Genomic DNA, 57,123 nt, shown 5'->3' on the forward strand with positions numbered 1-57,123 from the left:
CGTCTACGCCGGTGCCGGCGTGCTCGGCGTGGCCGGAGTCGTGGAGTGGCCGGTGGCCGTGACCGGCGCGGCGGTCGCCTGGCTGACCCAGCCGCGCCCGGGCACACGGCCCGACGGCGCGTCACCGAACGGCGCGACGCCCGGTGGCACGACCGGTGATCTCGACTCCGCCCAGGAGGAACCGGACGATCAGGACACCTCCTCCTCCGGCCCCGGCGCCAGACTCGCCGCGTCCCACTACCGTCGTGAGCGGCCGGACGAGCACGTCCACGAACAACCCGCGAAGGTCGGCGACACCGCCACGGCCTCCGCTCTGAAGCAGGTCGCGGAGGCCACCGCCCACCACCCGCACGGCGAGGAGCCGGACCCGGCCCCCCGCCCCGGACACGACAGCCGCACCACCGGCTGAGTCGGGACGGCAGCAGATGCTCACACGCTTCGACGCCGCCCCGCTCGTCGGGGCCGTGGCCGGCGCGGCCGCAGGCGCCGCCCGCAGCACCGCCCAGTCGGTGACGTCCGTCTACGACACCACGCGCCGCGTCCGCAACGTCGCGCGCAACGCCCTGACCGGCGGCCGGCACTGGCAGGCCGGGCAGCGCCTCCATCTCGCCCTGCGGCACCCCGACGGCGACACCCCGGCGCTCGCCCGCGAAGTCGCCGGGGAACTGGTCGAGCACCCGGACGTGCTCACGGCGTACTGGGACGGGGGACTGGCCCGCCTGGTCGTCACCGCGGCCGAGGGCGCCGCCACCGACCGGATCACCGAACACGCCACCGCGCTCGCCGCCCGCTTCGGCCTCCAGGAGGGCGTTGACCCCGACCTCCGGGACACCGCCCACCCGGGCGACCCCGCCGAGGTGCGCGTGAGCGCGGCGGCGATCCTGCTGGACGCCGCCGGCGCGGCCGGTGCCCTGGCCGGCCGGTCCCTGCGGCTGCCGCCCGGCTCACGCATCGTCACCGCCGCCGTCACGCTGCTGCGCGAGAACCCCCGCTTCCGGGCCGTGCTCCGGCAGCGGTTCGGCCCGTCCGGCATGGAACTCGTCCTCGCCGGAGTGAACGCCGCCGCCCACGGCATCGGCCAGACCCCGCTGGCCCTCGTGCTCGACGGCATCCTGCGCGGCAACCAGCTCACCGAAGCCGTGGCCAGGGCCGCGGCCTTCGAGGCGCTCCACGACGACATCTGCCACCACCGGCGCACCAGTCTGGCCTGCCCCACGGACACCCGGCCGCCGCTCAAGGTGACCCCCGCGGCGGAGTACGCCGCCCACGCCAGCACCGGCAGCCTCGCCGGCGCCGCCGCCACCCTCCTCGTCACGCACAACGCGACGGACGCGGCCGAAGCGCTCCTCGCCGGATCCCCCAAGGCGGCCCGCTACGGACCGGCCGCCTTCGGCGCGACCCTCGGCACCTGTCTCGCCCACGCCGGAATCCTCCTGCGCAACGGCGAACGCCTGCGGCAGCTGGAGATCGCCGACGCCCTCGTCCTGCACGCCGACGCGCTGCGCGGCCCGCGGCAGGACGACACCGGCGACGGGCTGCCCGACGACCCGGTCCACCCCTTCGCCGAGGCCGTCCTGGACGCCGCCCGCCGAGCCGGACTGCACGTCGTGATCGCGGGCGGCTCCGACCTGAAGGACATCACCCGGCTCGCCGACGAGGTCGCCCCCAGCGCCAAGCCGTTCGGAGACGTCGTACGGGCCTTGCAGGACGAGGGACGCGTGGTGGTCACCGTCGCCCGCCCGGACGAGTCCGGCGACGGGCACGTCGCGGCCGGACTGCCCGCCGGTGACGTGGCCGTCGCCCTCATCGACGGGCGGGCGGCCGTCTCCTGGGGGGTCGACGTGCTGGCCCCGGGCGGGCTCACCGACGTCTGGCGGCTGCTGACCGCCATCCCGGCGGCCCGGCGCGTCGGACGCCGCTCCCAGACCCTGGCCCGCGCGGGCGCGGCCCTCTCCGGACTCCTCGTCGCCCGGGGCGGGCAGCCCCCCGGCCGGCACCTCCTGTGGCCCCTCTCCCGGCACGCCCCCGTCAACCTCGCCGCGGCCAACGCCCTGATCACCGGCTGGCTCGAAGCCACGCGTGTCGCCCGGGCCACCCCGCCGCCGCCCCGGCTGCACATCCCCTGGCACGCCCTCGAACCCCACGAGGCCCGCGACCGGCTCAGGCGGGCCGACCACGACGGCGAGCCCAGCGGCCTCGCCCTGCTCGTGGACCGCTCACGGCAGCGGACCGCGCGCCTGACCCGCCATCCCGCCACCGCACCCGCCCGCTGGGCCTGGCAGGCGGCCGGAGCCGTCCGCCGCGAACTCGACGACCCGCTCACACCCGTCCTCGCCACCGGGGCCGTCGCCTCCGCGCTGCTCGGCTCGGTCGTCGACGCGCTGCTCGTCGTCGGCGCCATGGACCTCAACGCCGTGACCGGAGGCCTCCAGCGGCTGCGGGCCGAACAGGCCCTGGCCCGGCTCGCCGCCCGGCAGCAGCCGAAGGCCCGCAAGCAGGACAGCCGCCGGCGCACGGTCACCGTCGACGCCGCCCGGCTGCGGCCCGGCGACGAGATCAGCCTCGGCGCCGGAGATGTCGTACCCGCCGACGCACGGCTCTTGGAGGTCGACGGACTGGAGGTCGACGAGTCGGCGCTCACCGGCGAATCCCTGCCGGTGACCAAGTCCGTCGACGCCACGCCCGGCCTGCCGGTGGCCCAGCGCACCTGCATGGTCTTCGAGGGCACCACCGTCGTGGCCGGAGGGGCCACCGCCCTCGTCGTGGACACCGGCGACCAGACCGAGGCCGGCCGGGCCGTCACCCTCGCCGCCCGTACCCCGCCGCCCGCCGGAGTGCAGGCCCGGCTCCAGGAGCTCACCCGTAAGGCCCTGCCGGTCACCTTCACCGGCGGCGCGGCGGTGACCGGGCTGTCCCTGCTGCGCGGCAGCCCCGTCCGGCGCGCCGTCAGCGGTGGTGTCGCGGTCGCCGTCGCCGCCGTCCCCGAAGGCCTTCCGCTCGTCGCCACCGTCGCGCAGATGGCGGCGGCGCGCCGGCTGTCCCGCCGGGGCGTCCTGGTCCGCACCCCGCGCACCCTGGAGGCGCTCGGCCGCGTCGACACCGTCTGCTTCGACAAGACCGGCACCCTCACCGAGAACAAGCTGCGGCTGGTCCGGGTCGCCACCGCCGACGGCACCGTCCTCGCCACCGACACCGACGAGGCCGCCCCCATCGTGCGGCTGGCCGCCCGCGCCTGCCCCCAGGAGGAGACGGGCCAGGGCCGCCGCATCGCGCACGCCACCGACGAGGCCGTCCTCGACGTCGCCCCGCCCGACCAGGACTGGGCGCCGACCGGGGAACTGCCCTTCGAGACCCGCCGCGGCTACGCCGCGGCGGTCGGCCGCGACGGCGACCCGGACATGGGCGAGCTGCTCGTCGTCAAGGGCGCGCCCGAGACGATCCTGCCCGCCTGCCGGGACCTGCCCGGCCACGCCTGGGACACCGCCCACGAACTGGCCGGACAGGGACTGCGTGTTCTCGCCGTCGCCCGCCGCCCGTGCCGGGCCGACAACGCCGAACACGAACTCGACACCGCGCTCGGCGAGTTGGAGTTCAGCGGTTTCATCGCGCTCGCCGACGTCCCGCGCGACACCTCGCACGCCCTGCTCGCGGAACTGCGCCGCTCCGGCATCCTGCCCGTCATGCTCACCGGAGACCACCCGGAGACCGCCCGCGCCATCGCCCTGCAACTGGGCTGGCCGGAGGAGACCGAGGCGGTGACCGGTGACGAACTCGTCGCCATGGAGCGCCGGGAGCGCGTCCGGGTCCTGCGCGGCGCGGGCGTCATCGCGCGGGTCGCACCCGAGCAGAAGCTGCACGTCGTCGAGGCCCTGCAACAGGCCGGGCGGGTCGTGGCGATGGCCGGCGACGGCGCCAACGACGCCGCCGCCATCCGCGCCGCCGACGTCGGAGTCGGCGTCGAGTCCCGTGGCTCCGCGGCCGCCCGCAACGCCGCCGACCTCGTGCTCACCACCGGCGACCTGTCCGTCCTGGTGGACGCCGTCGCCGAGGGCCGCGCCCTGTGGCGCAGCGTGGCCGACGCGGTGAGCATCCTCATCGGGGGCAACGCCGGCGAGGTCGGCTTCAGCGTCCTCGGCACCCTGCTCGCCGGTGCCTCGCCCCTGTCGACCCGTCAGCTGCTGTTGGTCAACCTGCTCACCGACATGTTCCCGGCCATGGCCGTCGCGGTCACCCCCAGCGGCGACCCCTCGACCGCGCAACACGCCGAGACCGGCCCGATGGGCCTCGACGTCCTCGGCGCGCCCCTGCTGCGCTCCATCCGCCGCCGCGGCATCACCACCTGCCTCGGCGCGGTCACGGCCTACCTCATCGGCTGCCTCACCCCCGGCACCGAACGCCGGTCCACCACCATGGCCCTGTGCGGGGTGGTCGGCGCCCAGCTCGTGCAGACCCTCTCCGGGCGCCGTCACAGCACCCTGGTGTGGGTCACCGCCCTCGGTTCGGCCGCCGTCCTCGCCGCCCTCGTCCAGACCCCCGGGGTCAGCCACTTCTTCGGCTGCACCCCGCTCGGCCCCGTCGCCTGGGCCGGCGTCGCCCTGGCCATCGCCCTGTCGGCCCTGGCCCCCCGCCTGGAACGCCTCCGGGCCGTGCACGCCCTCTACGACGCGGCGGCCCGACTCGCCCTGCGCCTGGGCGACGTGGGCCGGCAGGCCGGTCAGTTCCTGCAGAGCGGCATCGCCGGACCGGTGGCGGCATGACGGGCGGGCACAGCAGAAGGCCGCCACCACGTGCGGTGGTGGCGGCCTTCTCGTGCCGGGTCAGACCTGGCCGCGCCAGGCGCCCGTCTCCCCTCCACGGGCCTCCATGAACTCCTTGAACCGCTTGAGATCCCCGGAGACCTGCCGCTTCACGAACCCGAGCTTGTCGCCCACCGTCTCGGCCACACCGCTGGGGTCGAAGTCCATCTGCAGCATGACCTTGGTCGTGTCGTCCTGGATGCGGTGGAAGGTCACCACACCGGCCTGCCGCGCCTCGCCGTCCACGGTGGTCCACGCGACGCGCTCGTCGGGGACCTGCTCGGTGATCTCCGCGTCGAACTCCCGCGCCTGTCCGCCGACCTTGGTCACCCAGTGCGTGAGGGTGTCGGTGCGCTGCTCGATGCGCTCGACACCGTCCATGAACTCGGGGAAGGACTCGAACTGCGTCCACTGGTTGTACGCGGTGTGCACCGGCACGCGGACCTCGATGGATTCCTCTACCTGCGACAAGGCGATACCTCCCTCTCTCGTACGTGAGCGACCGACGGGTACCGGATTTCGCGCCGCTCACTCATCGTCAGCGAAACTCGTCCGACCAGGTGTTCTTTCCGCTCTCGCTGGTACCCGTCCGTCAACTACGGACCGGGAGGTGATCGCCATGACGGACACGCACCGCACGGCCCCCGCCGCTCCCCGCACGGGAAGCGCGCAGACGGCCGGGGAAGAACCGGTGGGCGAGCTGGTGCAACGGGCCACCGAGCAGCTGACCGAGCTCGTGCGCGGCGAAATGCGCCTCGCGCAGGCGGAGATGACTGAGAAGGGCAAACGCTACGGCAAGGGTGGCGGCCTGTTCGGCGGAGCCGGCGTACTCGGTTTCGTCACCCTGCAGGCCCTGGTCGCCACGGTGATCGCCGCCTTGGCCGTACCGCTGCCGGTGTGGGCCGCGGCGCTGATCGTCACGGGCGTCCTGGCCCTCGCCACGGGCCTGACGGCGCTGGCCGGACGCAAGCAGGTGCCCAGCGCCGCCCCGCCCACCCCGCAGCGGACCATCGACAGCGTGAAGGCCGATGTGGCCGAGATCAAGGAGAGTGCACAGCGATGACCCAACCTCCGCACGACGAGCCGACCGCCCGCAGCCAGGAGGAGTTGCGCGAGCAGGTCGAGCACACCCGGCACGAGCTCGGCGACACCGTCCAGGCACTCGCCGACCGCGCCGACGTCAAGACCCGCGCCCGCGAGAAGGCCGTCGCGGTCAAGGAGCAGGCCGGGGCCAAGGCGCAGGAATGGAGCGGGCAGGCCAGGGCCAAGGCCGCGCACGTCGCCCACACCGTGGAGGAGAAGCTGCCCGAGCCGGTGAAGCAGAAGGGCGCAGCGGCCGCCCAGGGCGCCAAGGAGAAGGCCGCGCAGGCCGAACAGGTCTGGCAGGACAAGGCCCCGCGGCAGATGCGCGACCACCGGGGCGCCCTGCTGGCGGGCGCCGGTGCCGTCCTGGTGGCCGTCCTGCTGATCCGCCGTCGCGGCAACCGCTGAGCCACGGCACACCGACATCCGGCCCCCGTCACCGCTTGCGGTGACGGGGGCCGGACGGCAAGGTCAGGTGCCGTGGCCACCTTGCTGATCGTCCATCACACGCCCTCGCCCCACTGCCAGGCGATGTTCGAAGCCGTCCTGTCCGGTGCGACGGACCCCGAGATCGAGGACGTCCGGGTCGTCCGGGTGCCCGCCCTGGCGGCCACCGCCTCCGACGTCCTCGCCGCCGACGGCTTCCTCCTCGGCACCCCCGCGAACCTCGGCTACATGTCCGGGGCCCTCAAGCATTTCTTCGACCAGGTCTACTACCCGTGTCTGGACGCCACCCGCGGACGCCCTTTCGGCTACTGGGTCCACGGCGGCAACGACGTCACCGGAGCAGTGCGCGGGATCGAGTCGGTCACGACGGGCCTCGGCTGGCGCCGCACCGCCGAGGCCGTCACCGTGACCGGCGAGCCGGACAAGGGCGACCTCGGACGGTGCTGGGAACTGGGCGCGACGGTCGCCGCCGGGCTCACGGGCTGAACCGTCTGGCCCCGTCAGGTCTCGTCCAGCCGGCGCCGGTCCTGCTCGTCCCACTTCCGGGTGTCACGCGGCTGCGTGTACGGCTCGGCCTCCGGCGGGTGACCGCCGGCGATGGCCCGCTGCCGCGCCGTCTCCGCGTCGAACTCCAGGCCCAGCAGGATCGCCAGGTTGGTGATCCACAGCCACACCAGGAAGACGATGACACCGGCCATCGTGCCGTAGGTCTTGTTGTACGAGGCGAAGTTGGCCACGTAGAACGCGAAACCGGCGGACGCGAGCATCCAGATCAGCAGGGCGAGCAGACTGCCGGGCGTGAGCCAGCGGAAGCCCTTCACCTTGGCGTTCGGGGTCGCCCAGTACAGGAGCGCGATCATGGTCGTGACCAGCAGGACCAGGACGGGCCACTTCGCGATCGACCAGACCGTCAGCGCGGTCTCGCCGATCCCCAGGGCCGTCCCGACCTGCTGGGCCAGTCCGCCGGTGAAGACCACGATCAGCGCGCTGATCACGGCCATCACCATCAGCACGACCGTCACGGCCACCCGCACCGGCAGCAGCTTCCACACCGGCCGGCCCTCCGGCATGTCGTAGACGGCATTGGCCGAGCGGATGAACGCGGCCACATAGCCGGACGCCGACCAGACCGCCAGGACGAGACCGACGATCGCCATCAGCGAGCCGATGCCGGCGTTGCCCTGCAACTGCTCGACGGCACGGGTGATGATGTCGCGGGCCGAGGCGGGGGTCAGCTGCTGGACGTTCTCCAGCACCTTGTCCGTGGCCGACTTCCCGGCGAGGCCCAGCATGGACACCAGCACCAGCAGCGCGGGGAACAGCGACAGCACGCCGTAATAGGTCAGCGCCGCCGCCCGGTCGGTCAGCTCGTCGTCCTTGAACTCCCGCAAGCTTCCCTTCAGCACCGCGCCCCACGACTTCGGGGGCAGATCCGTCGGCTTGTCGGGCGCCGCCCCCTCTACTTCAGGGCTCGGCCCGGGGTCCTCGGACTCGGGGGCGGGAGCCTCGCGGCGTTCCGCCTCGGCAGGGCCTCGGCTTTCCGCGTCGACAGGCTCTCGGCTCTCCTGCTCGGGTCCCGGTCGCGGGTCCTGAGGTGGCGCCTCGTCCTTGTGGTGTTCTTTTCGTCCTGGAATATGCAGCTTCACCATGGGAGCCGGGTAACCCCTGGCGGGGCCCTTAAGCCGCGCTGGCGCAAGCCGGGCTCAAGGCGTGTCACAAGAGGCTCGCGGGAGCGCTCGCATGACGATTCGCAGGACGGTTGAGGGAGCGCTCCCATGGCGGCACGATGCCGTCATGACAACGACACCCGTCATCCGGCCGTACCGCCCCGAGGATCGCCCCGCCCTCGACGACATCTGCATCCGCACCGCCCACCACGGTGAGGACAGCCGCCCCCACTACGCGGACCCGGGTATCTTTCCGGCGGCCTTCGCGGCGCCGTACGTCCATCTGGAGCCGGACCTGGCCTTCGTGCTGGACGACGGGCGGGGGCAGGCGGTCGGGTACGTCCTCGGCACGGCCGACACCCTCCGTTTCGCCGAGGCCTTCCGCACCACGTGGCTGCCCCTGGTGGCCGACCGCCACCCGGAGCCGCCCCGGCCGCCGCGCACCCCGGACGAGGTGATGGCGGGCCTGCTGCACGATCCCGAACGGATGGTGCTGCCCGGGCTGGCCGCTCACCCCGCGCATCTGCACATCGACCTGCTGCCCGGCCGGCAGGGCCGCGGTCACGGCCGCCGCCTGATGCGGACGTTCCTGCAGGCCCTCCAAGACAGGGGGGTACCGGCCGTCCATCTGGCCATGTCGACCGCCAACACCCGGGCAAGGGCCTTCTACGACCGCTTGGGCTTCGAAGAGATCGACATCCCCGCGCCGGACGGGGTCGGCTACCTCGGACGCACCACGAAGGACCTTGACCGGCTCTGACGGTCCTGCCCATCGAACACATCGAACACATCGAATGCGCCAGGGGGCGCGGAAGTGGCGCAATCAGGCGTTGCCGAGCCGTCTCATCGGGCGCAGCCTGTGCGATGCGGGAGCGCTCCCACGCCCCCCGGCACCCCCCACGCGTCGAAACATGATCGAAAACGGAAACGAACACGGTCGAAGGTACGAGGACCCCCACACCCGAAAGAAGGAGATCATGAATTGTCATGGCCATGACTTGCGCTTCCCCGGGCTCAGGTCCGCCTGACGCTCGTCCTGAGCGCGCTGGTCGCCGCACTGCTCAGCCTGATCCCCTGGAGCGGCACCGCCGTCGCCCACGGGTCGGTCGTGGATCCGGCCTCCCGCAACTACGGCTGCTGGCTGCGCTGGGGGAGCGACTTCCAGAACCCCGAGATGGCCCGTCTCGACCCCATGTGCTGGCAGGCGTGGCAGGACAATCCCAGCGCCATGTGGAACTGGAACGGCCTGTACCGCAACGGCTCCGGCGGGAACTTCCAGGCCGTCGTCCCCAACGGCCGGCTCTGCAGCGGGGGACGGACCGAGGGCGGCCGGTACAACTCCCTCGACGCCGTCGGCGCCTGGAAGACCACCGACATCACCGGCGACTTCACGGTGAAGCTCTACGACCAGGCCAGTCACGGCGCCGACTACTTCCTGGTCTACGTCACGCGGCAGGGCTTCGACCCCACCACCCGCCCGCTGACCTGGAACGACCTCCAGCTCGTCAAGCGCACCGGCAGGTACGCGCCCAGCCAGAACTACGAGATTCCGGTGAGTACTTCGGGGCTGAGCGGCCGGCACGTCGTGTACACGATCTGGCAGGCCTCGCACATGGACCAGACCTACTTCCTGTGCAGTGACGTGAACTTCCGCTGACCTGCGCCGCCCCGCCGGACCGTGCGTCCGGCGGGGCTCGGGCCGGGCCGCGCTCCATGAGAGTTCTCCGAAAGTTTTCGGGGTGAGTGAACACGCCGGTGCTCCCGTACGTATGGGCGAGGGGATTTTCATGCCCGGTACGCCACAAGCGCAGGAGAGCACCCTTGGGACGCAACACGCGAAGACGCCCTACCGGCCCACGACGCGCGACCTTCGCCGCATTCGCACTGATTCTGGGCGGCGGCGGCTTGATGGCCGCGAACGTCTACGCCTCGGCCACGGACGGGGGTTCGGGCGGTGACTCCGCCCAGACGCGGTCCGGCGCGGGGGTTCGGACGGCGGGCGCCACGATCGACTGCCCGGATGTCGGCAGCAAGCTGACCTCGGTCCCCGAGCAGGCGCGCGGGGAGGTCGACAAGGAACTCGCCCTCCTGGACGAGCAGATCGCCAAGGCCTATCAGCGGCTGAGTGAATCGGCGCAGCAGATGCGGCAGGACCCCGGCTTCGCCGGCAACGCGGTCGTGAACCCGCTGAAGGAGAAGCGGACCGCGACCCTGGAGCGCATCGCGATCGCCGTCGACCGGGTAGGGGACCGCCCCGAGGGGCTGGAGGCCTTCGCCGCCTGCACCGTGCAGGAAGGCAACCAGGCTCCCGCGCAGGGCGAAGGCCAGGAAGGCGCTGGGGCCGGGCAGCCCGGCCAGGAGCAGGGCGGGACCGGTCAGGAGCAGGGGAACGGCCAGGGCCAGGGCGCCAACGGCGGGCAGGCGGGCAACGGCCCCGTCGCCGCCGACTTCGCGGACATCAAGAGCGTCCAGCCCAACGTGAACAACCCCAGCCCGCAGGGCGACGCGTCCCGCGGTTCCTTCGCCACCGACTGCGGGGTGAACGAGAACGGGCTGTTCAACTCGGACAACATCATCGCCGCCCCGGGTGTGAGCAACGGCGCCCACCACTTCCACGACTACGTCGGCAACCAGTCCAACAACGCCTTCGCCAGCGACCAGGAGCTGGCCAAGGCGGAGACCAGCTGCGACGACCAGGGCGACAAGTCGTCCTACTACTGGCCCGTCGTGCGTCTGCAGAACGGCGCCCAGGAGCAGGACGCCGACAAGCCCGGCGGCGGCATCGAGGGCAACGCCGGCGAGATCGTCACGCCGAAGCAGGTCACGCTGACCTTCGTCGGCAACCCGCGTGAGAAGGTCACGGCCATGCCGCGGCTGCTGCGCATCATCACCGGCGACGCCAAGTCGTTCGTCAACGGCCCCGCCAACGCCAACGCCTCCTGGAGCTGCACCGGCTTCGAGGACCGGCAGCTGAAGGACAAGTACCCGCTGTGCCCCCAGGGCAGCGACGTCGTACGGACCTTCAAGTTCCAGAGCTGCTGGGACGGGCGCAACATCGACAGCGCCAACCACCGTACCCATGTGGCGTTCGCGGACGCCGCCGGCACCTGCCCGTCCGGCTTCCGCCCCATCCCGCAGCTGGTCCAGCGCATCGTCTACGACATCGACGCGCCGAGCCTGCAGGACGGTGGCCGTACGACACCGCTGTTCGCGGTCGACTCCTTCCCGGAGCAGCTGCACAAGCCGGTCACGGACCACGGCGACTTCATCAACATCTTCGACGAGGATCTGATGGGGGAGATGGTCGACTGCATCAACGACGGCCGTGAGTGCGGAGCCGGAGCGAACGGCGGGCAGAACCCGGAGCCGACCGAGCAGCCCCAGGAGGAGCCGACCAAGACGCCGGAAGCCCCGCAGGAGGAGCCCGAGGCTCCCCAGGAGGAGCCGACCAAGACCCCCGAGGCCCCGCAGGAGGAGCCCACCCGCACGCCCGGCGCCCCGCAGGGCGGGAACGACGCCGGGAAGCCCGGTGACAAGGGCGACGGCGGTGACGACGGCAAGGGTGAGGCCGCGAAGCCCCCGGCGAACAAGCCGGCGCCCGAGACGGACTCCGACGACGCGTCCACGGCTCCCGGCCGGGCCGAGCCCGAGGTGAAGGCGACCTCCACGGCCGGTGGCGGTGACGTCGCCGAACAGGGCAGCGGTTCGAAGGAGGCCTCCGGTGAGGAATCGGACGGACTCGGCGACTCCCAGGCCGTCGGCACGGCCACCAGTGCGGCGCCGACCCCGTCGGCTCCCTCGCAGACGGAGCCGCAGGCGGTCGGCGGGGGCGGCCTGGCCGACACCGGCGCCCAGCTGTGGCCGGCCGCGGCGGGCGCAGTTCTGGTCATCGCGGGCTTCGTCGTCCTGCGCCGGGTGAGGCGCGGCCAGGCGTAGTGCCCGGGCACGACCCACGAACGGCGGCGGGATCCCACCGGATCCCGCCGCCGTTCCGTGCGCCCGGCCGAGGTCGGGACCGGCACCCTTCGACCACCGCCGAAGGATGCGCCCTCTAGCGTGGCCACATGAACCTCACGTGCAACGGCATACGCGGTGGAGCGGCAGCGTGACGCCGTGGGAGATGGCCGCCGTGTTCGCCGCCGGCACCGGTGCCGGGGCCGTCAACGCCGTCGTCGGCTCGGGAACGCTGATCACCTTTCCGGTCCTGCTGGCCGCCGGACTGCCTCCGGTCACCGCCACGGTGTCCAACGGGCTGGGCCTGGTTCCCGGCTCCATCACCGCGGCTGTGGGCTACCGCGAGGAACTGCGCGGACAGGGTCGGCGCGTTCTCCTGCTGGGCATCGGAGCGGTGCTGGGCGGCCTCGCGGGTGCCGTGCTGCTGCTGACCCTGCCCGCGTCGGCGTTCGAGCGGATCGTGCCGGTCCTGGTGGGGCTCGCCCTCGTCCTGGTCGCCTGCCAGCCCTGGATCGCGAGGCGGGTGCGCCGCCGACGCGAGTCCGGCGGTCCCGTCCGCCGTGACGGCGGCGCGCTGCTCTTCACCGGCCTGACGCTGGCCAGCGTCTACGGCGGCTACTTCTCCGCCGCGCAGGGCATCATCTACGTCTCCCTGATGGGCATGCTGCTCGACGAGACGCTGCAGCGGCTCAACGCGGTCAAGAACGTGCTGGCGGCCGTCGTCAACACCGTCGCCGCCCTGCTGTTCGTCTTCTTCGCCGACTTCGACTGGACGGCGGTCGTGCTCATCGCCGCAGGCTCCGCGCTGGGCGGCCTGGTCGGAGCCAGAACGGGCCGCCGCTTCAGTCCCGCCGTCCTGCGCACCCTGATCGTGTCGGTCGGCACCGTCGCCCTCGTCCACCTGGTCCTGCGCTGACATCCCTAGGGCGCCGGGCGCGCTTGCGCCCGCGTCGTACCCTCGGCGTCGATGTGCGGCAGCACCCGGTCCAGCCAGCGCGGCGTCCACCAGGCGTGCCGCCCGAGCAGCGTCATCACCGCCGGCACCATGAGCAGCCGTACGACGGTCGCGTCGATGAGCACGCTGACGGCCAGCCCCAGCCCGAGCATCTTCACCACGATGTTGTCGCTGACGATGAACGCCGCGAACACGCTCACCATGATCAGCGCGGCACAGGTGATGACGCGGGCCGTGGTCTCCAGGGCGTGAGCCACGGAGGCCTTCGCGTCCCCGGTGCGCTGCCACGCCTCGTGGACGCGGGAGAGCAGGAAGATCTCGTAGTCCATGCTGAGGCCGAAGATGATGGCGAACATCATCATCGGCACGTAGCTCTCGATGGGCACGGTGCCGTTGACGCCGAGTGCGGGGCCGCCCCAGCCCCACTGGAACACGGCCACGACCACGCCGTACGAGGCGGCGATCGACAGGACGTTCAGGACGGCCGCCTTGACGGCGACGAGCAGTCCCCGGAACACGGCCAGGATGATCAGGAAGGCCAGTGCGACCACGACGAGGATGATCAGGGGCAGCCGGGAGGCGACGATGTCGCGGAAGTCGACCTGGGCCGCCGTCGTACCGGTGACGTAGCCCTTGGCATCGGTGCCCTGGACCGCGGCCGGCAGGGTGTCGTCGACCAGCCGGTTGACCAGGTCGGTGGTGGTGGCGCTCTGCGGCGACCGGGTCGAGTAGACGGTGCCGACGAGGACGTCGCCGTCCTGCGTGGGCGTCAGGGGGGTGACGACGGCGGCGCCCGGGACCGAATCGAGGGTCTGCTGGGCCTTCGAGGCCAGGCCGGAGCGCTGCGAGGCGGGCACGTCCGTCTGGTCGATGACCACGGTGAGGGGTCCGTTGGAGCCGGGCCCGAACGCGTCGGTCATCAGGTCGTAGGCCCGCCGGTCGGTGAACGAGGTCGGGTCGGCGCCGTCGCCGATGTGGCCGAGCTGGAGGGAGAACACGGGGATCGCGAGCACCACGACCACGGCGACACCCGCCGTCAGGAACCACAGGGGTCTGCGCTCCACCCGCTGCGCGTACCGGTGCCAGGTGCCCTGCGGCGTCTCGCCCTCCTCGGCGCCGGTCTCGGCGACGGGGCGGCGCACCGTGTAGCGGTCGATGTGCCGCCCGAGAAGACCGAGCAGCGCGGGCACGAGGGTGAGCGCGCCGACGACGGCCGAGACGACGGTGACGGCGGCGGCGAGCCCGAGCAGGGCGATGAAGGAGACCCCGGACGCGGACAGGCCCGCGAGCGCGATGATCACCGTGCAGCCGGAGACGAGGACGGCGTGGCCACTGCTACCGGCGGCCTGGCCGGCGGCGCGCACCGGGTCCATGCCGTCGATGAGGTTCTGCCGGTGACGGGTGATCAGAAACAGGGCGTAGTCGATGCCGACTCCGAGCCCGATCATCGTGGCGAGGGTGGGTGAGACCGTCGCGAAGGTGAACGCGACGGCCAGCAGCCCGAGGAGGGCGAGACCGCCCACGACGCTGATCAGCGCGGTGAGCAGGGGGATACCGGCGGCGATGACGCTCCCGAACCCGACCAGCAGCACCACGACGGCCACGCCGAAACCGATCAGTTCGCTGATCCGGTCGTCGGCCTCCGGCCGGGCCAGTTCGCCGAGCGGTCCGCCGTACTCGACCTGCGCCCCGGCCGACCGCAGTGGCTGCACGGCGTCGTCGACCCCGTCGAGGTAGCCGTCGCCGAGTGTCGAGGGCTGCTGGTCGAAGCGGACGGTGATGTAGGCCGTCTTCTTGTCGTCCGACAGCGGTCCGACGTTCTGCTGCTGAGACTGTCCCGGGGACGCTCCTTGAGCGGACAGCGGGTTCTGCGCCGACAGGACGTGCGGCAGCTTCTCCAGGTCGGCGACCGTGGTGGACATCTGGGAGCTCAGCGCGGTCAGGGCCTGCCGGTCGTCGTGCAGCACGATCTGGCTGCTGTAGCCCCCGGCCTGCGGGTCGTGCCGCTTCAGCACGTCCAGGCCCTTCTGCGACTGGGCCTGGGGCAGGGAGAAGTTGTCGGAGTACGTTCCGCCGGCGACGTGGTTGACGACCTGGAGTGCCACCAGCGCCACGAGCCAGGCGCCGATGACGATCCCGAAGTGACGCGCGCACCACTCGCCCAGCCGCCGCAGCACACTCCCGCGCGCGGCCTTCCGGGCCCCTTCACCGGTACGGGTGTGCGACATGGGCGTCGTCTCCTGGGTCGGCCGGGGCGTACAGTGCCGTCCATTAGATGCGCGCGGGATCACTCCGGCGTTCCAGGCACGCGGACTGCCCGGGACTCCCGGCGGCCGTTCCCCCGAAAGGCCCGACCGCGTGACCGGCGCTCACGCCCCACCCGTCGCAGCGCTCCCGACCCGAGCGCCACTCCGAGCCCCACCAGCGCGCTCCCCGCCGCCTGCGCGAGACCGTAGGAACCCGTGCCGACGAGCGGTGCGGTGCCGGCCGCCGCGACCGGGATGAGGCCGGAGAACAGGGTGGCGCGTTCCGCGCCGATCCGCTGCATGCCCATGTACCAGCACACGAAGCCGACCACGGTGACCACCACCGCCTGCCACAGCAGCGCGGCCGTCTCGACACCGTCCGGCCGCCGCAGCCAGGAGCCCCCGTCGACCCACAGCCCTGTCGCCGCCGACTCCACCGCGGCGACCGCGCACACCGTGGCGGACAGCAGCCGGGGCCCGAGCGGCCGCAGCACGGGCACGGCGAGCACGGCGAACCCGACCTCCCCCGCAAGGGCGCACACGGAGAAGGCGATGCCCGCCCCGTCGGTGCGCCCCCACCCCTGGACCGTGAAGGCGCCGACGGCCACGAGCGACGCCCCGTACAGCACCGTCCGCCTGGGCCTGCGCCCCTCCAGGAGGGGCACGAGCACGGCGACCGCCACCGGCGCGCAGCCCACGAACACGCCGGGAACCGCCGGTTCCGCCGTGCGCTCCGCGGCGATGACGGCCAGGTTGAAACCGACCATGCCGACCGCCGCGAGCAGGGCGAGACGCCCCCACTGGCGCGGTGTGAGTGCGCGCAGCCGGCCGGCGGCGCCCTTCCCCGCCACCGGGACCAGCAGCAGGCAGGCCAGCCCGTAGCGCAGGAACTGGCCGCCCGCGTACGGGTAGTCGCCCAGCACGCTGTTGGCGGTGAAGGATCCTCCGACGAGGACGCAGGCGAGCGCGGCGAGCAGGGCGCCGCGCGTGGTCGTGGCGTTCATGCGGATGACGCTAGGCAGCCGGGCGGCCCGGGAAGGAGTCCAATGGCCTGCCTGCTCGGTGGACCAATTCCCGCCCGGGCCCGTGGGTCAGCCGATGTGGTAGCTGTCGCCGTGGACCTTCCGGTCCAGTGGCGGGTTCAGGTCGCCCCCGTCGCCGTGTATGACGATGACGTCGCAGGGGCGAACCGGCCCAGCACCCGCAGCCCGTCCGCTGTGCCCTGCCGGACCGCCGGGTCGAGGTACACCCGGTCACGTTCGTCGTCCTGGGCGCGCCGGAACTCCGCGTCGCGCGCCGCCCGGCGCCAGTCGCCGGGAAAGCCGGGGCCCAGTCCGTCGTGCGAGTCGGAGCCGTCGACGACCTCGGACAGGGCCGGTGGGCAATGCGCGAGCACGTTGCCGGGCACGCGGGCGGAGCGGAGCGGCATGCACGGCGTCCGCAGCATCGAGCGCCGCACCGCCCTGAGCGACGGCCGGCCGCTCATCGGGGCCCGGCCGGCCGCCCTCGCCCGGCACCGGTGGCGGCGCCACTTCTCCGGCTGAGCGCCGCCACGGGAACCATGAACCCTTCTCACACGTCAACTCTTTGCCCAGCTAGGGCCGAACGGTCGATCCGACCAGCCGGAGAGGGGAACCGCCGTGGACGAGGCGACGTCGCAGCAGGGGAGCGAGGCGGAGACAGCCGTCCGCCGAGCCCGTTTCGGGGCACTCCCGGAACCGGTGCGCGTGGAGGACATGGTCGAGGAGCGGGCGTCCAGTGTGCCCGACCCGGCGCGCACCGCGTACAACCAGGACGAATGGCTCGTGCGCTACTGCCTGTGAGCCGCCCCGCCCGGCTCTGGCTAGTGCCGCGGCAGGAACGTTTGCCCCGTCGCGGCGCCCGGCACGCTCCCCCGTTCTCGGCTTCGCTCGAACGGGAGGGGCCCCCACCGCCGCACCGGCCGAAAGCCCAAGTACGTCCAGTACGAGGACTTCCGGCCGGCCCGCCGAGAGCACGCACCGGACGCCGCTCAATGGGCAAACGTTGCCTGCCGCGACACTAGGCGCGGCCCTGCCTCTCCAGGGCGTGCAGCCACCGCACGACGTCGTCGGCGTCCTGGGCGCGGGCGATGTCGAGCGGGGTCATGCCGTCGTAGCCGCGCCAGTGAGGGTCGGCGCCGCGTTCGTGGAGGTATCGCGCGGTGGGCAGGTGCCCGCCGTGGCAGGCGCCCCAGAACGCGCCGGTGATCTCCTCCGCCGAGGGCGGCTCGTCCGCCTCGAGGCACGCCCGCACCCGGTCGAGCAGGCCGAGCGCGGCGGCGTCCTGGAGGGTGACGTGGGCGCCGTGTTCGACGAGCCGGTGCGCCGCGCGCCACTGGCCGAACCCCCGGGCGTCGGCGAGCGGGGTACCACCGCCGATGACCGCCCCGGGCGCTTCGATGTCGGCCCCGGCCGCGATGAGCGCGTCCAGGGCGGGCACGTCGTTGCTGCTCGCGGCCCAGTGCAGGGGCGTCTCCGCGTGCGCTCCGCCGAAGCGGGCGTCGGGATCGGCCCCGGCGGCGACCAGGATCGCGATCACTTCGGGACCGTGGGGGAAGTGACCGGGCCAGTCGGTCGCGAGGTGCAGCAGACTGCGCGTGCCGGTGCCGTCCGCACCGTGCTCGGTGACGCGTGCGGCGGCGAGACCCGGGTGGTCGGCGAGCAGCCGCCTCAGCCCGGGCAGGTCCCCCGTCCGGATCGCCTCCGTGACGGCCACGGCCGGTGGGTCCTGCGATGTCAACGTCAGCAAGCCGGCCTCCCGATGCCGTCCAGGGCTCCCGATTCTGTCAGCGGGCGCCCGCACGCACAGCCGCCCGTGCGAAACGACCGGATCACTGTCCCCGGCAGCGCCCCCGGCCCGCACCTTCCGGTGTCGAAGGCGGGCACCCGCGCCGACGACGTGCCCGCGGGCCTCGCCAGGCGTAGCGTCCGGGTAGGAGCGGGAGGACACCATGCCCGGGAGCGATGAGCAGGCCGGAGGCACCGGATCGCTGGACGACGCACTGGCAGCGGCCCTGGCCGACACCGTGCGCGGTACCGGCGCCTCGTTCGGCGGCCTCTTTCTGATCGAGGAGGCGGAGCCGGTGTTGCGCCTGGTGGCCCAGTGCGGTCTCCCGGCGGCCTTCACCGTCCCGTGGCAGCGGCTGCCCCTGACCGCACCCGTCCCGGTCACCGACGCCATCCATGACGACGCCGTGGTCAGCGTCACCGGCCAGGATGAGATGGCCCGCCGCTATCCCCGGGCCGCCGCCGTCCTGCCCTACCCCTTCGCCCTGGCCGCCGTTCCGCTGACCGGGGTTCGGCGTTCCTGGGGCGGCCTGGTGCTGATGTGGCCAGCCGGGCGGCCCCGCAGGATCACACCCCGCGAACAGGGACACCTCACCTCCAGCGCGCGCCGCATCGCCCGCCTGCTGGACGACGCCACCCGGTCGCCGCACCTGCCCGAGGTGCCGCGCGTCGTCCCCGTCGAGGTCTCACGCCACCCCGCGCAGACCGGCCTGGCCGCCGCCGACTACCTCGAACGCCTTCCCGAAGGCGCCCTGGCCCTCGACCTGGAGGGCCGTATCACCTTCGTCACCGCCACGGCGGCCCGCCTGCTCGGCCGCGGAGCCGACCGGCTCCTCGGAACCCGGCCCTGGCACTCCCTGCCCTGGCTCGACGACCCCGTCTACGAGGACCACTACCGCACGGCGCTCGTCAGCCGCGCCCCCGTGTCCTTCACCGCGCTGCGGCCGCCGGACCAGCCGCTGACCTTCCAGCTCTATCCCGACACCAGCGGCATCAGTGTGCGCGTGGTCGCGAGCACCCGGCAGAGCGAGGACTCCCCGCCCGCCCCGGCGCGCCCGGCCGTCGCGGCACCGACGGGACGCCTCTACCAACTCGTGCACCTCGCGGCCGCGCTCACCGAGACGGTGACCGTGAGCGACCTCGTCGCGCTGATCGCCCACCAGATCCTGCCCGCCTTCGGCGCCCAGGGCCTCGTCCTGTCCGGCGTCGAGGCCGGCCGGCTGAAGATCACCGGCTACCACGGCTACCCGGCCGACGTCATGGAGCGGCTCGACGCCCTGGCCCTGGACACCGACCTCACCCCCGCCGGCCGGGTCCTCACCGACGGCACCCCGGCCTTCTTCGCCCACCCCGCCGAACTGGCCGCCAGCTACCCCCGAGCACCCCAGATCAGCGGCAAGGAGGCCTGGGCGTTCCTCCCCCTGATCATCTCCGGCCGACCGGTCGGCTGCTGCATCCTGTCCTACACCCGGCCGCACACCTTCACCGCCGACGAACGCGCCGTCCTCACCTCGCTGTCCGGCCTCATCGCCCAAGCCCTCGACCGCGCCCGCCTCTACGACACCAAACACCGGCTCGTGCACGAACTGCAGCGCGCCCTGCTGCCTCGGGCCCTGCCCCGTCTGCCCGGCCTCGACGTCGCCGCCCGCTACCTGCCCGCCGGCCACGGCACCGAGGTCGGCGGGGACTTCTTCGACGTCCTGCGCCTGAACGACACGACCGCGGCCGCCGTCATCGGCGACGTGGAAGGCCACAGCGTCGCCGCCGCCGCCCTCATGGGCCAGGTCCGCACCGCCATCCACGCCCACGCCACCGCCGGCGCCGCACCCGGCGACGTCCTCGCCCGGACCAACCGGCTCCTGGCCGACCTGGACTCGGAACTGCTCGTCTCCTGCCTCTACGTCCACCTCGACCTGGCGGGCCGACAGGCCTCCTTCGTCAGCGCGGGGCACGTGCCGCCGCTGCTGCGCCACGCCCGGCACCCGGCGGGGGTCCTCGACGTCGAGCCCGGCCCCCTGCTGGGCATCGTCACCGGCGCCCACTACCCGGTCACGACCGTGCCGCTGCTCCCCGGCACCACCCTCGCCCTCTACACCGACGGCCTGGTCGAACTCCCCGGCACCGACGCCACCCGCACCACGGCCGACCTCGCCGGGCACCTGGACGGCGCCGACGGCCACGATCTGGAACGGCTCATCGACCGGCTCCTGCGCCACACCACACCCACCGGACGGCACACCGACGACATCGCCGTGCTCCTCCTGCGCGTCTCCCGTCTCCGGGACGGAGCGCAGTGAGGCCGCCGGCCCGTCAGGCCGGATCGGGGTGGCCGTCCCGGACCCTCCGCGCCACGTCGCGCAACTTGAGGTTGTGCTGCTGGGAGACACGCCGCAGCACGCCGAAGGCCTCGTCCTCGCCCAGCTGATGCCGCTCCATCAGGATTCCCATGGCCTCGCCTATGGAGTGCCGTGTCTCCATGGCGTTCTCCAGCTGGTCGACGGTGCGCGCCGTGGCCAGCGCCACCGCGGCGTGTGAGGCCAGCAGCCACCCCGCCGCCTCGGAGTCCTCCCCGAACGCCCCGGGGCGGAAGGAGTAGAGGTTCAGCGCGCCGAAGTCCTCCCGGTCGGTGTACAGCAGGACACCGGTCATGCTGCCGATACCGAGGTCGCGGGCCGCCAGGCTGTACCGCGGCCAGGACGGCTGCGGCCGGGTCATGTCGGCGATCCGGAACAGCCTCTCGCCGTCCACGCGGCGCGCGGCGTCGAAGCACGGCCCCTCGCCCAGCTCGCCCTGGAGCCGGTCCGACTCCTCGACTCCGTCACCGCACACGGCCAGCGTCACGGACCGGCCCTTCGCAACGGTCAGGATGCCCGCCGCGTCGCACCCCTCGACCAGCCTCACCGCCGCTGTCACGATCACGTCCAGCGTCGCCTGAACCGAATCCGCCGCGACCAGATCACGGGCGAGCAGCGCCATCTGCTCGGCGTACCGCTGCCAGTCCACCGTCACCACCGCCTCGCTCACCGGTCCCGCCCACGCTACTCCCCGTCCTTCTCGCGCGGCCGTTCACCCGCTCGGCCGGGCGTCCGGAGCATGCCCGGCGTCGAGCGCCGCGATCACCGGTACGCCGTCAGCAGCAGCGCCACGTCGTCCGGCCGCTCCGGGGCCTGCCGGGCGGTCCCCACCAGCCGGTCGGCGAGATGCTCCACCGAATCCGCCGGGGTCTCGGACAGACGCCGGCGGACCGCGCCGATGCCCGTCTCGATGTCGCTGCCGGGCCGCTCCACCAGCCCGTCGGTGTACAGGGCGAGAACGCTGCCGGGGGCGAGCGTGAGCGCGGTGACGGGATAGACCGAGTCGGGCTGCACGCCCAGCATGACGCCGCCCGCGAGGTCCAGTGTCTCGGCCCGCCCGTCGGGATGGCGCAGCAGCGGTGGGGGATGGCCGGCCCGTACGGCGAGGGCGCGCCCGGTGGCCGGGTCGAGTTCGATGTAGCAGCAGGTGGCGAAGACGTCCGACTCCAGCTCGGTCAGCAGCCGGTTGGTGTGCGTGATGACCTCCTGCGGCGGGCGCTCGCTCGCGGCGAAGGCGTGCACGGCGCTGCGCAACTGTCCCATCACCGCGGCGGCCCCCACGCTGTGGCCCTCGACGTCCCCGATGACCAGCGCCACGCCACGGCCGGTGGTGATCACGTCGTACCAGTCGCCGCCGATCGCCATGCCCTGTGTGCCGGGCAGATAGCGGCCGGTGGTGCGCAGGCCATCGACGGCGGGCAGCCGGTGCGGCAGCAGCCCCTCCTGGAGGCCGCGGGCGACGGCGGACTCCGAGTCGTAGAGCCGCGCCCGCTCCATCGCCTGGGCGGCCAGGCCGCTGAGCGCGGTGAGGGCCGAGCGCTCGTCGGGGGTGAACCGGTGCGGGGTGTCCCAGCCGAGGATGCACGAGCCGACCGCATGACCGGAGGCGATCAGCGGCAGGAACGACCAGGCGTTCATCCGGTCCAGGACGATGCCCGGATAGGCGAGGGAGAGGTCCTCGGGCGACTCGAAGAACAGGGGGAGCCGCGTGGTCAGCGCGTGGACGCCGGGCAGCTGTGTGTCGAGGGTGACCCCTTCGAACGGGGTGAGGAACCCCTCCGGGTAACCCGACTCCCACAGCAGGTACATCCGGCCCTCGCGGACGGTGTACAGGGCCAGCTCCCGGGCGCCGAAGGCGGGCAGCAGCTGCTCCGACACCGCCCGGCAGACGTCCCGCACGGTGACCGCCTCGGTGAGCACGCTCGCCATCTGCACCACGTGGTACAGCGCCCCGGCACGCGCGGCGGCGACCGGCCCGGGCGGCGGGGCGACGGCGCTGATGCCGGGACCGGCGCCGGAACCGGCTTCCGCTCCCGCCTCGGTCCCCGTGGGCGGCCCGGCCGGAAAGACCCGTCCGGTCAGCCCGTGCACGTCCGGATACAGCACGAAGCTCAGCCAGTTCCCCTCGGGGCGCCGCACGAGGAAGGACACCTGCTCCTGCGACAGCATCGCCGCTCGGTAGCGGTCCTCGTAGGCGGGATCACGGAGCCAGGTGACCACCTCCCACGGGTAACGCCCGAAGAGCTCTTCCCGGCCTGATCCCAGCAGTTCCTCGCAGCGGCGGTTGGCGTACGTCAGACGGCCGTCCTGGTCCAGGGAGAACAGCCCGTCGGGCAGCCGCTCGGCCGCCTCGGCCGCGGTGACCCCGCCGGCCGCGTCGACGAGCGCGCCCACCAGGATCCGCCCGGAGCCGGCACCGCCGTGCACGAGGTGGCCCCACAGCTCGACCGGCCGGTAGCTGGTCCTCGCCTCGCCCCGGGACTCGTCCCGCAGCCGAAAGTGCCGGGACCTGACCCGGCCGCTGGACAGCGCGTCATGCCGGCTCTCCCGCAGCTCGTGCAGGTCGTCGGGGTTGACCCGGGCCTCGACGTCCGCGATGGTGCCGCCGTAGTCCGCGCGGTCGACGCCCAGCAGTTCGAGGGCCTCGTCGTCCGCCGCGCACCGGTCGCTGTCCAGGTCCCAGTCGATGAGCCCGACCCGGACCGGACGGGCGGCGGCGGTGGGCAGTCGCACGCTGACCGGGTCGTCGTCGTACTCGATCCGGTAGCCGGCCGGGCCCGGGCCGGTCCGGTTCGCGGCGAAGCGGTCGAGGCGCTCCTCCATGGCCCGCTCGGCGGGTCGCAGCGCGAGATCCACCGCCTCCGCGTCGATGGGCGTCCGGGCGGCCGAGCGCAGCACGACGAGGACGCCCACGGTCTCGCCGCCGGCCTGCACGGGCTGGTAGGCGGAGCCGAAGGAGTAGGGCAGCCCGGCGGTGAAGTGGGGGAAGCGCACCATGCTGGCCCGCTCGTCCGGCAGCCACAGCGTCTCGTCGCGCCGGTAGGCCTCCGCCATGGGCAGGGCACCGCCCACCGGTACCCGCCACCAGCTCTTGAGCAGGGACCGGGGCACGCCGGTGACCATCGCGAGGACCAGCGAGCGCCGGTCTCGGGAGCGCAGGTAGACCAGTCCGCCGTAGCCGTCGAAATCCCGCACGGCCTGGACCAGCGGGGCCGTCAGGGCGTCCTCGATCCGGCCCGTGTCCCCGTTCGGGACCCGGCAGTCAGCCCCGTCCCGGCTCCGGCCACCGGCTGACCGGGGCCTGTCCGGTACGGCGGCTGCCTCATCCATGTCGCGTCCTCCCGGTACGGACGCACCGGACACCTATCGCTCCCCACCAGGATGTGCCATCGTCGGCGGTCCGGCGCGGCAAGTGCAACCTTTCGGTCCGCCCGGTCGTCTCACCCGGCATCATCCACATGCAAGCCTCGGGGGCGGCAATGGTAAGAATCAGAAGAGCATGCGCGACTCTCGCACTCGTGGGGGCCACGGTGGCCGTGGCGACGGTTCCGGCCGGCGCCGCACCGGCCGGCGTCCAGCGGTCCACCGCACAGGCCACGTGCCCGACCGGCTGGGGAAGCCTCGCCAAGACCGACGCCGGCGCCACGCTCGCATCGGTGACGAACGTCAGGACCGGCCGCCACACCTGCTTCGACCGGATGGTCATCGACGTGCCGGGCGGCGGCAGCGGCGTCGGCTACACCGTGCAGTACGTCGACCGGCTCTACCAGGACGGCTCGGGCCGGCACATCCCGGTGGCCGGCGGCGCCGTCCTCGAGGTGCGCGTGGCCGCTCCCGCGTACGACCCGGAGACCGGCGCGGCCACGTATCCCGGCCGCCCGGCGCGTCCGCTGCCGGGCGTCGACCTCACCGGCTACCGAACCTTCCGGGACACCCGTTTCGCGGGCAGCTTCGAGGGGGACACCCAGATCGGCCTCGGCGTCCGCGCCCGGCTGCCCTTCCGGGTGCAGCAACTGGACGACCGCGTCGTCGTGGACGTCGCCCACAGCTGGACCGCCACGGGATGACCGCGCGGTGCCCGGCCCTCAGGGGCCGGGCACCCGGCTCCCGATCAGCCGGTCCGGGACCGGACGGCCCGGCCCCAGCCGCCCCGCAACCGGCTCAGTTCCTCAAGGGTCCGTGCCGCCGCGCCGGCCAGGCGGGGCCGGTCGCGGACGAAGCGACGGGCGGCCCGTGCGGGCTCCCGGCCCAACCAGTGGGCGGCCCCGCCCGGCACCGGCCCTACCACCGCCCCTTCGTACACCCGCAGGTCGCGGGTCTTGAGCGAATCCTTGTAGCGGGCCGGACCGCTCCCCAGGTCCACCGTCTCGACCCCGTCGGCCGCCGCGGCCTCCAGCATCCTCAACTGCGGCACGAGGCCGGGGGAGTACGCGGCGTACGCGCGGTCGTACGCCGGGAACCACCAGAACAGCACCGAGCGCGAGCGCAGGCCGAAGCGCGCCGCCACGGGACGGTCCGCGGCGTACAGCACGGACAGCACCCCACGGCACTCGGGGTCCTCGCTCGCCCCGAGCGACCCCACCAGGCGGGTGATCCACTCCTGCGCGAACCGGTCCCCGCGGCCGGTCCGCCGGTACTGTGCCGACTTCCACCGCATCAGCGCCCGCAGCGCCCCGGGATCCGCGGAGTCGTACACGAACCGCACCGTCCCGATCCGCCGCGCCGGCTTGAGCTTCTTCGCCAGCGTCTGTCTGAGGAACCCCGGCGACTTCGCCCGCAGCCGCTCCCTGTACGCCTCGAACCCCCTGCCGATGTCGACGACCGGGGAGGCGAGCTCCTCGACCGCGTGCGGCACGAACACCCCCTGCCCGGCGGGGCGGCGATCCACGTCGTCACCTCGACCGTCGGTTGATCCGCGTACCGTGCGCCCGTCCGCTCCATCGTGTGTCGGCCTCCTCGCCGGACTGGGACTGAGGCCACGAAGTTGCGTAATAAGACTCAACAGGTCAAGGGCGTGAGGCGGAAAAGGGAGTGAGTCTGCGTGCCGATGTGCACCGGTGCGCGGAACAGAGCACGGAGAGCCGCGTACGCTACCGATGGCTCCGTCCACGGGGTTCTTCGCGCCTGAGGTGCCCGGCGGAGGGGAGCCATCCATGGACGGCAGTGGCAGAGCCGAGGCGTCGGCGGGCACGATGGTCACGGCCGGGCGCGGTCTCGAGAGTGCGCCCGCGCCCGCCTTCGAGCGGAGGGACGAGATGGGATCGGCGATGAACGAGCGGTTTCACCGCCGGCAGAGATGGGCCGCCAGGGGTGCCCTGGCCGCGGCCGCTCTCGCGGTCCTGCTGCCCCTCGTCTCCGGCGGGCTGCGAGGGCTCCTGCTGCTCGTGACGGCCCTCGCGGGCCTCGCCCTGACCGCGGCCGCGCTGTGGTGGGTCCTGTCCCGGCGGGGAGTGGCCCGCGTCGCCGCGGCCGCGCTGGTCGTCGTCGCGCCCGTCGGCCTCATCACCCTCTTCGCCACCGCGAATCTCCTCTGGGTGGTCTTCCTCTCCCTGCTCCTGTGGTGCGGGGCGGTCTGGAGCGGCCGCTACGCCCTGCGCAGCACGGGCCTGCGGTCCGTACGGGCCAAGGAGTACCGCACACCGCCGCCGCTGCGGCCCTTCCTGCTGCTCAACCCGCGTTCCGGCGGCGGCAAGGTGGAGAAGTTCAGTCTGCGGGAGAAGGCCGAGTCGCTGGGCGCCCAGGTCGTCCTGCTCGACCAGGACCAGCACCAGGACGTCACGGCCCTGGCCAAGGCCGCGGTGGCCGACGGAGCCGACCTGCTGGGCGTGGCGGGCGGCGACGGCACCCAGGCCCTGGTCGCCGCCGTCGCCGCGGAGCACGGCCTGCCGTTCCTCGTCATCGCCGCCGGTACCCGCAACCACTTCGCCATGGACCTGGGCCTGGACCGGGACGACCCCGCCACCTGCCTCGACGCCCTCACCGACGGCGTCGAACTGCGGGTCGACCTCGGGTTCGCCGGAGACCACCCGTTCGTCAACAACGCGTCGTTCGGCGTGTACGGGGCGGTCGTCCAGAGCCCCGGCTATCGGGAGGACAAGGTGGGCGCGGCCCTGGAGCGTCTGCCCGACCTGCTCACCCGGCAGAGCGGTCCGCGTCTGACGGCCACCGCCGACGGCACCACCGTCGCCGATCCGCAGGCGATCCTGGTGAGCAACAACGCGTACCGCATGGACGACCCCTTCGGTTTCGGCCGGCGTGAGCGGCTCAACTCCGGGCGTCTGGGGGTGCTGGCCGTCCGTGTGGACAGCGCCGTGGAAGCGGCCGAACTCCTGCTGTCACCGCGTCCGGAGGGGCTCACCGTGCTCACCGCCCGGCACGTCGTCGTCGACGCCGACGAACCGCAACTGGAGGTCGGGCTGGACGGCGAGGCGCTCACGATGTCCGCCCCCGTCCACTGCCGCATCGTACGCCGCGCCCTGCGCGTCCGGGTGCCCCACAACCGCCCGGGCGTCCCGGAGGCGCCCCCGCGCCTCGACTGGCGCCGGTTGCGCAAGCTGGCCGCCGCGGTCGGCCGCACCGCCGCGCCCACACGCTCCCGACGCACCTGAGCACCGGTCGCGAGGCCACGCACGAGGTCCCCCATGCCACAGCGCATGGGGGACCTCGTGCGAGCGCCGCCGGTCAGGCCTCCTTGGGTCCGGCCTGCTGCACCACCTCGAAGGACCACAGCGTCGAGCCGCTCGCCGCGGGCTTCGGCCGCTCGCCGCCCTCACCGCCACCCTGGTGCGCGGTCTTCATCGGCCCCTCCATCCAGGCCTGGAACGACTCCTCGTCGCGCCACCGCGTGTAGACGAGGTAGGTGTCGGTGCCCTCCACCGGGCGGAGGAGCTCGAACCACTCGAATCCGTCGGAGTTCTCCACGGCGTGCGCCCGGGAGGCGAACCGCTTCTCCAGCGTCTCCCGCTGCTCGGCCGGCACGGTCAGCACGTTGATCTTGACTACGCTCATGGGCCCCATCTTGCCCGATACGCGTCCGCGCGGGTCGAGCGCTACACACCCCAGGGGTTGTGAACACGTTCCAGGCGGCGTCTTCGACGTCCTGCCGCGACCGGCCCGGCTCGGGCTCGGCGGCCCCGTCGCCGGTGGCGGCCAGTACGTGTCCTGGATCCACGACCAGGACGTCGCCCGGGCGATCGAGTTCCTCGGGGCCCGGGACGACATCGAGGGCCCGGTCGACCTCGCCGCTCCCGGGCCCTTGCCGCACCGCGCCTTCATGCACGCCCTGCGTACCGCGAGGGGCGTTCCGGTGGGCCTGCCCGCGACGCGCTGGATGGCGGAGATCAGCGCCTTGGTCCTGCGGTCGGACACCGAACTGCTGCGAACGAAGCCGCGTCGTCCCCGGCCGCCTGCTCGAAGCGGGCTTCGCCGTCGGCCACCCGGCATGGCCGACGGCCGCGGAGGACCTCGTGGGACGCCTCCGCGGCCGGGCGGCGAGGTGGACTGGGGTCAGCTCTGCCGCTTGCCCTGCTCCAGGGCCTTGCCCGTCATGTCGGTGACCTGCCCGGCCGGGGGCGCGTCCGCCTCCATCTCGGTGCCGAAGTCGGTGAAGTCCATGACCGTGCGCACCGTGATCTTCTCGGGAGCCGACGAGGCATCGGTGGAGGACCCCTGCGTCCCCGCCGGGGACGTGACGGTCATGTCGATCTGCTGGCGGCGCATCCGGCCCTCGTCGTCCAGCCAGACGTCCATCGGCAGGGTCGGGCCGACCTGCTCGCGCAGGGTGTCGCCGTTGGGCAGTTCGGCGACGTCGACGGAGACGCGGTAGTGCGTGGTCTTCACGCCGTCGATCGTGGCCGTGCCCTTCTCGGTCACGTCCTTGTCGGTGATCGCCTTGGCGTACGCGGCGGACTGCGCCGGGTCACTCATGGACGGGTCGCCCGCACCCTGCTGTGCGGCGACCTTCCCGAGGTCGATCTTGATCCAGGGCTTGCCGCCGGGCGCCTGCCCCTTGGGCATCTTCTGGTAGAGGATCTGGTCGATCACCCGCTGCTCGAGCTGCTGCCCCTGCACCGTGAGCGTCATGATGCTGTCGCCGTCGTCCAGGTCGACCACACCCTGCCCGTTCGCGGTCTGCGAGGTGCCCTGGGCGGAGGTCCGCACCTTCAGCCTCACCTTGGCGGTGTCCTCCTCGGCCGTCCTGTCGTAGGCCGACCGCACCGCCCGCGTGCCCTGCTCCCGGGCGCCGGCGCTGGTCTTCGCCGGCGATCCCTGCGCGTCACCGCCCGAGTCGCCGCCGTCGCCGCAGCCGACCAGCACCGTCCCCGCCAGGACTCCGGCGACGCCTAAGGCGCAGACCCGCGTACCGTTGCCTGCCCTGCCCATCGGACCATCCCCTCTCAGGTGTGTGGTGCCACCCAAGTGCCCCCGTCGGACATGAACACACGTGTGTGCTCAAGGAGTTGGATACCGGGAGGAACCGGCGTCCCGGTCAGTGGCCGCGGCCCCTGAGCTTGCCGAGCAGACGCTGGGCCTGGGCCCGCTTGCGGGGGTCGGCCGCCGCCCGCCGGGCCTGCTCCGTGGCCCGCCGTCCCTGCGGGCTCCTGGCGAACTCCTTGATGCGATTCAGCATTCCGGCCATGACGCACCTTCCTTCCTGATCCGGTGTCGGTTGCCTGTAGGTCGTCTACCCCCCGGGTGAGGGGTACAGGCACCCTCCTGCCCCGGACGGTCCGCGACCGAACGTGTTTGCCACCGGAGTCAGAGGCAAGTCGGTGTCCATGACTGAAGAGAACAAGCGCACGAATCAGAAGCCGACCACCGTACGGACCGCCGAGTCCAAGACCCGCCGCACGGCGGACAAGGCCACCGCGCCGGCCTCCCAGGCGGCGAAGGGCGCGGCGGACAAGGCCGGTGAGACGGCGTCAGCGGCCAAGTCCGGCGCGGCGCGCTCCGCCGAGACGGCGAAGTCGGCCGCACAGACCGCGGCCAAGGGCGTCGAGGCGGGCCGCCAGGCGGTCGTCACGGCCTCGGGCCACGTCGCCACCACGGCGAAGACGGCCTGGACGGTCATCGCCCACCGCAAGCTCGTGGCCGCGGGCGTCGGAGCGGGGCTGACGGCTCTGAGCGCGGCGTCCTACGCCGTCGGACGCCGCGCGGAACGCGGCGCGCACGGCCCCCTCACCCGGCTCACCGGCGGACGCATCTGAGGACCGCCGGCGCGATGGACGTGCCGGCCCGAGGGAAGCAGGCGGCGCGACGCACCACCGGGTGTCCCCGTGGTCCGTGGCGCCGCCTCCTCGTGCGCCGTGCCGTCTCCCGCGTGGTGTGGCGCACATCCGGCCCTCACCGGGGTGCCCCCCTCGCGCGGCGCCGCTGTGACGAGGAAGGATGAGAGCGCAAGCGAAGGATCAACCCATGCGGAGGAGCGGCCCCATGCAGCACGAGCGAGCGGGAAGTCCGGCCGGACCCGAAGATCTCGTCGATGTCGCTCGGCTCGTCACCGCGTACTACGCGCTCCGCCCCGACCCGGACGACCCGGGGCAGCGCGTCACGTTCGGGACCTCCGGACACCGCGGATCGTCACTGGCGAGCGCGTTCAACGACGGCCCCCTCTTCCTGGGCGCCGACACCCACGCCCTGTCGGAGCCCGCGCGCGTGACCGCCCTGGAGGTGTTCGCCGCCAACGAGGTGACCGTGCTGATCGACGAGGCGGAAGGCTACACGCCGACCCCGGCCGTCTCGCACGCCATCCTCGCCCACAACCGGGGCCGCACCACCGGCCTCGCGGACGGCGTCGTCGTCACGCCCTCCCACAACCCGCCCGCCGACGGCGGGTTCAAGTACAACCCGCCCAGCGGGGGCCCCGCCGCCTCCGACGCGACCTCCTGGATCCAGGACCGGGCGAACGAGATCATCCGGAGCGGCCTGAAGGACGTACGGCGTGTCTCCTACCCCCGCGCCCTCGCCGCCCCCACCACCGGCCGGTACGACTTCCTGGGCACCTACGTCGCCGACCTGCCCGGCGTGCTCGACCTGGACGCGATCCGCTCGGCCGGCGTTCGCATCGGAGCCGACCCGCTCGGCGGGGCGTCGGTCGCCTACTGGGGCCGTATCGCCGAACAGCACGGTCTGGACCTGACCGTCGTCAACCCGCACACCGACCCCGCCTGGCGGTTCATGACGCTGGACTGGGACGGCAAGATCCGCATGGACTGCTCGTCGCCGTACGCGATGGCCTCGCTCATCGAGCAGCGCGACCGCTTCCAGATCTCCACCGGCAACGACGCCGACGCCGACCGGCACGGCATCGTCACCCCGGACGCGGGCCTGATGAACCCCAATCACTACCTGGCCGTCGCCATCTCCTACCTCTACGCCCACCGCGAGCGCTGGCCGGCCACCACCGGCGTCGGCAAGACCCTGGTCTCGTCCGCCATGATCGACCGGGTCGCCGCCGACCTGGGCCGCGAGCTGGTCGAGGTGCCCGTCGGCTTCAAGTGGTTCGTGGACGGACTGGCGGGCGGCACCATCGGATTCGGCGGGGAGGAGTCCGCCGGGGCGTCCTTCCTGCGCCGGGACGGCTCCGTGTGGACCACCGACAAGGACGGCATCCTCCTCGCGCTGCTCGCCTCCGAGATCACGGCGGTCACCGGCAAGACCCCCTCCGAGCACTACGCGGCGCTGACCGCCCGCTTCGGCGAACCGGCCTACGCGCGCATCGACGCCCCCGCGACCCGCGAGGAGAAGGCCCTGCTCGCCAAGCTCTCTCCGGCCCAGGTCAGCGCGGACACGCTGGCCGGGGACGCGGTCACCGCGGTGCTCACCGAGGCCCCCGGGAACGGAGCTGCCATCGGCGGTATCAAGGTGACCACCGACAACGCCTGGTTCGCGGCCCGCCCCTCGGGCACCGAGGACGTCTACAAGATCTACGCCGAGTCGTTCCTCGGACCCGACCACCTCGGCCGGGTCCAGGAGGAGGCCAGGTCCGTGGTGCTGTCGGCCCTGTCCGCCTGACACGAGCACGGCCCGGTCCTGCCCGCCTGACCTCGAGCGCGGCACGGCCCGGGCCACCGTACGTGGCCCTGGGCCGTGCCGCCGGTCAGCCGCGCAGGCTGCGCGCGGGCGGGACGACATGCGCCGCCGCGGCCATCGCGTCCTCGTCGGAGGTGAAGGCGGCGAGCGTCTCGACGTCACCGGGCTCGGCGCCCTGCGGCCACGGCCGGGTGGTGAAGATGAGGTAGGCCAAGCCGAGTTCGCCCACCGCCTCGAGCCAGGTCTCCGGCGGGACGAACTGGGACTTGAGGTACTGCACCCCCCGGGTGAGGACGGCCGACCCGGGTACGACGAGCAGGCTCACCGGCAGACTGGGCCGCTGGACCGCGTGGACGAGTCCCTCGCCCAGGGGAGCCCGGCGCTCAGCAGCAGCTGCTCGATGGCCTTCGAGGTGCCCTCCGGACCGTTCGGACCGTCTCCGAGGGAACAGGCCAGGAGGTAGGGGACGTTCCCGTCGGGGGTCGTGCCCCGCCAGGACTGGACAACGAGAGAACCCAGGTCGTCGGCGGGCACGGACTGCGTTTCGGGTGAGATCGTGGTTACCGCGGAACCGTATCGGCGCCCCGGGAGGCACCCGGCCCGCCGTCACCCGAGTGGACCAGCCCCCGTCGGGCTCTCCACACGAACGAAGGGCTCGCGCCCCTGGCATGCCCGCGATACAGGACACTGGGTGGAGATCCGACCCGGGAAGGACCGACACGTGATCATCTTCGGCACCAAGGGATACCTGTACCAGTTGGCGATACTGACGCTGGTGTGCGGTCAGTGCGGAAATCCCGCCGCCCACACCCTTCGCAAGCGCGTCACCAAGTTCAGCCTGTTCTTCGTCCCGCTGTTCCCGATCTCCACGAAGTACCTGACGCAGTGCACCTTCTGCGGCGCGGAACAGAAGGTGACCAAGGAACAGGCGGAGCGGTTGCAGATCCAGGGCGCGGACGGCCCGAGCGGTCAGGCGCACGGGCAGCCGCAGCAGCACGACCGGTTCTGATCCGGGGCCGGACCGCTGCGGTGCGCGCCCGCGGACCGGTCTCCGGCCCCTCCTCGCCGGCCGGCACTTCGACGGGCAGGGAAGTGTTCCGCCCCGGCCGCTGCCGCCGCCCTGGTCCACGCCTGAGCCCCGGGCCCGGCCACGGCTTGCGCTCGCAGACGCCGAGGACCACCGCTCCCGCGGCCTGATCCGCTGATCGCATCCGATGTGGCAACCGCGGCATCCCGGGTACTCGACCTCCGCGGGCCCGGACCTGAGTGGGCCGATGGGCCTCCTGCAGTCGATCAGTGAATACGGAGGCATACAGATGAGCACCGTCAAGGAAACCGTCGAGGTGGACGTCCCCGTCCATACCGCCTACAACCAGTGGACGCAGTTCGAGGAGTTCCCGAACTTCATGGAGGGCGTCGAAGAGGTCAGGCAACTGGACGACCGCCACAACCACTGGACCACCAAGATCGGCGGGGTACGGCGCGAGTTCGACACCGAGATCGTCGACCAGCTGGCCGACGAGCGGGTCACGTGGCGCACGACCAGCGGAGACACGCACCAGAGGGGCTCGGTCCGCTTCGAGCGTCTCGACGACAACCACACCAGGGTGGAGCTCGTGATGGATGTCGAGCCCAGCGGAGCCGTGGAGAAGGCCGCGGACGTGATGGGCACGATCGACCGCCGGATCAAGGGTGACATGAAGCGCTTCAAGCAGTACATCGAGGAGCGCGGAGTGGAATCCGGCGCCTGGCGCGGCCGCGTCGAGCCGGGCGGCCCCAGCGGCTCCGGCCCGATCCTCTGACACCAGCCGCGCACTCCCCGAACCCGGCCTCACACGAGGCCGGGTTTATCTGTGCCCGCATGTCCCGTCCGTGCGGGGAGAGCGTGGAGTTTTGGCCATCGTCATGTCATGCACCTGTCCATATCGGTCTCCGGGTGGCACGCTGCCTCCTGACTGTCCGCAGTGACACCCCTGCCTGACCGGGTGACGGGCTCCCCGTCGCCCGGCCCCCACAGCAGAAGGAGACCGCGTGATGGGCGAACCCCGCAGACTTCCCTCCACCGGCGGCACCACCCGCGTCCGCCGCTCCGTCCTCGGCGCGCTCGCCGGCGTCGCCGCGCTCCTCGCCACCGGCGTCACCGCCGCACCGGCGAGCGCCGCACCCGACCCCGGCCTGATGACCCCCTCGGCGCAGGAACGCGCCCTGGCCTTCTGGACCCCGCAGCGGATGCGCGAGGCCACCCCGCTCGACGTCCTGACCGTCGACCGCTCCGACGTGCGGTCGCCGGCACTCCGCAAGGGCAAGACCACCATCGTGGCCCCCAGTGCTCCCGCCTCCGCCGCGGGCCCGCTGGCCTTCCCGCACCGGGGCGGACCCTGGTCCGGCGGGGGAGCGGTGACCAAGACCGCCGGGCGGGTGTTCTTCACCTACCAGGGACGCACCGCGTCCTGCTCCGGCAACGCGGTCACCAGCGCCAACAAGAGCACGGTGATGACCGCGGGCCACTGCGTGAAGCTGGAGGGAGCCTGGCACACCAACTGGGTGTTCGTTCCCGGCTACCACGACGGGCAGCGCCCGTACGGTACCTGGACCGCCTCCAAGACCCTGTCCACACCGCAGTGGACGGCAAGCGAGGACATCAACTACGACATCGGCGCGGCCGTGGTCGCCCCGCTGGACGGGAAGAAGCTGACCGATGTCGTCGGCGGTCAGGGCCTGGCCTTCAACACCGGCTACAACAAGGCCATGTACTCCTTCGGCTACCCGGCCGCCGCGCCGTACGACGGCGAGAAGTTCATCTACTGCAGCGGCACCACCACCCGGGACTTCCTGCTGTCCGACGACCACGGCCTGACCTGCAACATGACCGGCGGCTCCAGCGGTGGACCGTGGTTCACCCAGTTCGACGAGGCCACCGGAACCGGCCTGCAGTCCTCGGTGAACAGCTTCAAGTACAACTTCTTCCCGAACTCCATGTACGGCCCGTACTTCGGCGCGGACGCCCAGAACCTCTACCAGAGCGCCCAGTCGTCCTGATCCGCCCCCACCGGGAGCCGGGTCCTCCGCCGCGCCAAGGCGAAGGACCCGGCTCCCGGTCTCGGCGCGACCGCGTTCCCGGCCCCTCGGCGGCAGGCAGGTGCCGGTCGGGTGTGACACAGAGAGCACGGACGGCCGGAATCGCGCGGGGATGCGTTGGGCATGCATCGATCGTTTGTCGACGCCCCCGCAAGGAGTGAAACCGGCCATGAACGCTCCCACGACGTCGCCCACCCCGACCGCCCCCGGCGGGCTCCCCCTGATCGGCCACGGCCTCCGGCTCGCTCGCGATCCCCTGCCCTTCATCACCTCCCTGCGCGACCACGGCCCGGTCGTCCGCATACGCATCGGCCCCACGCCCGCCTACGTCGTGACCGACCCCGCCCTGACCCGCAAGGTCCTCGTGACCGACGCCGCGCACTACGTCAAGGGCGGCAGGATCATCGACGCCCTGCGCGTGTTCTTCGGAGACGGCCTCGCCACCATCGCCGACGGAGACGCCCACCTGCGCAACCGCCGCCTGATGCAGCCCATGTTCAACAAGGCGCACATCGCCGACCGTGGTGACGCCATGATCGAACAGGTCACCGCGACGGTCGGCGCGTGGCCCGAAGCGCAGCCGCGCGCGGTGTACGAGGACATGAACGAGGTCACGCTCGCGGCCTTCCTCGTCGCCCTGTTCGGCGCGGACCTGCCCGGGCATCTGGCGGGCGAGTTCACCGCGTTGATGCCTGAGATCATGAAAGGAACGATTCGGCAGACGATTCTCCCGCCCTGGGCGACCCGGCTGCCGCTCCCCGCCAACCGGGCGCACGCGCGGCGTGTCGCCCGCCTGCGTGCCCTGATCGACCAGGCCGTCGACCACCGTACGAGCCGGCCGGCTCCCGCCGACGCCGGGGCCGCGGCGGCCGAAGCGGGATGCCCGCAGGCGGCGGCCGCCCGGGAGCAGCGGACCGGCCTCTTCGACACACTGCTGACCGCCGAGGAGCCGCTGTCCCGCCAGCAGCTCCAGGACGAGGCCATCACCCTGCTGACCGGCGCCATCGAGACCACCGGCACCACCCTGGCCTGGACCCTCTACGAGATCACCCGACACCCGAGGGTCGAGCGGCGGCTGCGCGAGGAACTCGCCACGGCCTGCGCGGACCGCCCCTTGACCTACGACGACCTCGATCATCTGCCGTACGCACGCCGGGTGTTGCAGGAGGCCATCCGCACGTACGGCCCGGCCTGGCTGGTGACCCGGACCGCCACCCGCGACCTCGACCTCGGCGGGCATCTCGTCCCCGAGGGGGCCGACGTGGTCTGGAGCCCCTACCTGCACCAGCACGACCCCGACGTGTTCGCCGACCCCGACGCCTTCGACCCGGACCGCTGGACACCCGAGAACGTGTCGGCCACCCGCGGTTCGTTCCTCGCCTTCGGCGACGGCCGCCGCAAGTGCATCGGCGAGAACTTCGCCTGGGCCGAACTCCAGATCATCCTGGCGACCATCCTGCGAACCTGGCCGACCTTCCGGCTCACGTCCCGGGCGCCGCGGCCGCAGGCCGTGGTCACGGTCAAGCCGGACCGCATGACCATGGAATTCCACCGGCAGGCGTCCCCGGCCCGGCATGCGAGTGACGCCCCGGCCCGCACCGCGACGGCCCGTGATCCCGGTACGAGGCCCTCGCCCTCCGCCGGTTGATCCCCCAGCCGGTCGGGGCGGCCCCGCGGGCAGCCTTCGCGTCCCCCGACGCTGATCAGATCCGCGGGGGTGTCCCGCATCGCGTGGGCGGTGAACGGGTCGAGCAGCGCGCTGCCACCGAACCCCAGGTTGATGAGGTCCACTGCGCCCCGGGCGGCGGCCAGGGCCGGCCAGGTGGCGGTCGGACGTGTGGCGTTCGAGCCGTGGCTGATGGAACTGCCGTGGGGCTGTCCGAGCGGCCCGCACCGGGGTACCCGGCGAGGCCGTCGCGTCGGTGGCCGGTGCTGGAGGTGCCGACGGAGGTGGAGCACGGGTGTCTTGGAAGCGCGGAGTGGAGGGCGGATGGCGGTCGACCTGGCCGGTTTCCTCGGCGTCGTCCTGGTGGCGTACCTGGTGCCGGGCCCGGACTTCCTCGTGGTGGTCAGATCGGCGGCCGAGGACCCCTCGAAAGGCAGAGCCGCGGCGCTCGGCGCGCAGACCGGCCTGTGTGTGCACATGCTGGCCGCCGCGGCCGGTCTCTCGGTGATCGCCACCCGTTCACCCATGGTGTACGACGCGATCAAACTGATGGGGGCGGCCTACCTCGTGTATCTGGGTGTACGGGCCGTACTCGCCGCCCGCCGGGCCGCTCGGGAACGGAGGAGCTCGAACGAGGCCGCAGCGTACGCCCCTCGGGAGGACGGCCCGGCCCGGGGGCGTTTCCGGTCCGGTTTCACACAGGGTTTCCTCACCAACGTGCTCAATCCCAAGGCCGCTCTGTTCTTCCTCAGCGTCCTGCCGCAGTTCGCGGACGGCAACGGATCGCTGGCGCAGCAGATCTTCCTCCTGGGCATGCTGGACGTCATCATCGGCGTCGTCTACTGGTTCGCCCTCGTCGTCGTCGCCGCGCGGCTGCGAGCCCTGCTGACGCGGCCGACGGTCCGTCATCGCTGGGAGCTGGCCACCGGCTGGTCGTTCATCGTCATCGGTGTCTCGGTGGCGGCCGTCGCCTGACGGTCCGGCATGCGGTGGGCGTACCCCGTTCGACGGATTCGGTGGGGACCGCGCTGGGCAAGGGGCTAAAGAATGTCATGAGCACGACTGCCCTTTCCCCACGAGGAGGTCGATCATGCACGTCCGCCTGCTGACCGGCGGCCTGGCCGCCGCCTGTCTGGTGTCCATGTCCCTGACGGGTGGCCAGGTCGCCGCCGCCGCGCCCCCTGCGCCGGCCGCCCGGGTCCTGACCTATGACGCCGCCGGCTCCGCGGAGTTCAGGAGCGCCGTCGATCGCGGCGCCGCGATCTGGAACGAGAGTGTCGACGCCGTCGAGCTGCGGCCCGTCGCGGCCGGACAACGCGCGAACATCCGGGTCCTCGCGGACAACGGCTGGCCGCGCGCCCTGCCCACCACCCTGGGCAACGGGACCGTGTACATCGGGCGCCAAGCCGTTGAGCAGGGTTACCACACGATCCGCATCTCCGCGCACGAGCTCGGCCACATCCTGGGCCTGCCGGACCGCAAGCCCGGTCCGTGCTCCAGCCTGATGTCCGGTTCCAGCGCGGGTGTTTCGTGCGCGAACCCGTATCCCGACGCGGCGGAGAAGAGGGAGGTCGAGGGGAACTTCGGCGGCGCACTGGCCGGGCGGGCGCCGGTGGTGCGAGCCGACGTGATCGTGGACTGACCGATCGCGCCCCCGAGAGGGATGCCCGGCGGACTGCGGGCATTCCGCACCAGGCCGTCGCGGCCGTGCACGCGCTCACCAGACCGCGCGCACGGCCGCTTCGGCTTTCCGGAGCCGATCCGCGACGTCCTGTGCCGGCGGGGCCCTGCATCCCGGGGTGAGGTGGTGAGCCGCGACGCGCAGCGGCCGGGAGTCCGGCTGGAATCACCGTACGCGCCGCGTCCCGCGTACCGGCTGAGTGTCCGTCACGGGCCGCTGCCCGCCGTCTCGGCGTGCTCGACGCGGGCGGCGGTGAGGCCGGACCCGGGACCAGGGAGTGGCCCGGTTCCGTGACGATTGGGCGGTCGCCGCTGGACCGGGCGGGTGCGCGCCGGCTCAGCCGGGCCGCGCACGGGCCGCATGCGGGGCCGCATCCGGGAGCCGGATCTGGAAGCCGTGCCGGCACCGGCGAAGCCGGCCGGCGGGCTCCCGCCGATCGTCGACGCGGACGATCCGGCACCGGCCGGGATCGGCGGTCACCTTCTCCGTGAACGCTCGGGCTTCGCGGCACTCCGGGCCGTCAGGCCCCCGGGGGGTGCGGCAACCGCGGGCCCCGGGCGTCCGTGACGTCCGGGGCCGCTCCCGGATCACCCGCGGGCCGGTGGCGGTGCCGTCGAGCGGGTCGCCTTGCGATCCGGCAGGCGCGTGCAGCCAGGCCGGCAAGGGGGGCCCGGTGTGCCCGGTGCGGTCGATCAGTGTCCGCCGGCGTCACAAGACCGGTGACATTGCCGGTCCGCCCGCGGTGGCCGGTCCCCGACAGTGGCACAGCCAGCCCGACGGCGGTGCCCGTCGCCGGCACGCGGCGGACTCCCCAGGTCCCGCGTGCCCGTGAACGGGCCGACCGCCACGACAGAGAGGACGACTCGTCGTGCCACTCCATCCCCACACCGATTCACCCCCTCGCGACCGTGGCTCACGCGGGCGCCGGGCCGGGCGACTGGCCGCCGCCGGGGCGGCGCTCGCCGTCGTCGTCGGCCTGGGCCCCCTGGCCGGCCCCGGCGCCCACGCCGCGGACAACCCCTACGAGCGCGGCCCGGCCCCCACCACCTCCAGCATCGAGGCGCTGCGCGGCCCGTACGCCGTGTCGCAGACGTCCGTCTCCTCGCTGTCCGTCACCGGATTCGGGGGCGGCACCATCTACTACCCGACGAGCACCAGTGACGGCACGTTCGGCGCGGTGGCCGTCTCGCCCGGCTACACCGCCTACGAGTCGTCCATCTCCTGGCTCGGGCCGCGCCTGGCCTCACAGGGCTTCGTGGTGTTCACCATCGACACGCTCACCACGCTCGACCAGCCCGACTCGCGCGGCCGCCAGCTCCTGGCCGCCTTGGACCACCTCACCCAGCGCAGTTCGGTGCGCGGCCGCGTCGACGCCTCTCGCCTCGGTGTGATGGGCCACTCGATGGGCGGCGGCGGCAGTCTGGAGGCCGCCAAGTCTCGCCCGGCCCTCCAGGCGGCGATCCCGCTGACCCCGTGGAACCTCGACAAGACCTGGCCCGAGGTCACCACGCCGACCCTGATCTTCGGAGCCGACGGGGACTCCATCGCCCCGGTCGCCTCCCATGCCGAGCCCTTCTACTCGAGTCTGTCCTCGTCGCTGGACCGGGCCTATCTGGAGCTGAACTCGGCCACTCACTTCACGCCCAACTCGTCGAACACGACGATCGCGAAGTACAGCGTTTCCTGGCTCAAGCGGTTCATCGACAACGACACCCGCTACGAGCAGTTCCTGTGCCCGCTGCCCCGGCCGAGCCTGACCATCGAGGAGTACCGGGGCAACTGCCCGCACCGCTCCTGATGTCCCGCGCCCCCGGGCTGCGGTAGGCGGCAGCGAGGGGCGAACCGGCGGCGGACGCGTCACCCGCGTCCGCCGCCGGCGGCGTGCCGGGGCACGGCCGGGAGGGCTGGCCGTTGGGCCGCGGCACACACCGTCCCCCGGCCGAACTCGGCCGACGCGCGGATGGAGCTGCGAGTTTGCACGCTGGGACGCCCGGACGTCAGTGTTCCGGTCTTCCTTACGCGCAAGTAACCTCCGTTGGATGACCGGAGAAAGCAGCAGGGCGCGGACGGCACCCCGCACCGGGAGCCGGACCGGGCGGGACACCGCCCGGTCGGCCGCCGAGGACCGCGGTGGTGCCGAACTCGCGCGCGGCATACGCCAGTTGTTCGACGGGCCGGTGGGTGACGCGCGCGAGTCCCTGTTGCTGGCCGCATCCCTGCTGGCCCTGCACGCCCCCGAGACGGCCGAGGCCGCTCGCCTCTGCGCGGCAGACGCCGCATGGGCCTCGGGCGACGTGCCGGCCTGTCTGGCCGTCCTCGACGGTGCGGAGGACCCGGCGCGGGCCGTGGGGTGCGCCGCACCCGACACCGCGGCACACGGGACCGTACCCGAGGGCGGGCAGTCGGGGCCGGGGCCGGAATGGGCCCGGGACCCCTTCCTGCGCGACTACCGCGACGGCCTGCGGGCTCTGCTGGCCCGCAGGCCGGAGCACGCGGCCGGGCCGCTGCGGCGCGTGCTGGCCCAGGCGCACGTCGACGGCCGTCCGGAGCGGCTGCTGCGCGCCGCGGCGGCGGCCCTGCTGCTCGGTGACGTCCGGGCGGCTCGCACCGCAGGCTCACGCGCCCTCGCGGCCGCCCGGAACGCGGAAAGCGCCGCATACGAAGCACGGGCCCTGGAGTACCTGGCGTACGGCGAGCTGCGTGCCGGGCGCCATGCACAGGCCCGCGCCCACGCGGAGGAGGGCGTGCGGGCGGCTCTGCTGGCGGGCCACCGCAACATCGCGGCGAGCCATCACGTGCTGCTCGCCCTGGCCGCTTCGATCGAGGGGGACACCGCCGCGGTCGCGGCCCACGCCTCGGCCGCCCTGCGTACCGCCCGTCGCCATGGCCTGGCGCAGGCCGCGACGCTGGCGGAGTGGGCCATCGCCCGCGCCGACCTGGCCCGCGGCCGTCCCCTGGAGGCCGCCGACCGACTCGGCCCGCTCGTCGGGGCCGGTCCGCGGCGTGGTCACTTCGCGGTGTGGATGCTGGCCGTGCCCTGCTTCGTGGAGGCCGCGGTGCTCGCCGGGCAGCCGGAAGACGCGCGGGGGGTCGTGGACGATCTCGCCCGGTGGGCGGCCTTCGGTGCCGATCCGCACGCGCCCGCCCAGCTCGCGCGCTGCCGTGCCCTGCTGGCCGCCGATGACGGTGAGGCCGACGAGCTCTACCTGAGGGCACTCACCCTGCACGACGCGTCGGACGGCGACTTCGAGCGTGCCCGCACCGAGCTTCTCTACGGCCGGTGGCTGCGGCGGCGCCGTCGGCTGCGGGAGGCCCGTGGCAGGCTCGGAGCCGCCCTGGTCGCCTTCGAACGCTGCGGCGCCGGCGCCTGGGCCGACCAGACGCGCGGCGAGCTGCGCGCCAACGGAGCCGCGTCGGCCACGGAGCCGAGCGCGGGGCTCTCGCGGCTGACGCCGCAGCAGCTGCGGATCGCGCGCCACGTGGCCGAGGGCGCCACCAACAGGGAAGTGGCCCAGCGGCTGGCCGTCAGCACCCGCACGGTCGACTACCACCTGCGCAACGTCTTCGCGGCTCTCGGCGTGCGCTCCCGCGTCGAGCTGGCCCGTCTGGTCGACCAAGAGAGCCGCTGAGACCCGCTCCCCCGGTCGAAAAGGCTGCCGCACGCCTCTGGAGACCGACCGGACGGTATGTCATTCTCGAGGCAGGACTATGGAGTGACGGCGGCCGAACGCGCAGCGCACCCGCCGGACGCCGCTGAGCCCGGCCGGCGCCGGGCGCTGCCGGAAGGCCGAAGTCGGGGGAGGACCGCGATGCATCCTGCCGCACGCACACGCACGACGTTCCGCACCGGGCCGACCCCCGTTCCGCAGCCGCGGACACGCCGGATCCGGTCGCTGATCGACGCCGACGCGCTGCGCGTCCTGCACCGTGCGGCCCGTGCCCTGCTCGACGACCTGCCGGACCTGACCGACCGGCTGCTGGCGGTCCTGCGCGAGCAGGAACCGGCGTACCGGACGGCGCTGGAGCACGATCACGCCGCCACCTGGCAAGAGGTTCACCGCTCGTTGCGGCACAGCGTGACCTCGCTGCTCGACCCGCGCGGCACCCGCGAGGCCGCCCACCGCTGCACCTGGCGGATCGGTGTCGTCCGGGCCGAGCAGGGGCTGCCGCTGGACGCCCTGCTGCACGCGTTCCGGCTGGGCGGGTCCCTGGTGTGGCAGCGGCTGGTCGAGGAGACCACCCGCTCGGAACCGGAGGACATCCGGCTCCTCGTGCACGTGGCCACCGACGTGTGGAACTTCGTCGACGAGCACTGCACCCTCGTGGCGGACGCCTACCGGCAGGCAGAGCGGCAGCTCGCCTGGCGGCGCGAGAACCGGGTGCGTCTGCTGGCGGCGGCCCTCCTGGACGGCACGAGCCGGATCGCCGACCTGCCCGAGACCGCCGAGCGGCTGTGCCTGCCGGAGCACGGCCGGTACGTCGTCGTCGCGGTCACCGGCGGAGGCCCGCAGGATCCCGCGCCCGGCGGCAGCGTCTACCGGCACACGGGAGTGGAGGCGGACTACGGCATCGTCCTGCTCGGCGAAATGGGGGACGAGGAGGCCGGCCGGGACCCCGTGGTGGCCCTGGGCCTGCCCACCGACGGCCGGGCCGGATGCCGGATCGGGGTCGGAGGCGCCGTGACGGGACTCGCCGCCGTCGCGGACGCCCGGCGGCTGGCCGACCTGGCTCTGAGCATCTGCCCGCCCGAGGGCGGCACCGTCCGGCTCGACGAGCACCTGCCCGAGGCGCTGGTCGTCTCCTGCCCTGAGCTCGGCGCGACCCTCACCGAGCGGGTGCTCGGCCCGCTGCTGCGGCTCGAACCGTCCGACCGGGACGTTCTGCTGGACACCCTGGTCGCCTGGTTCGCCTGCGAGGGGTCCGCGCAGCGAGCCGGTGAACGGCTGTACTGCCACCGCAACACCGTCCTGAACCGGCTGCGCCGCTGCGAGCAGCTCATCGGCCGCTCCCTGGCGCGTCCGCACGACGTGGTGGAGATCAGCCTCGCCCTGACGGCGCGCCGCCTGCTGCCCGGCTGACGGGCGCTCCGCCGACGCCTGCCGGGCGAGGAAAGCGACCCGGCACGCACGACCAGGGCAGCGCGGCTGCCCGGGGCCTCCGGCTTCCGGAGGTCCCCGAGCTTCCGGGGCCCCGGCCGGTCGCCACCCTGGGCAGCCGCACAATCCCCGCCGACCCGCGTTGGGACCGCGCAGCCACCCGGTCCGAACGCCTGTACCGCGCGCCCGGGCCCGTGCTGTCGTGAGCTGCCCTTCCCCCGAAGCACCCGTGCCCGACGGCACGGATCCGAGGAGCCGTGATGCCCGAAGCACCACCGGACGAAGAGCCCGCCCTGCACGTCGAGGGCCTCGACGTGACCTACGGCCGCGCCCTGTCCGCCCTTCGCTCCGTGTCCCTGACCGTCCCGCACGGCACGGTCGTCGCCCTGCTCGGCGCCAACGGCGCGGGCAAGACGACCCTGCTGCGGGCGGTGTCGGGCACCCTGCGCCTGCACCGCGGCGCGATCACGGCAGGCCGCATCCGCTACGGCGCCACGCGCCTCGACGGCCGCGACCCGGTGGCCGCGGTACGCGCCGGAGTCGTGCAGGTCCCCGAGGGACGCCGGGTCTTCGCCGGACTCACCGTCGACGAGAACCTGCGCTCCGGCGGCCTCGGCCTCGGACGCCGCCGTCCGGACCGGGTCGCCGACGCCCGCGACCGGGTCTTCGCCCTGTTCCCGCGCCTCGCCGAACGCACCCGCCAGGCGGCGGGGCTGCTGTCCGGCGGCGAACAGCAGATGCTCGCCATCGGCCGGGCCCTCATGGCCGCGCCGCGCCTCCTCCTGCTCGACGAGCCCTCCCTGGGCCTCGCCCCCCAGATGGTCCACCGGATCGCCGAGGTCGTCCGCGAGATCAACGCCCAGGGCACCGCCGTCCTGCTCGTCGAGCAGAACGCGGGCATGGCGCTGTCCCTCGCCGACACCGCCCACGTCCTGGAGGTCGGCGAGGTCCGGCTCTCCGGGCCCGCGGACGAACTCGCCCGCACCGACGCCGTGAAGCGGCTGTACCTGGGCGAAACCACCGAAGAAGGCACCGGGCCCGCATCGAGAGCCGCGACCACCGAGGGGCAGGGAGCCGCGTGACCGTCCGCACCACCGCACCGCCCGAACTGACCGTGACGGACGTGACCGTCCGCTTCGCGGGGCTCACCGCCCTCGACGCGGTGTCCTTCACCGTCGCCCCGGGCTCCGTCCACGCGCTCATCGGACCCAACGGAGCGGGCAAGTCCACCTGCTTCAACGTGCTGTCGGGGCTGTGCCGCCCGGCCACGGGCACCGTACGACTCGGCGACGCCGACCTCACCCGGCTCGCTCCGCACCGCATCGCCGCCCTCGGCGTCGCCCGCACCTTCCAGAACATCGTCACCACCCAGGGCACGGTCGCCGACAACCTCATGCTCGGCCGCCACGCCCTGACCCGGGCCGGGTTCACCGCCAGTGCGCTGCGCCTGCCGCACGCCCGGCGCGAACAACGCGGGCACCTCGGCCGGGCTCGGGAGATCGCCGAACTGACCGGCCTGGCCACGCACTTCGACAGCCCGGTGGCCCTGCTGTCCTACGGCGACCGCAAGCGCGTGGAGTTCGCCCGCGCCCTGTGCCTGGAGCCCAGCGTCCTCCTGCTCGACGAGCCGGTCGCCGGCATGAACGCGGCCGAACGCGCCCGCACGGTGGAGGTCGTGCACACCGTGCGAGCCGAACTCGGCCTCTCCGTCGTCCTCGTGGAGCACGACATGGGCCTGGTCATGCGGCTCGCCGACGAGGTCACGGTCCTCGACTTCGGCCGCGTCATCGCCCACGGCACCCCGGACGAGGTCCGCCGCGACCCCGAGGTGCTGCGCGCCTACCTCGGCACCGGCGCCGAGCAGGAGGACGCGGCATGACCACCCTCCTGGACAACGTCTTCAACGGCCTCGCCCTCGGCGCGGTCTACGCCCTGGTCGCCCTCGGCTTCGTCATCATCTTCAAGGCCTCCGGCGTCATGAACTTCGCCCACGGCTCCCTGCTGCTGCTCGGCGGCTACCTCACCGCCGTACTCCACGACGACCTCGGCTTCGCCGGCGCCCTCGCGCTGTCGGTGCTCATCACGGCGGCCGTGGCCGGCGCCATGGACCGCTTCCTGCTCCAGACCGGCGGGGGAGCGGACCCGCACACGGCCCACGTGCAGACCATCGTCACCATCGGCGTCGACATCCTCATCCTCACCGACCTGTCGCGGCGCATCGGCGGCGACCTGCTCTCACTCGGCGACCCCTGGGGCGACGCGGTCAGCGGGCTCGGGCCGGTGACCGTCGCGGACAGCCGGATCGCCGCGATCGTGGTCTCCGGCGTGGTCATCGCAGGCGTCTTCGCCCTGTTCCGGTACACCTCGTGGGGCCTGTCGCTGCGTGCTGCCGCGGAGGACGTGGAAGCGGCCTCCCTGATGGGCGTGCGACTGGCGCGCATACGCATGCTCGCCTGGTGCCTCGCCGGAGCGCTGGCCGCCCTGGCGGCGGTCTTCCTCGCGGCGTTCCCCGCACCCGGACTGGAGCGCACCACCGGGCAGATCGCCCTGAAGGCGTTCCCGGCGGCGATCCTCGGCGGGATGGCCTCGCCGCCCGGCGCCCTCGCGGGCAGCCTGCTGATCGGCATGACCGAGGCGCTCGTGGCGGGCTACCAGTCCGATCTGCACGTCCTGGGCGAGGGGTTCGGCGACGTCGCCCCCTACGCGGTGATGGTGCTGGTGCTGCTGGTCAGGCCCACCGGGCTGTTCGGCGCGAAGGCGGCGGTCCGTGTCTGAACGACTCTCCCGCACCCGTGCGATCCGCCTGGGCCTGACCCTCGCGGCCGTCACGTTCCTGTGCGCCCTGCCCTTCTACCTCGACGCGTTCTGGCTGCGCATCGGACTGTTCTCGATGGCGGCCGCCGTCGGCGCCGTCGGCCTCGGCCTGCTGTCCGGAACGGCGGGCCAGCTCTCCCTCGGCCACGCCTTCTTCCTGGCCGTCGGCGCCTACGGCTACGTATGGCTGGCCGGTGAGCCCGGACCCGGCCTCCCGACCGCCGTGGCCGCCGTGCTCGCGGTCCTGCTCGCCGGGGCGGCCGGCGGACTCTTCAGCCCCGTCGCCGGCCGGGTGCGCGGCATCTACCTCGGCGTCGCCACCCTGGCCCTGGTCTTCCTCGGGCATCACGTCCTGCTCACCGCGGACTCCGTCACCGGCGGCTTCAACGGCCGCTCCGTGCCACCGCTGGAACTGGGCGGCTTCTCCTTCTCCGCGGACTCCGAACTGACCCTGCTGGGGGTGCCGTTCGGCTCCGAGGAACGGCTGTGGTACCTGGGACTGGCGCTGTTCGCGGTCACCTGGTTCACCGCCCGCGGACTGCTCAGGGGCCGTCCCGGACGTGCCCTGGTGGCGCTGCGCGACAGCGAGACCGCGGCCGCGGTGATGGGCGTGGACGTCTCCCGCTACCGCTCGGCGGCCTTCGTCGTCTCGTCGATGTACGCCGGGCTGGCAGGGGTGATGCTCGCACTCTCCTTCCGCCGCGTGGTGCCCGACTACTTCGGCCTGGTGCTGTCCGTCGACTACCTCGCCATGATCGTCATCGGCGGGCTGGGGTCGGTGGCCGGAGCGACCGCCGGCGCCGTCTTCGTCACCGCGCTGCCCCTGCTGATGACCCGCTACGCCGACCAGCTGCCCCTCGTGGCCGCCCCCGGCACCACCGGCGGCACGGTCGGCCCCACCGAGGCCGCCCGCTACCTCTACGGAGCGGCGATCGTCCTGATCCTGCTGTTCGCGCCCGACGGACTGCACGGCTTGATCCGCCGCCTGCGCGCCCGCCTGCGCGCCCGCCGAACCGCCGCCCCACCACCCGCGAACACCACCTCCCCGTCCCGACCGCACACGCCCGCCGCACCAGCCAAGGAGCCCACCCCGTGAAGCCCACGCACCACACCGCACCACGCACCAGAACGCTTCTGGCCACCGCCCTGGCGGCCCTGTTGCTCGCGGGCACCGGATGCAGTTCCAAGGCCGACTCCTCCGGCAGCACCGGCGACGGCGCCGACGGCGTCAAGACCGGGCCCGGAGTGACCGACAAGGTCATCAGACTCGGCGCCCTCACGGACCTCACCGGCCCCTACGCCACCCTCGGCAAGAGCATCGTGCAGGCCCAGCAGATGTGGGCGGACGAGGTGAACGCCCGCGGCGGCATCTGCGACCGGCGCATCGAGATCGTCGTCAAGGACCACGGCTACGACGTCCAGAAGGCCGTCACCGCCTACGCCGACCTCTCCGCGGACGTCGTGGCGCTGCCCCAGGTCATCGGCTCACCCGTGATGGCCGCGCTGCTCGACGACATCGAGCGCGACGCACTGCTCACCTTCCCGCAGGCATGGGCCGCCTCCCTGCTGGACCGGGACGCGGTCCAGGTCCTGGGCACCACCTACGACATCGACATGATCGCCGCGGTCGACTTCCTCACGCGCACCAAGGGCCTGGCCAAGGGCGACACGATCGGCCACGTCTACTTCGAGGGCGACTACGGCGCCAACGCCCTCGAGGGTTCGCAGTGGGCCGCGAAGAAGGCCGGCGTGAAGGTCGTCGGCCAGAAGATCAAGGCCACCGACACCGACCTGTCCGCGCAGGTCTCCGCGCTGCGCAAGGAAGGCGTGAAGGCCATCCTGATCAGCGCCGGACCGGCCCAGACGGCGTCGCTGGTCGGCGTCGCGGCCTCCCGCGGTCTGAAGGTGCCCGTGGTCAGCAGCGCCCCGGGTTACGCCCCGCAGCTCATGAAGACACCGGCCGCACCGGCCCTCACGGCCATGCTGAACGTGGTCAGCGCCGCGCCCGCGGTCAGCTCCGACCTGCCCGGCGTGCGCAAGATGGTCGCCTCCTACCAGAAGAAGTACCCGGACTCCCTCGTCGACTCCGGCGTGCTGTCCGGCTACAACGCCGCTCGGCTGATGGGCACCGACCTGGAGAAGGCCTGCGAGAAGGGCAGCCTCACCCGCGAGGACGTGGTCAAGGCCCACCGCTCCCAGTCCAAGGTCGACGTCGGCCTCGGCACCGCACAGAACTTCTCCGACAAGGCGCAGCCCGCGAGCACCTCGACCTATGTGCACAAGCCGGACGCCAAGGCCGTGGGAGCCGCGGTGAACCTGGAAGACGCCCATTCCGCACCGGGTGTCGAGGAATACCTCGCCTCCCGCAAGTAGCCGGACCCGCGGTGGGCCTGGAGTGACGTCCGGGCCGCCTCGCAGACGGCGTCCGGTGTCGTCCTCGCCGTCCGGCGAGCTGAGGAACACCGGCCGCCGCTCCGGCGGGACCCGGCCGGGCGGCAGCGGCTCCACCTCGACTTCGGGGCCGATGCACGCCGACCCGGCCGGGCACCCGTTCAGTCCGGTCCGCCACGGGAACCGGGCCGCTCCTCCTCAGCCGAACCCCAGGATGCGCGGCGCGAACGTGCCCTCCGGGCCGCCCGCGCGGCCGACCGACCACACGGTCGCCGTGCCCGGCACGGGCGCCAGCCGCAGCAGTGAGGAGTCACCCTCCCCGGCCGCGGCCGGTCGTCCCGCCCGGGAGCAGGAGGAGCGGCGCGTCGTCGTCGCCGAACGACTCGATACCCAGGGCGATTCCGTTGACGTCGAGAGGGGACATGCGGATCACCGGAGGACGTCGTAGGTCAGGTGCGTCACGGTCGATGTCGAGGTCACGCTCCGTTGCACCAGCGTGCGCGGCGCTCCACCGGTCAACAGCGGCGTCCCGGCGCCCAGCAGGACGGGCGCGAGGTGCAGCGACAGCACGTCGACCAGCCCGGCGTCGAGCGCCGAGCCGACCGTGGCGCCGCCGCCCATCAGGATCACGTCGAGGTCCCGGCCACGGGCCGTCGACGCCGCTTGCGCCCGCTCCCGCGCGGCGGCGACGGCGTCGGCCAGCCCGGTGGTGACGAACGTCCAGTCGAGGTCGGTGAGCCGCACCGACTCCGGCGGCGCGCTCGTCACGACGACGAAGGCGGGCTTGCCTACCTCGCCCGCGCCGTAGCCGGACGTGTCGTCCCAGCCGTGCGGCCCCTCGACCACCTCGAAGAGCCGGCGCCCGAGGACGACGGCGCCCGAGCGGGCCGTCCCCTCGCGCAGGACCCGGCGGTCCTCCGGGTCGTCGGAGAACGCCCACGTGTGCAGGGCCTCGCCACCGGTGCCCAGACCGTTGTCCGGGCCGGGGTCGGGACCGGTGACGAATCCGTCGAGGGAGACCGAGATGTCAGCGATGATGCGCGTCATACCGGGGCAGACTCGATCCGCCGCGCGAACTCATCGCTCACGGCTCAGCGACTCCTGAGCGGCCGGGCCGGCGGCCCGGTCCGCCGGAACGGGCGTGCGGGCGGACCGGGCCTCCAGCGCGTGCACCACGGCGACCATGTCCTCGCCGCCGTGGCCCTGCTGAACGGTCTCGTCGTAGAGGGCGTGGCACACGTCGAGGAGCGGGGAGGCGAGGCCGGTCCTGCGGGCGGCCTCGGCGATCAGGCGGTTGTTCTTCAGGACGTCCGCGGTGGCCGCCTGGACCGAGAAGTCACGTTCCAGCAGCTTCGGCGCCTTGACCCGGGAGACGGCGCTGGCCATGGGGCCCGCGTCCAGGACATCCCGCAGGAGACGCTGATCGAGCCTGTGCCGCTCGGCGAAGTGGAACGCCTCGGCGAGGCCCGTGACCACGGTGATCAGGAACAGGTTCACCGAGAACTTCAGCAGCAGCGCGCCCGGGACGGCCCCGCACACGAACGTGTCCCGGCACATGGGGGCCAGCAGCGGCCGTACCGCTGCCACGGTGTCGTCGTCGCCCGCCAGCATCCCCACCAGTTCGCCCCGCTCGGCGGGGACGCGGCTTCCGGAGACCGGGGCCTCGAGATAGCGCCCGCCTACGGCCCGGATGTCGTCCTGCAGACCGCTGGAGTACTCGGCCGAGGTCGTGCCCATGTGGACGACGGTGCGGCCGGCGACCCGCACGGTGAAGTCCGGGGTGCCGCGTCCCAGCACGGTGTCCACGGCCGCCTCGTCGGCCAGCATGAGGAACACCGTGGCCGCCCGCTCAAAGACCTCGGCGCTGCTCGGCGCGACGTCGGCGCCGAGGGCACGCAGCGGTTCGCATCGCTCGGGGGTGCGGTTCCAGACCACGAGTCGGATGCCGGCGCGAGCGAGGTTCAGTGCCATGGGCCGGCCCATGACCCCCAGACCGATGAAACCGACGTACATGACGCACCGCCTCCTCCGGCTCCCGTGGAGCCGGGCCACCGCTGTCACCCCTGACTATGACAGCGGTCATAGTAGCCGCGGCTATGACGGCGGTCATAGAGTGCGGCTCGGGGAAATCCGTGCGGCGAAAGGTGCTGGAGGTCGATGATGGGAAAGGCCGAACGGGGACCGCGCGAGCGGATGGTCTTCAGCGCGGCCCAGCTCATCCGGCGGGAGGGGGTGGCCTCCACCGGCATGCGCCAGGTCGCCGTCGACGCCGCGGCGCCACGGGGCTCGCTCCAGCACTACTTTCCCGGCGGCAAGACCCAGTTGGTCGACGAGGCGGTGGGCTGGGCGGGCGGATACGCGGCAGGCCGGGTCGCCCGCTTCCTGGCCGCACTGCCCGAGCCGACGCCGAGCGCGCTGTTCGCCGCGATGGTGCGTCAGTGGACCGAGGAATACGAGGCCGCCGGCTTCGCGGGCGGCTGCCCGGTGGCGGCCGCCACGGTCGACTGTGCGGAGTCGGTCGCCTCCACGCGGCAGGCGGCATCCGCCGCCTTCGCCACCTGGACCTGCGCGGTCGCCCAAGCCCTGACGGACATGGGCGTGCCCGAGGAACGGGCAGGCGCCCTCGCCACCCTCATGATCAGCAGCCTGGAGGGGGCGATCCTCCTGGCCCGGGCCGAGCAGGACGTCCGGGCCCTGACGACCGTGGCCCGCGAACTCGGCACCGTCCTCGACGCGGCCGTGCGGAAGCGGAACGGCTGACCGGGCGGCTCGGGCCGGAGACGGTGACGCACCGGCGGCGCGGACCGACGACGCCTGCGCGCCGCGAACACCTCCTCCCCGTCTTCCGACGCTCGTCCATGGTCGAGCGCGTCACCGGATCGGCATGGTCGGCTTGATGCGCCGTCCTCCGCCTGGGGTGACGGGTGAGCGGTCAGCCGTGGTGGAGAACGGCGGCCGCGACGACCGGTGACGTCACCCCCCGGCACCGGGCGCGTCGGGCGCTACTCCTGGTACTGGGTGAGGTCGATGCCGTAGAGCGCGAGGTCGTGGCCGTGGACCGGGTGCTGTGCCGTTCCCTCCGCCTCCATGCCGAGCTTGTCGAGGACGTTCGCGGAGGCTCGGTCGTCCGCTCGGCACACGGCGGCCACGCGATCCAGGCCGCGGTCCTGCACGGCGAACTCCAGCGTGGCGTGCGCCGCTTCGGAGGCGTATCCCTGACCCCAGAAGACTCGCCCGAGCCGCCAGCCGATCACCACCTGGCCGGCGATCCCGGCCGGGGCGTCGGCCACCGACAGACCCACGGCACCCGCCAGCTCACCGGAGCCCAGGAGTTCGACCGCGAACATCCCGAACCCTTCCTCGTCCCACTCCTCCTCCCAGGCCTCGATGTCCTCGGCGGTCCGCTCCAGCGAGCGCGGCCTGCCGTCGCCGATGCCCTGCATCGCCACGGGATCGGCGTGGATCTCGGACAGGGGGACGAGGTCGTCGTCGAGCCATCGGCGCAGGACAAGACGCGGTGTGCGGATTTCGGTCATGGGCCCATCCTGCCGACGCGGCCCCGGGATGGCGAACTGCGGCCCTCTCGCCCGGAGGCCGATGCTCCGCGGCCGCCGCCCGAGCAGCCGGCCCGGGTGGCGGGGCGCGGCACTGCTCCGGGTCCTAGGGGGTGTTCCCCGGGGCCGCCTCCGCTTCACGTGGCGGCGGTGCGACCGTGCCCACCGCCGCCAGGAGCAGTACCGCCGCCGCGATGACGAGCAGCGCCCGTCCCGTGCCCAGCGGCACCAGCAGCAGCGCGCCGAGCACACCGCCGCTGAAGATCCCGCCCACCGTGGCCGTCCACCGCGTCCTGGCCTGCCGTTGCTTCGCCGTCATCCCCCGCAGTGTCGCCCCCGGGCGTCTCAGCACGTCGTTGACGAGTTCGGCGATGGCCGTCTGGCTCAGCAGCGTCGGCATGCCCGGCACATGGACCCGCAGAGCGGTCGACGCGCGTACTCCCATGGCCAGCGCGACCAGTGCGACGGTTTTGCGGTCGTCGTCGGCGGCGACGGCCCCGGTGCCGTGCTCCGCCAGGGCCAGTGCCCCGGCGGACGCCAGCAGCACGGCCTCGCAGGCGAGCCCGAGCGGGAACCAAGGCCGTCCGCGCTCCGCGAGCCACGTCAGGACCACGCCTCCGGCGGCCGCCCCGACCACGAAGGCGCCGATCGCGGCGGCGGGCCGCGCCACCGGCACCGCGCCCTCCCCGGCCAGGGCGAAGGACAGGAAGAGCACGTTGCCGGTGGCCAGAGCGCAGAACACCTTCCCCATGGTCAGGAAGCTCACGGCGTCGACGGCCCCCGCCAGCACGGTGAGCACGGTCATGACGGCCACCCGCCGGACATCGGTCTCGAGCACCGGGGACGCATCGGGCATGGGGCCAGTGTGAGCAGCACCGACGTCCTACCGGCGCACGGCGGCCGGGACACGCGGCCGATGGCTGCGGCCGGGCTACCGGGGCCGCTCTCCGCGTTCGCCGGGCAGAGTGCCGGGTGTGGTCGAACCGGCCCCCGTGTTATTCAATGAGGTGTGCGGTCAGGGATCTCGGGGCCCCGCCGCACGGGTCCGCACACTGCCCCGGCACCGTGCCGGGGATTGCTGAGAGAGCCGCATGGACTCCACACCCCCGCCCTCGTCCTCCTCGGCGTTCGACCTGGTCAGCCGCGCCCTGGGGCGCTACATCCCGCGCGGTGGAGCGGCAACGGCCGGTTCTGCCGACGCGCGGGGCGACCGCCCCACGGGCGCACGGGTCCCCGACGACCCGACGGCGAGCCGTCAGGAGCAGATCCTCGGCGCCGTCAACCTGGACATGGACCTGAACATCACCCGCTGCAACCTGGACGCCCCCGTGTTCAGGGGCCTGGAGGCGGGGGCCGGGAAGTCGTTCGTCGAGCTGCTGCCCCCGGGGGACGTAGCGCCGGTGACACGGCGGTTGCGGCAGGTTCTCCAGAGCGGTGAGGCGCACGTCGCCCGCATCCAGCGCCTGCGGCGCGGCGACGGCTCGGAGCTCGTCGTCTCGATGAGCATCCTGCCCGCCGCGGCGCCGGAGGAGGGCCTGACCGTCTCCCTGATCGCCATGGCCAGGCGGCTGCACCTCTACGCCGCCGAGACCGCGATCGGCACCTCACTGGACATCGGGGAGACCGCACAGTCCCTGGCGGAGTCCTTGCTGGCCTGGGGTGACGTCGCCGCCGTCGACCTCGACTTCGCCGTCTGGACGGGCGAGGGAGTGTCCGGGAAGGGGCAGGGGCGCATCCGGCTGCGGCGGGCGGCCCTGGTGCCGGACCGTGCATGGCCCGAGGGGTACATGACCCCGGGCGACGACCTGCCCGGCGACGCGAGTCGCCTGCTGACGCAGGCGGTACTGCGGGACGACGCCCCGCAGACCATCGTCGTACCCGACCGGGAAGCGGTCGAGCGGGTCTTCGGCAGCCCACGCGTCGCGCGCGCCCTGGTGCCCAGCGACCGGTCGGCGGGTGTGGCGTGCATACCACTGGTCCTGGACGGCACTCCGCCCGTCGTGCTGGGCGTGGCGGAGGTCTGGCGCCGGGCCGACTGCCCCTTCCGCGACAGCGAGCTGTTCGACCTGCAGGAACTGGTGGCCAGGACGGCCCATCACGTCGACCTGGCTCGTCAGCACCAGCGCGAGCACACGCAGGTGCTGGCCTTGCAGCGCAGGCTCCTGCCGCGCACGGGCGGCGCCACCGTCGAGATCGCCAGCGTCTACCAGCCCGCCACCCCCGACAGCGCGGGCGTCGGCGGCGACTGGGTGAACAGCTTCCCCCTGCCCGACGGCCGTACCGCGCTGGTGGTCGGTGACGTCGTCGGCCATGGCCTGGGAGCCGCGGCGACCATGGGCCAGCTGAGTATGGAGGCCCGCGCGCTGCTGTCCGCGGGGCTCGCACCCGACGAGGTACTGGAGCACCTGGACGAGACCGTGTCGATGCTGGACGACGCGGACTCCGGACTGGCGGCCGGCTACAGCGCCCTCGGGTCGACCTGCTGCATCGCCCTCTACGATCCCGTCAGGCACGACGTGGCGCTGTCCAGCGCCGGCCACCTCCCCCCGGTTCTGGTCTCCCCGGACGGGCACGCGGGGCCGCTCCCGGTCCGCCCTCACCCCGGTCTGGGCGCCGAGTTCGCGCTGCGCGAGCCGTTCGACGTGTACACGTTCGCCGCACCGCCGGGTTCCCTGCTCGCCCTGTACACCGACGGTCTGGTGGAGGACCCCGCACTGTCGATCGACGAGGGCATCGGCAGGCTCGCGGGCGCCGTGTCCGTGGTGCATCCCTGGGACGCCCTGCAACAGGCCGTACGGCACATCGTCTCGGCGGTGGCCCCCGCGCGCCAGCGTGACGATGTGACCCTGCTGCTCGCTCGGATGATCGGCTACCGCAAGGAGGACACGGCGACCTGGCGACTGCCCGCCCGCCGCGACGCCCCCGCCCGCGCCCGCGCGCAGGTCTCCGCCCTGCTGAGGCAGTGGCGCACCCGGGACGACACCCGGTACAGCGTGATGCTGCTGGTCAGCGAGCTGGTCACGAACGCGGTGCGCTACGCCGCCGGCCCCGTCACGGTCCGGCTGATCAGGTCCGGTCACGGTCTGCTGTGCGAGGTCGGTGACACCGGCAACGGAAGACCGCGCGTGAGGCGGGTCGACCTGCTCGCCGACGGTGGCCGTGGCCTGAGCATCGTGCACCGGCTCACCACCCGGTGGGGGGTGCGCTGGACGGACACCGGGAAGGTGGTCTGGGCGGAGGTCTCGAGGTGACGCGGCTGCGCGCCGGGGACTACGCGGTGACGCCGGGGGCCCGTGGGCCGGCCCCCGGCGGGGCGCCCTCGCGCTACAGCCACACACCGTCCAGGGCCGTGGCGGTGAGACCCGGGGCGGCCGCGTACAGAACGGCGCGATGGCCCGGCTTCTGCTGCCCGGCGTCATGCGCCCGCCGCAGAATGTCGAACACGGCGGCGCCCCCGCGGTTGCCGCTGGTGTAGCTCTCCCGGCTGTAGTCCAGCAGCCCCGCCGGCCACGCGTCGGGCATCGTCTGCTCCATGTACTCCAGCACACGGGTCCCGCCGGGGTGCGCGAGCAGTACGTCGGGGTGCCAGGAGGTGGGGTCGTCCTGGTACCGGACGCGCAGCCACTCCCACATCGCGGTGACGGTCTGCTGTACGGCGCGCGGCCCGCGCCGGTCCATCACGAAGTGGGTCCCGTCCGCCCGCGTCTCCAGGCGGTGCAGGTCCTGGGTGCCGGGCAGGGTGTGGTGCCAGGCGGCGTCCAGCCGCAGCACCGACTCGGGCCTCTGGCGGCCCGTGACCACCGCGGCGACCGCGGTGTCCGCGAACAGCAACCGGACGATCAGGGACTCGAGGGTGTCGTCCGCGGGCTGGTAGGTCGTACTGAGCGCCTCCGCTATGACGACCAGGACCACCCGCTCGGGGTCGGCGGCCACGAGGTCCGCGGCCAGCGCCAGGGAACGGGTCCCCGCTATACAGGCCCACTGCGTGGCCGGCAGCAGCGTCACGTCGTCGCGGAGCGGAAGCTTGTTGGCCAGGGCTATGTCCAGCCCGGGAAGTGCTGGGGTCGTGGAGTGACTGGTGATCAGGCAGTCGACGTCGGCGGCGTCCAGTCCGGCGATCTGCAGGGCCCCGCGCGCCGCATGCTCACCGTAGGACTGCACGGCCTCCCAGGCCGGCGCCGTGCGCTCCTGGACGGTCTGCGGCGCGGGTACGGTTTCCAGGGCGGCGATCACGCGGTCCACGTCCTGCCGGGTGAACCCGTCGCGCGTCAACGCCTGTTGGGTCGGCTGGACGCCGACAGCCCGCAGTCCATTGCCCTTGCCGGGCGCGACGGCTGCCTCCAGCGGCAGCATCCAGCCACGGGTCTCGATGCCGGTACTGGCGGCGATGCCGTCGATGCGCGGCGCCCACGCCGCTTGCGGATGCCGATCGCTCACCTCCGCCACGATCTGGCTGGTCTTCACGGCGTGCTCGCCGTGTATCACGGCAGGGGGGCAGAGGTAAGCGGCCATGATGGTGCACCTTCCAAGGGGAACAGAGGGAATGCCACGTGTGCTGTGCCATGGGTCACTTTGGAGCTTCGCGCCCAAGAAGACGCCGATGAGCCCCATTTCAGGCGTCGGCATCCGATTCGAGCATGCACGCCAAATGGACATTTCCGCTGTGATGCAGACAACTTAGGCCCACCTTGGAGGGTGTGACACGCCTCACGACGGCACGGGTTCCAGCTTGCAGTGCGGAAGTGGCGGAGAAACGGGGGCTGTTCGATCAAGAGGTACTCCCGGATCCGCCCGGGCAGGCGAGCGCGTAGCCGGGCAGCGGTGCGCGGCGACGGGCGGAAGCAGGCGGCCCGCGTGGTGGGAGAGGGCGTGCGGAGCCGGCGGTTCGACGAGGGCGATGCCGGCCGCGCGGGTCAGGCGGGCGAGCTGCTGGGTGGCGTCGGCGCACGCCGTCGGGAGTAGCAGGGCCCAGTGACTTCGGTCAGCCCTCGGGCCGATCACCCCCCACCGACCGCACGGCCGGACCATCCTGACCCACGGTCAGGGCAGGGCAGGTCGACGGCGTGGCAGCCGGTCAACCCGGCCCTCGCGTACTGCTGCTACCTCAGCAGCTCGCTGAGGGAGGGGGAACCGGCTGGAACGGCTGCTCGTCACCGGCCCGGGCGGGCCGCCGGCACCGGGTGTACGGCATCCATCGGCCGCGGCGACCCTGGACACCTGGACACCTGGACGCTGATCGCCGGGCGCTGGCGATGAAGGCGTGGATCGCACTCTGCCAGATCCCGACGCTGCGACGTCCCTGGCCGAATGCCGTGTCGCGGCCCGGGAGTTGCCGAACGGCCCGGCGGCGGCACCGGTGACGTACGTCCTGCGGGCGGCGCGAGCGGAAGGGAGATTCCGGGGGAAGCCGAGGGCTGCGGCAACGGCTGGTTCACATACGCCGACAGCGGAGATGGGCGCTTCGTCGAGGGCCGGGGGTGCCGGATGCGTCCGAAACCACCGC

General features: G+C 73.1%; 45 protein-coding genes and 6 pseudogenes (1 of these 51 only partly in view). 32 read left to right on the forward strand and 19 right to left on the reverse strand.

The genetic code is table 11. The features are described 5' to 3' along the window. Window positions 1–409, forward strand: the 3' portion of a protein-coding gene (locus tag ABTX62_RS17195) for a hypothetical protein (RefSeq protein WP_352116929.1). 158 nt of this gene lie to the left of the window's left edge; 409 of the gene's 567 nt are visible here — the last part of the coding sequence; its start codon lies off the left edge, out of view; it ends in the stop codon at window positions 407–409. Window positions 410–425: 16 nt separating this feature from the next. Next, a complete protein-coding gene (locus ABTX62_RS17200; protein ID WP_352116930.1) occupies window positions 426–4,757 on the forward strand; it encodes a cation-translocating P-type ATPase in 4,332 nt (1,443 codons plus the stop codon). Window positions 4,758–4,817: 60 nt separating this feature from the next. On the opposite strand, the gene ABTX62_RS17205 is transcribed toward ABTX62_RS17200, so the two are convergent. Continuing rightward, entirely contained in the window at window positions 4,818–5,267 is a 450-nt protein-coding gene (locus tag ABTX62_RS17205; protein WP_352116931.1) for an SRPBCC family protein, read from the reverse strand. Between the two features lie 148 nt (window positions 5,268–5,415). On the opposite strand from ABTX62_RS17205, the gene ABTX62_RS17210 reads away from it, so the two are divergent. The 3 genes from ABTX62_RS17210 to ABTX62_RS17220 all read left to right on the forward strand — a co-directional run bounded on the left by ABTX62_RS17210 (window position 5,416) and on the right by ABTX62_RS17220 (window position 6,812). Beyond that, window positions 5,416–5,859: a phage holin family protein gene (locus tag ABTX62_RS17210; protein ID WP_502997967.1), complete on the forward strand. Its 444-nt coding sequence runs from the start codon at window positions 5,416–5,418 to the stop codon at window positions 5,857–5,859. Next, on the forward strand, window positions 5,856–6,287 hold the full coding sequence (locus tag ABTX62_RS17215; protein WP_352116932.1) for a DUF3618 domain-containing protein: 432 nt from the start codon (window positions 5,856–5,858) through the stop codon (window positions 6,285–6,287). The genes ABTX62_RS17210 and ABTX62_RS17215 overlap by 4 nt, the downstream gene beginning before the upstream one ends. Window positions 6,288–6,359: 72 nt before the next feature. Then, on the forward strand, window positions 6,360–6,812 hold the full coding sequence (locus ABTX62_RS17220) for a flavodoxin family protein (protein ID WP_352116933.1): 453 nt from the start codon (window positions 6,360–6,362) through the stop codon (window positions 6,810–6,812). 14 nt (window positions 6,813–6,826) lie between these two features. On the opposite strand, the gene ABTX62_RS17225 is transcribed toward ABTX62_RS17220, so the two are convergent. Continuing rightward, window positions 6,827–7,975 (reverse strand): YhjD/YihY/BrkB family envelope integrity protein, encoded by a 1,149-nt coding sequence (locus tag ABTX62_RS17225; RefSeq protein ID WP_352116934.1) that lies wholly within the window; start codon window positions 7,973–7,975, stop codon window positions 6,827–6,829. A 145-nt stretch (window positions 7,976–8,120) separates the two neighbouring features. Between ABTX62_RS17225 and ABTX62_RS17230 the strand changes: the two genes are divergently transcribed. The 4 genes from ABTX62_RS17230 to ABTX62_RS17245 all read left to right on the forward strand — a co-directional run bounded on the left by ABTX62_RS17230 (window position 8,121) and on the right by ABTX62_RS17245 (window position 12,863). Continuing rightward, window positions 8,121–8,753 carry a GNAT family N-acetyltransferase gene (locus ABTX62_RS17230; protein ID WP_352116935.1) on the forward strand — a complete coding sequence of 211 codons (633 nt, stop codon included), beginning with the start codon at window positions 8,121–8,123 and terminating at the stop codon, window positions 8,751–8,753. Window positions 8,754–9,017: 264 nt separating this feature from the next. After that, entirely contained in the window at window positions 9,018–9,650 is a 633-nt protein-coding gene (locus ABTX62_RS17235) for a lytic polysaccharide monooxygenase auxiliary activity family 9 protein (protein WP_352117002.1), read from the forward strand. A gap of 251 nt (window positions 9,651–9,901) precedes the next feature. After that, window positions 9,902–11,929, forward strand: coding sequence for a DUF1996 domain-containing protein (locus tag ABTX62_RS17240; protein WP_352116936.1), 2,028 nt, complete (start codon window positions 9,902–9,904; stop codon window positions 11,927–11,929). A gap of 169 nt (window positions 11,930–12,098) precedes the next feature. Continuing rightward, window positions 12,099–12,863, forward strand: a complete 765-nt coding sequence (locus ABTX62_RS17245) for a sulfite exporter TauE/SafE family protein (RefSeq protein ID WP_352116937.1) — start codon at window positions 12,099–12,101, stop codon at window positions 12,861–12,863. A 5-nt stretch (window positions 12,864–12,868) separates the two neighbouring features. Here ABTX62_RS17245 and ABTX62_RS17250 read toward each other — a convergent pair whose 3' ends face one another. The 3 genes and pseudogenes from ABTX62_RS17250 to ABTX62_RS17260 form a co-directional block, all read right to left on the reverse strand. Beyond that, window positions 12,869–15,130, reverse strand: coding sequence for an MMPL family transporter (locus tag ABTX62_RS17250; protein ID WP_352116938.1), 2,262 nt, complete (start codon window positions 15,128–15,130; stop codon window positions 12,869–12,871). A 59-nt stretch (window positions 15,131–15,189) separates the two neighbouring features. Continuing rightward, complete coding sequence (locus ABTX62_RS17255) at window positions 15,190–16,152, reverse strand: DMT family transporter (protein ID WP_352116939.1); 963 nt, start codon at window positions 16,150–16,152, stop codon at window positions 15,190–15,192. Window positions 16,153–16,239: 87 nt separating this feature from the next. Further along, window positions 16,240–16,571 (reverse strand): annotated as a pseudogene (locus ABTX62_RS17260) (chitosanase); the annotation flags it as partial. A 217-nt stretch (window positions 16,572–16,788) separates the two neighbouring features. On the opposite strand from ABTX62_RS17260, the gene ABTX62_RS17265 reads away from it, so the two are divergent. Further along, window positions 16,789–16,971 (forward strand): hypothetical protein, encoded by a 183-nt coding sequence (locus tag ABTX62_RS17265; RefSeq protein ID WP_283973766.1) that lies wholly within the window; start codon window positions 16,789–16,791, stop codon window positions 16,969–16,971. A 217-nt stretch (window positions 16,972–17,188) separates the two neighbouring features. Here ABTX62_RS17265 and ABTX62_RS17270 read toward each other — a convergent pair whose 3' ends face one another. Then, window positions 17,189–17,917, reverse strand: coding sequence for an ankyrin repeat domain-containing protein (locus ABTX62_RS17270; protein WP_352116940.1), 729 nt, complete (start codon window positions 17,915–17,917; stop codon window positions 17,189–17,191). 202 nt (window positions 17,918–18,119) lie between these two features. Here ABTX62_RS17270 and ABTX62_RS17275 point away from each other — a divergent pair, with 202 nt between their 5' ends. Then, window positions 18,120–20,252: a SpoIIE family protein phosphatase gene (locus ABTX62_RS17275; RefSeq protein ID WP_352116941.1), complete on the forward strand. Its 2,133-nt coding sequence runs from the start codon at window positions 18,120–18,122 to the stop codon at window positions 20,250–20,252. 13 nt (window positions 20,253–20,265) lie between these two features. On the opposite strand, the gene ABTX62_RS17280 is transcribed toward ABTX62_RS17275, so the two are convergent. Continuing rightward, window positions 20,266–20,958 carry a GAF and ANTAR domain-containing protein gene (locus ABTX62_RS17280; protein ID WP_352117003.1) on the reverse strand — a complete coding sequence of 231 codons (693 nt, stop codon included), beginning with the start codon at window positions 20,956–20,958 and terminating at the stop codon, window positions 20,266–20,268. A gap of 113 nt (window positions 20,959–21,071) precedes the next feature. Next, entirely contained in the window at window positions 21,072–23,639 is a 2,568-nt protein-coding gene (locus ABTX62_RS17285; protein ID WP_352116942.1) for a SpoIIE family protein phosphatase, read from the reverse strand. Window positions 23,640–23,788: 149 nt separating this feature from the next. Here ABTX62_RS17285 and ABTX62_RS17290 point away from each other — a divergent pair, with 149 nt between their 5' ends. After that, on the forward strand, window positions 23,789–24,376 hold the full coding sequence (locus ABTX62_RS17290; protein WP_352116943.1) for an AMIN-like domain-containing (lipo)protein: 588 nt from the start codon (window positions 23,789–23,791) through the stop codon (window positions 24,374–24,376). A gap of 44 nt (window positions 24,377–24,420) precedes the next feature. On the opposite strand, the pseudogene ABTX62_RS17295 reads toward ABTX62_RS17290, so the two are convergent. Continuing rightward, window positions 24,421–25,188 (reverse strand): annotated as a pseudogene (locus tag ABTX62_RS17295) (GNAT family N-acetyltransferase); the annotation flags it as partial. Window positions 25,189–25,564: 376 nt separating this feature from the next. Here ABTX62_RS17295 and ABTX62_RS17300 point away from each other — a divergent pair. Then, window positions 25,565–26,917, forward strand: coding sequence for a diacylglycerol/lipid kinase family protein (locus ABTX62_RS17300; protein WP_352117004.1), 1,353 nt, complete (start codon window positions 25,565–25,567; stop codon window positions 26,915–26,917). Between the two features lie 73 nt (window positions 26,918–26,990). On the opposite strand, the gene ABTX62_RS17305 is transcribed toward ABTX62_RS17300, so the two are convergent. Further along, window positions 26,991–27,317, reverse strand: coding sequence for an antibiotic biosynthesis monooxygenase family protein (locus ABTX62_RS17305; protein ID WP_033311730.1), 327 nt, complete (start codon window positions 27,315–27,317; stop codon window positions 26,991–26,993). A 73-nt stretch (window positions 27,318–27,390) separates the two neighbouring features. On the opposite strand from ABTX62_RS17305, the pseudogene ABTX62_RS17310 reads away from it, so the two are divergent. Next, a pseudogene (locus tag ABTX62_RS17310) lies at window positions 27,391–27,865 on the forward strand (Rossmann-fold NAD(P)-binding domain-containing protein); the annotation flags it as partial. Here ABTX62_RS17310 and ABTX62_RS17315 read toward each other — a convergent pair. Continuing rightward, on the reverse strand, window positions 27,816–28,691 hold the full coding sequence (locus tag ABTX62_RS17315) for an SCO4651 family lipoprotein (RefSeq protein ID WP_352116944.1): 876 nt from the start codon (window positions 28,689–28,691) through the stop codon (window positions 27,816–27,818). The pseudogene ABTX62_RS17310 and the gene ABTX62_RS17315 sit on opposite strands and share 50 nt — an antisense overlap. Before the next feature lie 106 nt (window positions 28,692–28,797). Beyond that, window positions 28,798–28,947: a hypothetical protein gene (locus tag ABTX62_RS17320; protein WP_352116945.1), complete on the reverse strand. Its 150-nt coding sequence runs from the start codon at window positions 28,945–28,947 to the stop codon at window positions 28,798–28,800. Window positions 28,948–29,086: 139 nt separating this feature from the next. Here ABTX62_RS17320 and ABTX62_RS17325 point away from each other — a divergent pair, with 139 nt between their 5' ends. After that, window positions 29,087–29,515, forward strand: coding sequence for a hypothetical protein (locus ABTX62_RS17325; protein WP_352116946.1), 429 nt, complete (start codon window positions 29,087–29,089; stop codon window positions 29,513–29,515). A 226-nt stretch (window positions 29,516–29,741) separates the two neighbouring features. Further along, window positions 29,742–31,322, forward strand: a complete 1,581-nt coding sequence (pgm, locus tag ABTX62_RS17330) for a phosphoglucomutase (alpha-D-glucose-1,6-bisphosphate-dependent) (RefSeq protein ID WP_352116947.1) — start codon at window positions 29,742–29,744, stop codon at window positions 31,320–31,322. A gap of 85 nt (window positions 31,323–31,407) precedes the next feature. On the opposite strand, the pseudogene ABTX62_RS17335 reads toward pgm, so the two are convergent. Further along, window positions 31,408–31,874, reverse strand: a pseudogene (locus ABTX62_RS17335) (DUF5949 family protein). A gap of 187 nt (window positions 31,875–32,061) precedes the next feature. Between ABTX62_RS17335 and ABTX62_RS17340 the strand changes: the two are divergent. From ABTX62_RS17340 to ABTX62_RS17355, 4 genes are all read left to right on the forward strand, one after another. Continuing rightward, window positions 32,062–32,349, forward strand: coding sequence for a zinc-ribbon domain-containing protein (locus ABTX62_RS17340; protein ID WP_352116948.1), 288 nt, complete (start codon window positions 32,062–32,064; stop codon window positions 32,347–32,349). 307 nt (window positions 32,350–32,656) lie between these two features. Continuing rightward, window positions 32,657–33,142 carry an SRPBCC family protein gene (locus ABTX62_RS17345; protein ID WP_352116949.1) on the forward strand — a complete coding sequence of 162 codons (486 nt, stop codon included), beginning with the start codon at window positions 32,657–32,659 and terminating at the stop codon, window positions 33,140–33,142. A 232-nt stretch (window positions 33,143–33,374) separates the two neighbouring features. Then, window positions 33,375–34,379 (forward strand): trypsin-like serine peptidase, encoded by a 1,005-nt coding sequence (locus ABTX62_RS17350; RefSeq protein ID WP_352116950.1) that lies wholly within the window; start codon window positions 33,375–33,377, stop codon window positions 34,377–34,379. Between the two features lie 208 nt (window positions 34,380–34,587). Next, window positions 34,588–36,066 (forward strand): cytochrome P450, encoded by a 1,479-nt coding sequence (locus ABTX62_RS17355; protein WP_352116951.1) that lies wholly within the window; start codon window positions 34,588–34,590, stop codon window positions 36,064–36,066. A 47-nt stretch (window positions 36,067–36,113) separates the two neighbouring features. On the opposite strand, the pseudogene ABTX62_RS17360 reads toward ABTX62_RS17355, so the two are convergent. Continuing rightward, window positions 36,114–36,305 (reverse strand): annotated as a pseudogene (locus ABTX62_RS17360) (SGNH/GDSL hydrolase family protein); the annotation flags it as partial. 103 nt (window positions 36,306–36,408) lie between these two features. On the opposite strand from ABTX62_RS17360, the gene ABTX62_RS17365 reads away from it, so the two are divergent. From ABTX62_RS17365 to ABTX62_RS17410, 10 genes and pseudogenes are all read left to right on the forward strand, one after another. Next, on the forward strand, window positions 36,409–37,059 hold the full coding sequence (locus ABTX62_RS17365; RefSeq protein ID WP_352116952.1) for a LysE family translocator: 651 nt from the start codon (window positions 36,409–36,411) through the stop codon (window positions 37,057–37,059). Window positions 37,060–37,174: 115 nt separating this feature from the next. Further along, the gene (locus ABTX62_RS17370; RefSeq protein ID WP_352116953.1) at window positions 37,175–37,726 is read left to right on the forward strand and encodes a snapalysin family zinc-dependent metalloprotease; all 552 of its coding nucleotides are present in this window, start codon (window positions 37,175–37,177) and stop codon (window positions 37,724–37,726) included. A gap of 907 nt (window positions 37,727–38,633) precedes the next feature. After that, complete coding sequence (gene bdeA, locus ABTX62_RS17375) at window positions 38,634–39,563, forward strand: bis(hydroxyethyl) terephthalate hydrolase (RefSeq protein WP_352116954.1); 930 nt, start codon at window positions 38,634–38,636, stop codon at window positions 39,561–39,563. A 322-nt stretch (window positions 39,564–39,885) separates the two neighbouring features. Further along, window positions 39,886–41,394, forward strand: a pseudogene (locus ABTX62_RS17380) (LuxR C-terminal-related transcriptional regulator); the annotation flags it as partial. A gap of 180 nt (window positions 41,395–41,574) precedes the next feature. After that, window positions 41,575–42,843 carry a PucR family transcriptional regulator gene (locus tag ABTX62_RS17385; protein ID WP_352116955.1) on the forward strand — a complete coding sequence of 423 codons (1,269 nt, stop codon included), beginning with the start codon at window positions 41,575–41,577 and terminating at the stop codon, window positions 42,841–42,843. Between the two features lie 278 nt (window positions 42,844–43,121). Then, window positions 43,122–43,943 carry an ABC transporter ATP-binding protein gene (locus tag ABTX62_RS17390; protein WP_352116956.1) on the forward strand — a complete coding sequence of 274 codons (822 nt, stop codon included), beginning with the start codon at window positions 43,122–43,124 and terminating at the stop codon, window positions 43,941–43,943. Next, window positions 43,940–44,740, forward strand: a complete 801-nt coding sequence (locus ABTX62_RS17395) for an ABC transporter ATP-binding protein (RefSeq protein WP_352116957.1) — start codon at window positions 43,940–43,942, stop codon at window positions 44,738–44,740. Before ABTX62_RS17390 ends, ABTX62_RS17395 begins: the two co-directional genes overlap by 4 nt. Continuing rightward, the gene (locus tag ABTX62_RS17400; protein WP_352116958.1) at window positions 44,737–45,636 is read left to right on the forward strand and encodes a branched-chain amino acid ABC transporter permease; all 900 of its coding nucleotides are present in this window, start codon (window positions 44,737–44,739) and stop codon (window positions 45,634–45,636) included. The genes ABTX62_RS17395 and ABTX62_RS17400 overlap by 4 nt, the downstream gene beginning before the upstream one ends. A 22-nt stretch (window positions 45,637–45,658) precedes the next feature. After that, window positions 45,659–46,771 (forward strand): branched-chain amino acid ABC transporter permease, encoded by a 1,113-nt coding sequence (locus ABTX62_RS17405; protein WP_352117005.1) that lies wholly within the window; start codon window positions 45,659–45,661, stop codon window positions 46,769–46,771. After that, window positions 46,768–48,048, forward strand: coding sequence for an ABC transporter substrate-binding protein (locus ABTX62_RS17410; protein ID WP_352116959.1), 1,281 nt, complete (start codon window positions 46,768–46,770; stop codon window positions 48,046–48,048). The genes ABTX62_RS17405 and ABTX62_RS17410 overlap by 4 nt, the downstream gene beginning before the upstream one ends. 447 nt (window positions 48,049–48,495) lie before the next feature. On the opposite strand, the gene ABTX62_RS17415 is transcribed toward ABTX62_RS17410, so the two are convergent. After that, window positions 48,496–49,113 (reverse strand): dihydrofolate reductase family protein, encoded by a 618-nt coding sequence (locus ABTX62_RS17415; protein ID WP_352116960.1) that lies wholly within the window; start codon window positions 49,111–49,113, stop codon window positions 48,496–48,498. Window positions 49,114–49,143: 30 nt separating this feature from the next. Further along, the gene (locus ABTX62_RS17420; RefSeq protein ID WP_352116961.1) at window positions 49,144–50,079 is read right to left on the reverse strand and encodes an NAD(P)-dependent oxidoreductase; all 936 of its coding nucleotides are present in this window, start codon (window positions 50,077–50,079) and stop codon (window positions 49,144–49,146) included. Between the two features lie 147 nt (window positions 50,080–50,226). On the opposite strand from ABTX62_RS17420, the gene ABTX62_RS17425 reads away from it, so the two are divergent. Next, window positions 50,227–50,826, forward strand: a complete 600-nt coding sequence (locus ABTX62_RS17425; protein WP_352117006.1) for a TetR/AcrR family transcriptional regulator — start codon at window positions 50,227–50,229, stop codon at window positions 50,824–50,826. 242 nt (window positions 50,827–51,068) lie between these two features. Here ABTX62_RS17425 and ABTX62_RS17430 read toward each other — a convergent pair whose 3' ends face one another. Together ABTX62_RS17430 and ABTX62_RS17435 are read right to left on the reverse strand one after the other, a co-directional pair. Continuing rightward, a complete protein-coding gene (locus tag ABTX62_RS17430) occupies window positions 51,069–51,602 on the reverse strand; it encodes a GNAT family N-acetyltransferase (RefSeq protein ID WP_352116962.1) in 534 nt (177 codons plus the stop codon). 124 nt (window positions 51,603–51,726) lie between these two features. After that, a complete protein-coding gene (locus ABTX62_RS17435) occupies window positions 51,727–52,476 on the reverse strand; it encodes a DUF1275 family protein (protein WP_352116963.1) in 750 nt (249 codons plus the stop codon). Between the two features lie 235 nt (window positions 52,477–52,711). On the opposite strand from ABTX62_RS17435, the gene ABTX62_RS17440 reads away from it, so the two are divergent. Further along, complete coding sequence (locus tag ABTX62_RS17440) at window positions 52,712–54,871, forward strand: ATP-binding SpoIIE family protein phosphatase (protein ID WP_352116964.1); 2,160 nt, start codon at window positions 52,712–52,714, stop codon at window positions 54,869–54,871. Between the two features lie 73 nt (window positions 54,872–54,944). Here the strand turns inward: ABTX62_RS17440 and ABTX62_RS17445 are convergent, their stop codons facing one another. Then, window positions 54,945–56,132 carry a beta-ketoacyl-[acyl-carrier-protein] synthase family protein gene (locus tag ABTX62_RS17445; protein ID WP_352116965.1) on the reverse strand — a complete coding sequence of 396 codons (1,188 nt, stop codon included), beginning with the start codon at window positions 56,130–56,132 and terminating at the stop codon, window positions 54,945–54,947. Window positions 56,133–57,123 lie beyond the last annotated feature (991 nt).

The sequence above is a fragment of the Streptomyces sp. NPDC096046 genome, from assembly GCF_040303285.1.
Taxonomy (GTDB): Bacteria; Actinomycetota; Actinomycetes; order Streptomycetales; family Streptomycetaceae; genus Streptomyces.

Bases quoted from the DNA above. Each gene is read 5' to 3' on its own strand.
- ABTX62_RS17445 (WP_352116965.1), bottom strand. From the start codon at position 56,132: ATGGCCGCTTACCTCTGCCCCCCTGCCGTGATACACGGCGAGCACGCC.
- ABTX62_RS17415 (WP_352116960.1), bottom strand. From the start codon at position 49,113: ATGACGCGCATCATCGCTGACATCTCGGTCTCCCTCGACGGATTCGTC.
- ABTX62_RS17240 (WP_352116936.1), top strand. From the start codon at position 9,902: ATGGCCGCGAACGTCTACGCCTCGGCCACGGACGGGGGTTCGGGCGGT.
- ABTX62_RS17320 (WP_352116945.1), bottom strand. From the start codon at position 28,947: ATGGCCGGAATGCTGAATCGCATCAAGGAGTTCGCCAGGAGCCCGCAG.
- ABTX62_RS17255 (WP_352116939.1), bottom strand. From the start codon at position 16,152: ATGAACGCCACGACCACGCGCGGCGCCCTGCTCGCCGCGCTCGCCTGC.
- ABTX62_RS17430 (WP_352116962.1), bottom strand. From the start codon at position 51,602: ATGACCGAAATCCGCACACCGCGTCTTGTCCTGCGCCGATGGCTCGAC.
- ABTX62_RS17230 (WP_352116935.1), top strand. From the start codon at position 8,121: ATGACAACGACACCCGTCATCCGGCCGTACCGCCCCGAGGATCGCCCC.
- pgm (WP_352116947.1), top strand. From the start codon at position 29,742: ATGCAGCACGAGCGAGCGGGAAGTCCGGCCGGACCCGAAGATCTCGTC.
- ABTX62_RS17440 (WP_352116964.1), top strand. From the start codon at position 52,712: ATGGACTCCACACCCCCGCCCTCGTCCTCCTCGGCGTTCGACCTGGTC.
- ABTX62_RS17300 (WP_352117004.1), top strand. From the start codon at position 25,565: ATGGGATCGGCGATGAACGAGCGGTTTCACCGCCGGCAGAGATGGGCC.
- ABTX62_RS17420 (WP_352116961.1), bottom strand. From the start codon at position 50,079: ATGTACGTCGGTTTCATCGGTCTGGGGGTCATGGGCCGGCCCATGGCA.
- ABTX62_RS17325 (WP_352116946.1), top strand. From the start codon at position 29,087: ATGACTGAAGAGAACAAGCGCACGAATCAGAAGCCGACCACCGTACGG.
- ABTX62_RS17400 (WP_352116958.1), top strand. From the start codon at position 44,737: ATGACCACCCTCCTGGACAACGTCTTCAACGGCCTCGCCCTCGGCGCG.
- ABTX62_RS17350 (WP_352116950.1), top strand. From the start codon at position 33,375: ATGGGCGAACCCCGCAGACTTCCCTCCACCGGCGGCACCACCCGCGTC.
- ABTX62_RS17370 (WP_352116953.1), top strand. From the start codon at position 37,175: ATGCACGTCCGCCTGCTGACCGGCGGCCTGGCCGCCGCCTGTCTGGTG.
- ABTX62_RS17390 (WP_352116956.1), top strand. From the start codon at position 43,122: ATGCCCGAAGCACCACCGGACGAAGAGCCCGCCCTGCACGTCGAGGGC.
- ABTX62_RS17305 (WP_033311730.1), bottom strand. From the start codon at position 27,317: ATGAGCGTAGTCAAGATCAACGTGCTGACCGTGCCGGCCGAGCAGCGG.
- ABTX62_RS17275 (WP_352116941.1), top strand. From the start codon at position 18,120: ATGCCCGGGAGCGATGAGCAGGCCGGAGGCACCGGATCGCTGGACGAC.
- ABTX62_RS17345 (WP_352116949.1), top strand. From the start codon at position 32,657: ATGAGCACCGTCAAGGAAACCGTCGAGGTGGACGTCCCCGTCCATACC.
- ABTX62_RS17315 (WP_352116944.1), bottom strand. From the start codon at position 28,691: ATGGGCAGGGCAGGCAACGGTACGCGGGTCTGCGCCTTAGGCGTCGCC.
- ABTX62_RS17290 (WP_352116943.1), top strand. From the start codon at position 23,789: ATGGTAAGAATCAGAAGAGCATGCGCGACTCTCGCACTCGTGGGGGCC.
- ABTX62_RS17435 (WP_352116963.1), bottom strand. From the start codon at position 52,476: ATGCCCGATGCGTCCCCGGTGCTCGAGACCGATGTCCGGCGGGTGGCC.
- ABTX62_RS17215 (WP_352116932.1), top strand. From the start codon at position 5,856: ATGACCCAACCTCCGCACGACGAGCCGACCGCCCGCAGCCAGGAGGAG.
- ABTX62_RS17225 (WP_352116934.1), bottom strand. From the start codon at position 7,975: ATGGTGAAGCTGCATATTCCAGGACGAAAAGAACACCACAAGGACGAG.
- ABTX62_RS17285 (WP_352116942.1), bottom strand. From the start codon at position 23,639: ATGGATGAGGCAGCCGCCGTACCGGACAGGCCCCGGTCAGCCGGTGGC.
- ABTX62_RS17210 (WP_502997967.1), top strand. From the start codon at position 5,416: ATGACGGACACGCACCGCACGGCCCCCGCCGCTCCCCGCACGGGAAGC.
- ABTX62_RS17385 (WP_352116955.1), top strand. From the start codon at position 41,575: ATGCATCCTGCCGCACGCACACGCACGACGTTCCGCACCGGGCCGACC.
- ABTX62_RS17425 (WP_352117006.1), top strand. From the start codon at position 50,227: ATGGGAAAGGCCGAACGGGGACCGCGCGAGCGGATGGTCTTCAGCGCG.
- ABTX62_RS17355 (WP_352116951.1), top strand. From the start codon at position 34,588: ATGAACGCTCCCACGACGTCGCCCACCCCGACCGCCCCCGGCGGGCTC.
- ABTX62_RS17365 (WP_352116952.1), top strand. From the start codon at position 36,409: ATGGCGGTCGACCTGGCCGGTTTCCTCGGCGTCGTCCTGGTGGCGTAC.
- ABTX62_RS17250 (WP_352116938.1), bottom strand. From the start codon at position 15,130: ATGTCGCACACCCGTACCGGTGAAGGGGCCCGGAAGGCCGCGCGCGGG.
- ABTX62_RS17200 (WP_352116930.1), top strand. From the start codon at position 426: ATGCTCACACGCTTCGACGCCGCCCCGCTCGTCGGGGCCGTGGCCGGC.